Source organism: Pseudoalteromonas sp. JC28 (assembly GCF_013319255.1).
Classification (GTDB): domain Bacteria; phylum Pseudomonadota; class Gammaproteobacteria; order Enterobacterales; family Alteromonadaceae; genus Pseudoalteromonas.
The window spans coordinates 290,858-348,528 of record NZ_QOKX01000004.1; the positions used below are offsets into that span (position 1 = coordinate 290,858).

A 57,671-nucleotide genomic window follows, 5' to 3' on the forward strand; every position below is an offset into this window, starting at 1 on the left:
TAAAAATACAGAAAATGCCTTGAAACTCATTGAGTTTATGACCGACAATAAGGCGCAAAATATGTATGCGTCGATGAATATGGAATACCCGGTTAAACCTGGCGTCGAGTTATCGAAACTTGTGGCATCTTGGGGTGAGTTTAAGGAAGACAGCCTACCATTGTCAGAGATCAGTAAATACCGTCCGTTAGCGCTTAAGCTAATCGATGAGGTAAAATTTGACCTTTAATGCAATTATCATTTTCACTGTCTAAATGGCAGAGTTTTGCGTGGCTGATAGGGCTTAGCCTATCAGTCCCGCTGATGTTTTTAATCTTTGAGTCGCTACAACCTGACTCCGAAGTCTTTGCTCACCTTTGGGATACCGTTCTGTGGGATTATGTCCGCAATACGATTTTGCTGATTGTGGGTGTATGCATCCTTTGCGCTTTAATCGCGCTACCACTTGGCTGGCTAACTGCATATTGTGAGTTTCCTGGACGGCGCTTTTTCGAGTGGTCGTTGATGCTACCCCTAGCGATGCCAACCTATTTGATTGCTTACGTGTATACCGATTTGCTAGATTATGCAGGGCCTGTACAAATAGCGCTGCGAGAGTGGTTTGGTTGGCAATCTCCAGACGATTATTGGTTTTTTGATATTCGCACTTTGTCAGGTGCTATCGTGATGATTGCACTGGTGCTTTATCCTTATTTGTTTTTGATTTTTAGAACGGCGCTAAGAGAGCAGTCGTTTAAGCTGGTGCAAGCCAGCCAATTGATGGGCAAGTCGCCTTCACAGAGCTTCTTTAAGGTAAGTTTACCTTTGTCGCGAGGGGCGATTGTGGCGGGGCTGGCACTGATCGCCATGGAAAGCATGGCAGATTTTGCAACCGTACATTACTTTGCTGTGAGCACACTAACCACCGCCGTTTACGATACTTGGTTGGGCTATTATTCACTTACCGCAGCGGCTAAAATTTCAGGCATTATGTTACTGTTTTTATTTTTAGCCCTAACACTGGAGCGAGTGAGCCGCCCAACTCAGGTAGTGCATGAGCGCCAGTCGAGTGTTAACAGTACCACGCTTTATCATCTTAAAGGCGCGCAGGCTTGGCTCGCTAGCGCTTTTTGTTGGCTTATTCTTATTGCGGCTTTTATCGTGCCTACATGGGTGCTTGCAGATTACGCCGTCGACTATTTTGAACAAGCTTGGAATGACGATTTTTTCTTGTATGCGTGGCAAAGTTTAAAAATAGCGTTTTGGGTGAGCGTGGTATTAATTATCATGAGCATGCTGGTGGTGTTTAACCAGCGAGTTAGCAGTGGTAAACGGGTCACGCTACCGGGCAAGCTTGCAAGTACCGGATATGCGCTACCGGGCACGGTGCTGGCAATTGCGGTACTTATTCCACTCACTTTATTAGACGACAAGCTAAATGCTTGGCTTGAAGGTACTTCATTTGAGCCTGGCTTGCTGTTCAGCGGGACGATTTTTGCGCTGGTTTTCGCTTACGTTGTACGATTTTATGCGATTGCGCAAGGCGCGGTCGAATCGAGTTATCAGCGGATCAGCCCAAGTCTAGATATGGCAAGTTTTTCGTTGGGTCGCAATCGTTTCAAAACCATGTTATCAATACATTTGCCATTGCTGCGTCGCGGTATTTTAACCGCAGCACTGCTGGTTTTTATTGAGTGTATGAAAGAACTTCCAGCGGCATTGTTATTACGACCCTTTAATTATGAAACACTAGCAACACATGTTTTCCAATATGTGAGTGATGAGCAGCTGGAGTTGGCTTCTGTCTCTGCGTTATTTATTGTGTTGGTTGGTTTAATTCCGCTTTATGTTGTAAACCGTTCTATGGAGCAGCGAAGTTAATGCATAGTTTAGTGCTTGAAAATCTCTCTTATCGCTATGACGGTGAAGCCGTTGTGGATAGCCTAAATCTGACCGTAGAACAAAACGAGATTGTTTGTTTGCTTGGTGCCAGTGGCTGCGGTAAAACGACCACGCTGAAGGCGATAGCGGGCTTGATTGAACCATTTCAAGGCTCGGTGAGTATTTTAGGCAAAGCCATGAATGGTCATGGCACTTTTGTACCTCCACAAAAACGCAATATAGGCATGATGTTTCAAGACTATGCGCTATTCCCACACCTCACTGTGGCGCAAAATGTGGCGTTTGGTTTAACCTCGAAAAGCAAGCGTGAACGTCAAGACCGAGTGGCTGAAATGCTCCATTTGGTGCAGCTGCAAGACTATAGCGACCGCTTTCCACACGAGCTTTCAGGTGGCCAGCAACAACGTGTCGCAATTGCGCGAGCACTGGCGTACAAGCCAAATTTGTTGCTTCTTGATGAGCCGTTTTCAAATATAGATGCTCAAGTGCGGTTTCAGTTAATTAACGATATTCGCCGTATAATCAAAGATCAGCAAGTTTCCGCGATTTTTGTTAGTCACTCGAAAGAAGAAGCTTTTGCTTTTGCCGATCGGTTGGCAATTATGGATAAAGGGAAGATCGCACAAGTGGGCGAGCCGAGAACGTTGTTCCAACGACCAAAGAGCAAAATGGTTGCTGAGTTTTTGGGTCAGGGAATTTATATTCCTGCACAGCGAATGAATGGCGCTTCGGTAGAAACCCAATTTGGTGCTGTAAAGTCTCTCGTTGAGCTCGGTAATATCGACGCGAAGGGCGAAATGTATGTGAGGCCACAGCACATTACGTTAGAAAACGCCGAGCTTGGCAGCGTTAAAGTACTCAATCAGCGCTTTATGGGAACAGAGTACATTTATCGTGTTGCATTAGAGGGACAAGAGCTCGAAGTCCCGCATCCAGCGCATGAACCGCTCGACTTAAATCAACCAATCTCTTTAAAAATTAAGGCACATGCTGTAAATTTCTTTTCTTAATAGCAAATGAATAAACGCAGGGAGTAGAGCATGGCGCTTGCCCAATCAGGTGTGTGTGCTGAAGCCAATTTGCACGGCTTACACTTGTTCTTCAATGTGCTTGAAGGACAAGATGAGGCGCTAAGAACGGCGCTCGCCAATTGTGGACGCTTGCAAGAGGAGTTGGAAGATAGATTCTCCGAGTCTATGCTGTCGAGCTTTGTCGCGGTGGGTGCGCAATACTGGCCGCACATTTATCCTGAGTTTATTCCTAAAGAGTTAAAAAGCTTTCCACATATTGTTGAGGCTGAGCACACCGTGCATACCCAGCCTTTTGACTTGCTTTACGTGATCCGCTCCGACCGAGAAGACGTTAATCATATCTTTGCTCAAAGTGTGCTACACATGCTAAATGGCCTAGTCGAAATGGTGGCACATGTGCGAGCTTTTCGTTTCTTAGACGGTCGTGATTTTAATGGCTTTATTTATGGTGCAGACACACCTAGAGGGCGCAATAAGCGAGAAGTTGCACTTGTGCACAACCCGAATGCAGCCGACCATCTTGGTAGTTATATTCACGTACAGCGGGTGAAGTTTGATTTACTGCGTTGGCAGGCGTTGCCGCTCGCTGAGCAAGAGCAATTGATGGGGCGTACACGTCTAGACAATGACCTAATTGAAGATTGCGAACCCTGTAATCATGCAGCATTAACCGAATTGAAAGACCTAAATGGTAATGCGCTACTGCTTAACCAAAGCATGCCATTTGGTGATGTATTTGAACAAGGAAGCTTGTCGCTAAGTTGCAGCGCCAAAGGCGATGCTTTTGAGCAGGTACTAAGAAGCCGATTGGGTGAAGGGGATGAATACGACCCCATATTAGATTATTCCAGTGCCGATATGGGTTCTGCGTTTTTTGCACCCTCACTAGAGTTTTTGGCGGTGATGGCAAAAATGCCGGAGTAAGTTACTTTTTAACCCGAGTTCAGGTTTTTTAGCTTTACATCTCCAAAGCCCATCCATGGGCTTTGACTTGTTTCGCAAGCGTTTTTTTGCCGTTACAACATATACGGGTTTTTCGCAGGTGATCCGTTACTAACACCAGGTCTTGATTGAATATCCTCCAGCTTTTGTAAAATGTCTTTTAGCTGTCGCTGCTGGACTTGTTCAGCGCTTGAGTTTGCTAAGGTATTTGTCAGCAAAGTGGTAACGGCTTCAAGCGCTTTTGTACTGCTATCATCAACGTGATTGTCGACTTGAATATGCGGTTGTGCCACCGCTTCTAAGCGCTCAGACAGGTTTTCAAATAGCGTATTTTGCTGCTGACCTTGTTGACCCAACGCTTGTTGTATTTGCGCTTGGGTGCTGAGTAAGTCATTGAGTTTGCCAAGGTTAGCGAGTAGCTGCTCGTTGTTCGCAGTGCGTTTGATAGCGTTTTGCAGCCCCGCAATTTCTTCTGCGACTTGTTGCTGTGAAGCTATCAATTGCTTTAGCGGTGTAGCGTAAGGTTGCTGCGTTAAGGCCTCACGTAGCTCAGTTAACTGCGTGGCAAACTCTTGCTCGTTAAGCACTTGAGCCAATTGTTGCAACAGCGCACTGTAATCAAAGCTAAGCTGCTCTTTATCGAGTTTAGCGGCGATTTGCGAAAGGGATTTATTGACAAAGCTCAGCTGTTCAACGGCCAGCTGCGCTGGGCTTCCCTCATCGCTATTGCGGTGCAGGCGGGCATATTCGGCCTTGATGTCATGCCAGCGCGTTGCTTCTTCAGCCGTTAAGGTACCGCGTAATTCAGCCAGTTTCAGTAAGTTTTCTTCGCTGCCTTTGCTAAGTGTTTGTGCTTCACCGCGATAGTGATCTTGAATTAGGTTTTCAAGTTCACTGTCATTCATGGCAGCAACCACCTTTTCAGCCATCTTATTCATGTTACGGTAACTGCCTTGTAGCTTAAACGGCGGCTCGGTTCGATAGTTATCATCTTGCGCTGCTGAGGCTATATATTGGGCATTTACTTTGAGCACGGTGTTGCGAATGGTGAGCAGCTTTTTCAGTACGCTGACAATTTCATTCACTTGCGCTTGAGAGTAATTAAATTCCAATTCATTGATGGAGATGCCTTCTCCGTCGGCAATGCGTACTAGCTTGTACAAGTCTTCCATACCACGATTGGCAAGTGGCGCGAGCACCGCATTGGAAGTAAGCGTATTTTCAATAAAGCTCATGGCAAATTCTTGTTCGCAGCCACTGAGGGTGTCACCGAGGTTGTAAATATCCGCACGGTTGGCAAGCATATCTGGGATCTTAAAAGATTCACCGGATTCGGTGTAGGGGTTTCCTGCCATCACAACGGCAAATTTTTTGCCTCTCAGATCATAGGTTTTACTGCGGCCATTCCACACACCATCTATGCGTCTTGAGCCGTCACATAAAGAGATGAACTTTTGTAAAAATTCGGGGTTGGTGTGCTGAATATCGTCAAGGTACAGCATCACATTATTGCCCATCTCAAAGCTTTGGTTGATCTTCTCAATTTCTTTTGCGGCGGTCGCGTTGATGGCTTGAGCAGGATCCAAAGAGACTTGGTCGTGACCAATGGATGGACAGTTGACCTTAACAAAGGTGAGTCCTAAGCGGTTAGCCACATACTCTATTAACGTGGTTTTACCATAGCCCGGAGGGGAGATAAGCAGCAACATGCCCATTAAGTCGGTGCGTTTATTGTTTCCTGCAGCCCCTATTTGTTTTGCTAAGTTATCGCCAATAATAGGGAAGTAGACTTTGTCAATCAGCTGGTTACGTACAAATGAGCTTAGTGGTCTGGGTTTAAACTCATCCAATTGCAAGCGCTGCTTTTGTGCCTCAAGCACTTGTGCTTTTAACTGTTGGTACTGTTTGTAGGCCGGAACATGAACCGTGAGATACTCGTTACTACGGGCAAAAAAGTCTGCGTAATCTAGGTGTAGCACTTGGTTCTCGATCCGTGGGTGTTGGCCCATTAAACCTGAGATCTCGGTTTTTATTTCGGCTTCTTTGACTTGGTAGGTGATATCTAACTGGGTGGAAAGCAAAATGCAGTTAGCTGCCTCAAGCAAGGTCTCAGCACTTTCATTTTGCTTACTGCCATAGGCGCGCAGCCAGCTGCTTAACAGGCGGCATTTGTCCGCAAGTTTAGTCAAATGTGTTAATGAGTCTTCAAGCTGTTGCCAGACGCCTTTGGCCTTTGCCATCGAGATAAACTGCTCGCTGGTGTGTTTTGCAGGTGAAGCCAAATCAAATTGTCTCGGCTTGACTTGCTTGGCAAGGGCTTTAATTAGGTAAGTTGCGCTTAACTCGCCTGAAAAGCGGTGTAGCTCGGTTAAATAGCTCGATAAATTTTGTTGGCAAAATGCGGTGATCTTTTCACTCAATTCTTTGCTTAGCTGTTGGCTAAAACTATAGTCATCTAACTTCGTTGCCATCAGCTCTGCTTGTGTGGCCTGAAACGCCAATTCAGCTAGCTCAGCCTTGCTTTGTTGAGTATAAAATAGCTGTGCCGCAATTCGACAGCTGGCAGGGTAGACGAGTAACTCAAGCTGTCGTTTTTGTTTTAGTAAATTAACTAAGATCAGGCTGGCATCTTGATCATGAATGCCTTTTTCATAGCCTTCTTGATATCGAGGTTCTGCAAATTTTTGTACGATAGACAGTAAACTTCCCTCATCAACGGCAAGTTCTAAATCCGCTAGACTAAAGTCGTTGCCATCTTGCTCTGCAGCCGCTAATACTTGAGCTGCAAGGTACTCGCCTCGATATAAGTGACGATTTTCTGAGATCAGGTTTTGCTGCCAGTATGTGCTTGCGTCATTGAGTTGTTGATTGACCTTGGCGTCAGGAATGGTATCAAAATACTCAGTGCCAGTGAGGTGTAACATCAGCTGTTCACCACGAGGCAGCAAAGTCAAATCAAGGATTTGTTTATTGAAACTAAACGCATGTTTGCCGACTTTAACGGTATTGCCACCATCAATATAAATATCTTGCTTGTCTCGCAAAGCGCGGATCGCTTGATCTTTGCAGGCCTTGAGTTTGGCTTGAATATCATCCGGCTTCACTTCATCGCTTAGGCTTTTTAGCTCTTGCGTTAAATCGCGAAGCTTGCCAATCATAGGATCGGAGGCAAAATAGCTATTGATGTCATCTAAGGTTTTAAAACTTTGCGAGCGTCGCGTCACCCCCTGTAAAATCCGCTCTGCTGCGTTTGCTAGGCTCAGCGCGCGGCGCTGTCTTTCGTCAATGAGCTGCTGTTTGTGCGCCTCAAAACTTTCATAAACGTCATCACGTTTAGCCAAGATCTCCGTTAAAAATTCATCATACTGACTAAATTGAGACTCGAGCTCTTCTAATTGAATGAGTAAGCGAGATAGTTGGTCGTCACATTGCTCTGGGGTTTTAGCAGCGCTTAGACCGCTGGTAATACTTTGGCTGAAAAGCTTAAAACGAGCCGCAAATTCGGCTTTTGCTTCAACACTGCCCACGCTCTTTTTCTGGATTTCTAACGCTGCTTTGGCGCGGTTTACTTGACCATAAATGGCGCTGACATCTTCCAAAATTTTAGTGCGAATGCGGCTATCGTCAATGTCGAGATCCAGCATGGTATGGTTGAGCAAATCAAGTTCAGCGCTTAAGGTTTCCAAGGTCGCCAAAAAGCCGTTAAGCTCGGTGACACTCTCTGTTTGCGCTCTGGCTTGCTCTAAGGAGTCTAGCTGCTCGTAGTAGGGCGCCAAAGCACTATCTTGCTGCAAAAACTCCGCGGTTTTATGGCTTAAGCTTAAGGTTTGCTCATCAACCTGCTGCTGCATGGCAGATAGCGCGTCAAGATTGATATACTTCACTTCTTCAAGGCTTATCACTTTGCCTTTTAAGCGTTTGAGAGATTCTAAGCTCTGAACGAATTGCTCTGCTGTTTTAAAGCTATCAGGTCTCACCTCGCGAAGCACATCTTGCATGGCTTGCTCTATTTCGGTTTCTGCGCGCCGAGCGTCGGCCTCAATTTGGCTTACCTTTTCAAATTCGTCTAGTACCTGCTCCGAGGTTTCAAAAATTTCATGTAGTTTTGCTGTGACATCTGCAAAGTCCGCTTCAGCAAGCCAATGATAGCGGTCTAAAATACTGCGGGTGAGAGCAATTAAATCTTCATAATGAAAGACTGTGGGGCTTTGTTCGTTAATGGCCTTGAACACACTGTATAAATCAGAGATTGCGCGTACTAAATCCGGGTTGCCGATCCGGCCAAATAAGCCGGTTGCGCGAGGGGCTTGTGCGGCAAACTCGCTGCCACAAAATGGGCTTTGCCAGATCTGAATAGGGTGCACGCGCTCAGGCTCAGGCTCTGCTTTAAAGGTTAGCGTTAAGCCATCGTCATAAATTCCATAGCCATGACAATAAATGGGATTTTGCAGGTTTTTCTCAATAATATTGTAAGAGAAAAGTGCGTAACGACCCTCGTTTGGTTCGTAGAAGATATACAGTACATCTTCACCATTGGGTGATTTGATCTGGCGATGGAAAATTAAATCGTCCAGTTGGTCGTCAAAATAGCGTGTTTGCCCAGATTGTAAATAATAGCCACCAGGAAAAATAATTCCCTGGTTCTCAGGTAATTGAACACAGGCACCACCCAATGCATCTTGGCGCAATACCTGCTGGGTGCGGCAATTATAAATAAAATAACGCCACTGTTTTTCTCGGTAGGGAAGTAATTTTAACAACACCATTTCGCCAACTTCGGCAAAACGTAAATCGCAATCTGCGAGTGATTGACTGGCGTCATCAACGGCTTCTTGATAAATACCTTCACCGCTTTGGGTATTGTTTTCTATTTTTACGGTGAGTTTGCCACTCGATACTTCAATAAATACTTTGTCGTTTACATTAATATGTGGGTGACGGCCTTCGACGTGATCGGCGCGATCGGTTTTTTGCCATTCAAAGTCAAAGTTTTCCACTTCGCCTAGGTCACGCTCTCCTCGATTATCAATATAATCTAAGGTGTCATCTTTGGCGATTTGCCAGCGGAACACACGAACATCGGAGAGTTTTTCGCCAATCTGAAATAGCGCAAAGAGCTTGTTTGATTTAACAAATAGGTGTTGTAGCCGGGTGTCTTTGTAATACGTGTATAGTTCATCAAAGTCCCGTAAGAAACGCTGGTCAGTGAGGAATTTGGTTTCTTGCGGATAAGGTTCTATTTCGTAGTGGTCTTCTTGCAAGTGTAGCTTTTGTACGGTGAATACATCGCTGACTTGGGTATTTTGTTTAAGCCCCATAAAGACATTATAAGCAAAGATAAGCTTGTCGCCGATCAGTACGATGTCGCGCGGTACGCAGTTATGCTCAGTACGAACTCTTGCTCGACCTTTCACTTTAAGCTCGGTGCTGCCAAAAGTATCAACACGCTGTTGGTTGAGTTTATCTATTTGACTTTTCAGTTCGCTGCCAAAGTTACTAAGTCGGCGTTTAATCAGTTGATAAGAGTCTTGTTCGAGCGTTCGCTCTGGCGCTTGTTGCGTTGCTTCCGTCATTCTTTGCTTTCCTATGTGCGCTGTCGCAAATGGGGGAGAGGAGCCAAGCAGATTGACTCCTCAGGGTTAATTACTCTAGTGGTTCGCTTTGTTTACTGCCATTTAACGAGCCGCCAAGTAACTTGAGTAGCTGCTGTTTGTCCGCATCTGAGCTATTGCTTAGTTGTTGGAAGAACTTACTCATGTTGATGTTTTTTAGCGTTTCCGACGACGCATTTGCACCAGCCAACACCCCTTTTAGGTCGTCCATCAAATTACGCTCACCGTTTAGGTGATCTTTAAATACGGTTTGTACCGTCTTACTTTCGCCGACTAAGCCGTCAATTGACTTGCCCACTGTGATGGCATTCATAAACTGGTTAAAGAACTGGCCGTCGCCGCCCATAAAGTTGATATCAGCACCGCTTAGTGCTTTACCTAATACTTCAGCCTGACTTGCAGAAACTTGTTTGTTTGCCTCGATACTCGCAAGCGTCAGCTCTTTCTGTTGATTTAGCTGTAGTGTAAAGCCTTCGTATTCACGGGCGTCTTTATCCATCTTATTAAGTGCTTCCAGCTTCTCTGTAAGACCTTTGGCTTCTGCTGACATCTTACGCTCAAGGTTGATAGCTTCTGCTTCACCTTGTTTTTCAATTGCTTCAGCCATTACTGATTGAACCTCAGCTTCTGCTAAACCAATTTCACGTTTGCCTTGTGCCTCGGCTTCACTTTGCTTCTTGGTTGCCTCTGCCATTGCAGCTTGTACTTCGGCTTCGGCGCGGCCAATATCACGTTTGCCTTGTGCCTCCGCTTCTAGTTTTTGCTGTAGCACTTTAGCGTCTGTTTCACCTTGTATCGCACTAGCAGCTGCTTTTGCCTTGATAATATCTGCTTCTGCAAGACCAGGCGCTGCCGCTTCAACTTGGGCAGCTTCGGCAAGAATCTTCTTCGACTCTGCGGTTTGGTTCGCAATACGTAGTTCTGCTGCGGCCATTTTTTCCATTTCACGGGCTTTAAATTCGGCAGCTTGCTCTTTAGCTTTAGCCGCTTCAATATCTTTAACCAACGCTTCTTCGGCCTCAGCTTGAGCAAGAATAATTTTCGCTTGCTTCTCACGCTCGGCTTCAGCAATACATTGCACGTCTTTGATGCGCTCTTGTTCCTCGGCAACGGTTTTCTCTACGGCAACCCGTTCACGCTGAACATCGGCGATTTCTTTTTGCTCGACTTCCAGTGCTTTGGCTTTTTGGATACGTAAAATTTCGGTTTCGCGTTCGCGCTCAATAATTTCAATCTGGCGAGAACGCGTGACTTTTTCTTCTTCTATGCCGAGTAAGCGAAGGCGATTTTGCTCTGCAACATCGATTTCGCGCTGTTTGTTGTGTTCTGCAATTGCAATTGCTTCGTCTGCTTTGAGGCGTGCTTCTTCGGCTTTTAAGCGCTCTTCATGCTTAACACGTTCAGCTTCAGCGGCTTCACGAGCGCGCACCGACTCGATTTCACGGCGTTGTCTCGCGCTGGCATCTTCTCGTTGGCGCTCGACTTCTGCGGCTTTTTCAAAGGCAGCTTGGTTTTGGTTGTCGATTTGCGCTTTTTCATCACATTTAAGCTGGTTAGTTTCCACGTTTTGGCGTGAGGTTTTTTCGGTAATACGGCGAATACCTTCAGCGTCAAGAATGTTATTTGGATCTAACTTGTCGATAGAGGTTTGTTCAAGATAATCAATCGCCACATCTTCTAACGTATAGCCAGATAAATCTTGTCCAATCACTTCTTTAATAGAATCTCGGAACTCATTACGATGCGTAAATAGCTCCTCAAAATTCATGCGCTTACCAACGGTTTTCAAGGCTTCGGAGAATTTTGCCTCAAATAATGCTTGTAAGGTTTCTGGTGCCGATGCGCGGGCACAGCCAACTTGTTTAGCAACGCGTAGGATATCTTCTTTGTTTTCGTTTACGCGAATGTAAAAAGTGATGGCGATGTCAGCACGGATATTGTCTTTACAGATCAGGCCGCTATTTTCACGACGCTCTAATACCATGCGGTTAGTTGAAATATCCATGACTTCCATTTTATGGATCACAGGCAGCACAATGCCGCCCGTTGTCGTGACATCTGGCTCGTTTTTCATCTTGTTGATGATTAATGCCTGACCTTGTTCAACCTTGCGGTAGAACTTTCCAATCAGAAGTAGAATGGCAAAAATAATGACGATGGATATGCCCACGATTGCGAGCACCGGTCCGAGGTTGTTTAGAAATTCCATGTTTTTTCCTGCGTTGCGCTATGTTGTTTGAGTTGGTATTAGCAATGCCAACTCGTTCCTAAATTCCGTTATTTTCCGTACTATTACCAAGGTTTAGCTACAATTGTGTAGCTATGTGTAAGGGTGTCATGTTCGATAAGTAAGGCACTGTCTCCTAGTGTGAAAGTGTTATCTTCATCCGAGCGCACTTCGATGAGTTGATCTGTTCCTTGAATATATACTCTGGCTTGACCGAACGTGTTGCTAACTCTTGATGTTGCAATAACGCATTCGAGCCCAACCAGCGCTTGCTTTGATGTGGTTTCTTGGCTTTCGAAAAAGCGTCGTAGTGGCCTTACAATGACGGCGGTTAGTGGTAATGCTGCAATGAGGCTGGCAAGCATAAATACCGTGCCCATCAGGTAGTAAAAAATGCCATTGCCCAGTAGGTAAGCAAAAAACTGTTGCACATAGATACTGATAATCCAGCCCAGCGCGATGATTAAACTCAATGAAATACTGACAGGGACGCCGCCAAAAGCGACTTCCCAAAAAGAACCAGAGCTTGCGCCTTCGGCTTCAATATCAACATCGCCTTCTAAGATATCGATATCAGCAAAACCGAGTAAAGCAATTAACCAGAACAACAGCACTATGAGTAATAGTGTTGAAAAAATAACAGTGGGAAACGTAAATGCAGTATTTAAAAATTCCATTGCTGATCCTAGTTCCTTGTATTTCCTTTTAAGCGGTTAAGTCAGTGAATTGTCCACTCAGCGCCGCAAGGTGTCTTTGTGTTTATCAAGCGGTGAGCTCCGCATCATAGAATGTGAGATGATTGAGTGAAGCGAATAGCGTTCGTGTCCGGTAAGACGGAGACACTGTAGGAAACAAATCCGAGAAGCTAATCAATCAGCTTAAAAACCATCCATGCGTAGTGAGAAAACTTCACATGCGTTTCTAAAGTTGCCACAATTAGACATATTATGTCAAACGTTTTTTGCTGTAAAGATAAGCAATTTATTCTGTTTATCGTGATAGTGGGGAGGCGTGTTCGTAGAAGCTAGAGTATCAGAGTATGTGCTAACCTGTGAGTTAGCACCGATAAAAATAATAGACTAAACGTTATCGAACAGGGTTTTTACTTTATCTAAAGTAACGTCGATTTCAGATACTTTGGCAGGGGCAATAAAAATCGTGTCATCGCCAGCGATGGTACCTAATACGCCGTCTGCGGTGCCTAATGAGTCAAGTAGTCTCGCAATTAACTGTGCAGCACCGGGACTGGTTCGAATAATAATCATCATTTCGTTGTGCATAATATCAACGACTAACTGACGTAAAGGGCTTTTTGCTGTTGGCACGCTCATTTCAGCGGGTAAGCAGTAAACCATTTCTTGCTTGGCATTGCGGGTACGCACAGCACCAAACTTGCTCAGCATGCGCGACACTTTGCTCTGACTGACGTTGTCAAACCCTTGTTGTTTTAGAGCATCAACAATTTCACCTTGAGAGCCAAAGTTTTCTTCTTTTAAAATGGCTTTAAATGCTTTGATCAGTGCTTCTTGTTTTTCTTGCGGCTGCATAGTCTGTCTTCTTTTACGGCTAATCTTTAAATTCTACACAAAACCGCCGAGATTCCCAAATTTGCGCGATCAAAATGGCAGTCGTAAAGCATAAGTGTACAAAGTGTCGCGATCTTTACACTTTTATTTAAGACATTAGTCAAAAAATCTCGAAAATAACCATGATTAATTTGTGTTTAACAGCGCTTTTCATTATCTTTACTGCACACTCAATTCCACCTTCAAATTATGGAGAATTCAAATGAAAGTTGCTGTATTAGGTGCCGCTGGCGGTATCGGTCAAGCTCTATCTTTATTGCTTAAAAATGGTCTTCCAGCTGGCTCTGAGTTAGCGCTTTATGACGTTGCACCTGTTGTACCTGGTGTTGCAGTTGACTTATCTCACATCCCAACTGCGGTAAAAGTAGCGGGTTATGGTAAAGACGACCTAGACCCGGCTCTTGCAGGTGCTGACGTAGTGCTTATCCCTGCTGGTATGCCTCGTAAGCCTGGTATGGACCGTGCTGACCTTTTCAACGTTAACGCAGGTATCATCAAGACACTTGCTGAAGGTATCGTTAGAAGCTGCCCTAAAGCACTTGTTGGTATCATCACAAACCCAGTAAATGGCACGGTACCAATCGTTGCTGAAGTGTTCAAAAAAGCAGGTACTTATGATCCAGCTCGCGTATTCGGTGTAACAACCCTTGACGTTATCCGCGCTGAAACTTTTATCGCAGAGCTTAAAGGCCTAGACGTTGCTGAAGTTAAGATCCCAGTAATTGGTGGCCACTCTGGTACTACAATTCTACCTCTACTTTCTCAAGTTGAAGGTGTTGAGTTCACTGACGAAGAAGTTGCTGCACTAACGACTCGTATCCAAAACGCGGGTACTGAAGTGGTTGAAGCTAAAGCGGGTGGCGGTTCAGCTACACTTTCAATGGGTGCAGCAGCAGCACGTTTCTGCTTCTCACTAGTGAAAGGTCTACAAGGTGAAGAAGTACTTGAGTACGCATACGTTGAAGGTAACACAGGCGATGCAACATTCTTTGCACAGCCAGTTATCCTTGGTAAAAACGGTGTAGAGCAGTTACTTCCTTACGGTGAGCTAAGCGCGTTTGAGCAAAAAGCAAAAGACGACATGCTAGCGACACTTGAAAAAGACATCAAAGAAGGTGTTGATTTCATGGCGTAAGCCAAATTGATACAAAAAACCAGTCGCTTCACAGTGACTGGTTTTTTTATGCTTGATTCTTCTTATACCAGTTGTATTAAGTAAATGATCTATCTTGAAGCGGGGAAATAGCTTTAGTAGCAAGGCAAAAATTTTGCTATTTAGTTGTTCTAAATGAGAAATTTTTAACGAAGCTAATATGCTATTTCACCCTTCAAATTGATTAGAGAATTAATTCAATTGGTATTAGTGAAGAATACGTGCTCTAATAGTTCCTTCAACCGCACTTAACTCTTTCAACGCCACTTCAGAGTGGTCGCTATCGACGTCGATAACCACGTAACCAATAGATTCATCTGTTTGTAGGTATTGCGCCGCAATATTGATACCATGCTGAGCGAACGCTTGGTTGATTTGCGTTAGTACGCCTGGGCGGTTTACGTGTACGTGTAATAAACGACTTCGGTTTGATAATTCAGGTAGAGAAACCTCTGGGAAGTTCACAGCCGTGACTGTTGAACCGTTATCTGAATACTTCGCCAACTTACCCGCGACTTCTACACCGATGTTTTCTTGTGCTTCTTGGGTAGAACCACCAACGTGTGGGGTTAGCAGTACATTGTCAAACTCGCGTAGTGGTGAGACGAATTCTTCATGATTAGATTTTGGCTCAACGGGGAATACATCAATAGCAGCGCCGGAAAGTTTCTTTGCCGCTAATGCTTCAGCTAAGGCGTCGATATCAACAACCGTTCCGCGTGATGCATTAATTAGTATTGCGCCTTGCTTCATCACTTCAATTTCGGCCATGCCGATAAGGTTTTTGGTCTGCGACGTTTCTGGTACATGCAAACTGACCACATCCGCTCTTTGTAGCAGTTGCGTAAGCGTGTGTAACTGGGTTGCGTTACCAAGCGTGAGCTTATCTTCGATGTCATAAAACTCGACGTTCATCCCGATATTCTCAGCCATAATGCCAAGCTGGGTGCCAATGTGACCATAACCGATAATACCCAGCGTTTTACCACGGGCTTCGTATGAACCGTCGGCAGATTTATCCCATTCACCGCGATGTGCCTTTGCGTTACGTTCAGGAACACGGCGCAATAACAAGAGAATTTCACCCAGTACGAGCTCAGCCACAGAGCGGGTGTTAGAAAATGGCGCGTTGAATACGGCGATACCGCGTTTTTTAGCGGCATCCAAATCCACTTGGTTGGTGCCGATGCAGAAACAGCCAACAGCGACCAGCTTTTCAGCCTGTTCTAATACTGCTTCCGTAAGGTGGGTACGTGAGCGGATCCCGACAAAGTGAGCATCTTTGATCCGCTCGATCAACTCAGGCTCCGGTAAGGATGTTTTAACGTAGTCTATGTTGCTATAACCATTGCGCTTTAGTGTCTCAACGGCGCTTTGGTGCACACCTTCTAACAACAAAATTCGAATTTTATCCTTTGATAACGAAACCTTGCTCATCTGTAATCTCACTAGTTGATTTTAGGCCCTTCTGGAGTGCCTGTTATTACAACGTCAGCGCCACGCGCGGCAAATAAGCCATTAGTCACGACGCCAACAATCTGGTTAATTTTTTCTTCAAGCGCTTTTGCTGCGCTAATTTCTAGGCCATGCACATCAAGAATGACATTGCCGTTATCAGTGATAACGCCTTGGCGGTAAACCGGATCGCCACCTAATTTTAGTAACTCTCTTGCCACGTAGCTACGCGCCATAGGGATCACTTCAACAGGTAGTGGAAATGCGCCTAGCGTCTCAACATGCTTTGTATTATCAACGATACAAACAAATTTCTTGGCAACGGCTGCAACGATTTTCTCGCGCGTCAGTGCTGCGCCACCGCCTTTTATCATTTCATTGGTGCTGTTGATTTCATCTGCGCCATCAACATATACCGCAAGCTCTGACACATCGTTTAGCTCGAAAACTTCAATACCAAGTGCTTTTAGCTTCTCTGTTGAAGCTTCAGAGCTTGATACTGCCCCTTTGATTTGATCCTTGATACTGCCAAGCGCATCAATAAAGTGGTTTACCGTTGAGCCTGTACCAACCCCAACAATGGTGTTTTCTTCTACATAGTTCAAAGCTGCCCATGCCGCGGCTTTTTTCATTTCATCTTGAGTCATAACGCTACACTTAGTTGTCATTGAAGTTGTATGGAGTATAACTCAATCAAAGTGTCAGCGTCATGGTCAAAAGTGCCTCAAAATGCGCTTAACTATTTGCCTGCTCAATTATTTTTTGGCCAAGTGTACAGTTTGGTCGGAGTGAGGATAGTTGGGAGCGGTACATCCCAAGCTGCTGTTGGTAAGCTCGGAACTTGCTGGCAATCATGAGCAAGGCCAACAAGTGCTGGTTTAGCTCGCTGCTCAGCGTAATGTAACGCCAATGTTCTATCGTAGTACCCACCGCCCATACCGAGGCGATTACCTTGCTCATCAAAAGCAACCAGAGGCATCAAAAGTAAATCCAATGATGCAAGCGGTGCCACAGCTGAACAATCTAACTTAGGTTCCAAGATAGCATAGCGATTTGCCTTCATGGGTGAGTTTTTTTCATACTTCTGGAAGAGTAAATTTGCAGGGTTGAAGGGATGGATTACGGGTAAGAAAACCTGGTGATTTTTATCCCAAAATGATTGAATTAAAAGGGATGTATCTAGTTCGCCATCGTTTTGAATATAGACCCCTATATTGGCATTTTTTGGGAGGTTTATTTGTTGAAAAAAATTAATGTTGAGATGTGCCGCGGCTGTATTCTGTTGCTCTGCTGATAGCGAGTTTCTTGCGTTTCTAATCATTTTTCTCAAATCAGCACGAGTAACTTGAGATTTATTTGTGTTGTTATTAGTTTTATTCATTCTAACGCGAGCCACTCAGGGAAAAACAAACTTACACCAAGCAGAATAAACAAAATAATTAATACAGCGAGCAGATAATATAGCCAAGTCTTAGATTTAGCTGGAGGGCTAGGCTCAAAGTCCAGCTCATCAAATAGCTCCTTCGTCTCCCACTCTTCGTCTGTTGTATCTTCTATTTTAGTATGGGGAGTTGGTGCTACGCGTTGCTCAAGTTCCTCTAATCGCTCTTCGATGCGTATTAGACTACTTGTGATGTAATCCAGCGCTTCAAATACGCGCTCTTGATCTGCGTTGGTTGGGGTAGCGACTGTTTGGCTTTGTAGCTTGGCGTTGATCCCCGCGCTTGCAAGTAATTTTACCTGTTTTAGCGCTTTGGCTTTATCTGCAGGAGCAAACAAGTTTTTGCCAGCGTAAAATTGCTGGATCTTTGAGGGTGAGGTTTTCAACCTGTCTGCCATCGCGATAGCGGCGCTTTGTTGATCCTTACCGTCGGCCATGCCAACGAAGACGACTTTAAACTGCTCGTTCATGGTGCGTGCCTAAGTTGTAGAGAGATAGTATTGAGTATATCTAGATTATAGGTAACTGTAGAAGGATAAAAGGAAATTTTTACAACCCGGTGAGCATTAAGATAAGTGACCGCTTGCGCGGCCACAATGGGTTGGGAATTTAGTAAAGCGCTGACTGATCTGCTTTGGGTGTTGTTTTTAAGATAAAGTCGCGGAGATCTTCGTTCGATTTTTGTAAATCTTCATGACGCAGGTACATCATGTGCCCGGAGCGGTAACCTTTAAAGCTTAAGCGATCACGCATTTTTCCGCTCGGATCGAGTTGCCACATATTGTACTTGGCATCAAAGTAATTCGTTGCGCCATCGTAGTAGCCAGACTGGATCATCACGTTTAGGTAAGGGTTTTGTGCCATCGCTAATCGTAATTGTTCACCGACATTATTATCGCTACTATCCCAAGGGTGAACTGAACCAAACATATTATATTTTACATCGGTTTTATAGTTGAGTTCTGTAGCGAAGTAATGATTAATCGCTGGCGTAAATGAGTGCAACCAAGAGGTCAGCTCAGGCCAATAATCAGGGCGAGAACCAGCGTCTCTTTTATCGATACCAAGATAGCGTGAGTCCAACCGACCTAGGGTATAGCCACGCTCACGCAATAGCTCTTTCCAAAATGCCGCAGTAGGAATATCTAGGTTGTTTTGAGCTACAAAGCGCTCGCTTAAGCCACTATATTTAGCAACGGCCTGTGTCACACTTTGCTTTTCTTGGGCACTGATAAATGCGCCTTTGGCGAGTGCGGGAAGATACTGATCAACCGTATATTGTTCAACCTCTGCAAGTACTTCGAGTAAATCTTTATTTTGCAATTCAGAAGACAGCGCTTTGTGGTACCAAGCGGCGGCAGCGTAATACGGTAAACGGTTTGCCACTTCAACCGGACCTTCTCGTTTAATGCCGATTTCTGTAGGAGATACCAACACCACGCCATTGAGATAAAGCCACTGATTGTTTTGCATCGCGTGCGCAAGACCTGACACTCGAGTCGTGCCGTAGCTCTCACCAATCAGGTACTTAGGAGAAAGCATACGCTCATTGCGATGAATAAATGTATTGAGCCATTCGGCTAAGTACTTCACGTCCGCGTTGACGCCAAAAAACATCTTTGTTTGTTCGGCTTTACTCGGATATTTACCTTCAGCATTTTTGAGTACGCGAGAATAACCTGTGTTGACTGGGTTTACATAAACAATATCGGCAACATCTAGCACTGAATATGGGTTGTCTTTCAAGCCGTAAGGTTGCAGTGGATATCCTTCGTCATCAATTTTTAATACTCTTGGGCCTGTATAGGCAATGTGCATCCACACGGAAGCAGAGCCCGGACCACCGTTAAATGAGATCAGCAGCGGACGTTTGCTCATATCTTTGATTTTTGTGCGCTTGTAGTAGGTGTAATGCAACGTTGCAACTGCGTCGCCGTTTTCATTCCACACCGGCTGCGTGCCTGTTGTCGCGGTGTAGTTAATACGTTCACCTTTTATTTCGGCTCTATGCTCAGTTGTTATTTTATGATCTATCTCAATTGCGCGGTTGTGCTCTTCAGCTATGCTTGGTGCTGAGAGTAGGGCACAACTCACGAGCAATAGTGGTAGTAGTTTTTTCATTGCTTCCTCGATATTGCATTAGGTATGTCTGCATTAAAGAAGTATTTCATCTGAAATTCAAAGCCGTTGAGACAAACTCAACAAAAAAAACGGCAGGTTTGAAAAATAGGCTGTTGTAACCTCGTTTATCGAAAAGTAACGAATTTGAGCCGATTTGGTTTTTTTTAGTGCAAGATTCGCGTATATTTAATACTTAATTATGTAGTAATAAAGTATTTAGCCTCGTTAAATTCTTGTTTCACTGCGCTTCTCGTTGTACTTAAGAGATCTCAATCCATGCAAAGAATTTTAATTGTTGAAGACAGTAAAGTCGTACAACAGGTATTGCGACACCTTGCTGCTCAGCATCTAGATGTCGAAATCGATTTTGCTTGGTCCCTCAAGGAAAGTAAGGACTTCTTAGCACAGCACCAATATACATTGGCGCTGGTAGATTTAACGCTGCCCGATGCGATGGACGCAGAGGTCGTGCAGCTCACGCTTAGCCACAAAATACCCACCGTGGTGTTGACCTCAAAAATAGATGAATATAGCCGCCAGCAAATGCTTGAAATGGGTGTGGTGGATTATGTGATTAAAGATAACCGCGATTCATACCTATATGCGGTCAAGTTAGCATCTAGACTGTTGAGAAACCAAGGCTGCAAGGCGCTGATCGCTGATGATTCTGTGATCAGTCGCGCGGTAATGAAGCAGATGCTTGAAAAGCAATTATTTACAGTGCTTGAGGCGCAAGATGGCGAACAGGCATTGGAGATGTTGCTATCTGACCATGAAATTAAGCTACTACTGACGGACTTTGCGATGCCGACGATGGATGGCTTTGAGTTGGTAAAGTCCGTTCGTAATAGTCGCGGACGAGATGAGTTGGCGATTATTGGTCTGTCTGGCGCAGGAAGTCATGGTTTGTCAGCAAAGTTTATCAAATACGGCGCCAATGACTTTTTGGCAAAACCTTTTATGAGTGAAGAGTTTCATTGTCGTATCATGCAGACGATGGAACAGCTCAATTTGATCGCAGAAATCAAAGAATATGCGCATCGAGACTATTTAACGGGGCTTTATAACCGCCGCTATTTTTGTCAGCAAGCAGAGCGTTTAATCAAGAACAAACCGAGCCAGCATATATTGGCATTGTTAGACCTCGATCACTTTAAGTCTATTAATGATCAATATGGCCATGAAAGCGGTGATGATGTACTTAAACAAGTTGCTGATTTACTGCGTAGTGCATTTGGTCACTACATTGTCGCACGTATCGGTGGGGAAGAGTTTGCTTTGCTTATTCCAAGCTCAGATATGAAGATGGCAAAGCACATGCTAGAAGACTTTAGAGAGCGCCTTGCACAGCAAGCATTCAAAATTCCTGAGGGTAAGCATTATTGCACCATCAGTATTGGCCTCGCGGCTTGCCAATCAAAGAGTTTAAGCGAAGTAATGCGCAAGGCAGATAAGGCGCTCTACAAAGCGAAGGACAAACAACGAAATTGCGTTATCGCGCATTAGCTTTTCGTTATTTGGGTGTTTATGCACCAATTCAGTTCAGACTTAATATCAATGCACCTAGATGGTGCATTTTTTATGCGTGAAATTCCACCTCTCACTTTAATTCATTGTTAATTAAGGAATAAAAAATTTGGCATAAAGGTTGGATTACTGCATACAACAGGATCAACTGTCCTAAGGGGACTCAGCATGAAAATGATAAGTGCAATAATAAAACCATTTAAGCTTGATGAGGTACGTGAAGCGTTAGCCGATCTAGGGATTGAAGGTATGACGGTTGTTGACGTTAAAGGGTTTGGACGTCAGCGCGGTCATACCGAACTGTATCGCGGTGCAGAATATCAAGTCGATTTCATTCCAAAAATAAAAATAGAAATTGCGACATTAAGCGAAAACGCCGAGCGCGTTGTGGAAACGGTTACAAAGGCTGCGTTCACTGGAAAAATTGGTGACGGAAAAATCTTTGTTTACGACTTAGACCAAGTTGTTCGGATCCGTACCGGCGAACTTGATGAAGAAGCCATTTAAGGGGAGCCGAACAATGGAAAATACAATAATAGAACTAAAATTTTCATTAAATACCTTTTACTTTTTGATCTCTGGTGTCTTAGTTATGTGGATGGCTGCCGGATTCGCTATGCTTGAAGCGGGATTAGTACGCTCAAAAAATACCACTGAAATCCTTACCAAGAACGTCGCACTGTACGCCATTGCTTGTACTATGTATCTGCTTATTGGTTACAACATCATGTATGTCGATAATGCCGAAGGTGGGGTTTTACCAAGTCTCGGTGCGCTTATTGGCAGTGCAGCTGATGATGCCGACCATGCACTGCAATCCGACTTTTTCTTCCAAGTGGTATTTGTTGCAACAGCTATGTCAATTGTCTCTGGCGCTGTTGCCGAGCGTATGAAATTGTGGGCGTTTTTAGCATTTTGTGTGGTGTTAACTGGTTTTATCTACCCGTTAGAAGGCTATTGGACGTGGGGCGGTGGTTTCTTATCTGAGCTTGGCTTTGTTGACTTTGCCGGTTCAGCCATTGTGCATGGTGCCGGTGCTGCTGCGGCACTAGCGGGTGTTCTGTTACTTGGTGCGCGCAAAGGAAAATATGGCAAAAATGGTGAGATTTACCCAATTCCTGGTTCCAACATGCCACTGGCTACACTAGGCACCTTTATTTTGTGGATGGGATGGTTTGGCTTTAACGGTGGCTCTCAACTGTTCCTTGCCGACAAAGAAAATGCCATCGCGGTCAGCCAAATCATGCTAAATACCAATGCGGCGGCGGCGGCAGGTGCGGTTGCTGCACTGTTGGTGTGTAAATTAATGTGGGGCAAGGCGGATTTAACTATGGTACTTAATGGTGCGCTAGCAGGTCTGGTGACTATTACCGCTGAGCCTGCCTCTCCAACACCTGTATTAGCGCTTATTCTCGGTGCCATAGGCGGTGCATTGGTGGTGTTTAGTATCGTTGCACTAGATAAGGCAAAAATTGATGATCCTGTCGGTGCTATCTCTGTTCACGGTATATGTGGTGCGCTAGGTGTGATGATGGTGCCATTTTCAAACTCAGACGCTACTTTCCAAGGTCAGGCTGTGGGACTTATCACTATTTTAGGTTTTGTTTTCATTGCTTCTTATATTGTCTGGAGTGTATTGAAAGCGAGCATGGGGATCCGCGTTGGCGAAGAAGAAGAACTAAGCGGTATGGATCAACATGATTGCGGCGTAGATGCCTATCCCGAGTTCGTGACAGTTCGCGGACAATAATACCAATTTGGCTCTCAGTCAATATTGTAAAGTTCTCGTTGTCTAAACAAAGTGAGTCCAACAGGGCTCACTTTTCTTTATATATATTATTCTACTTTCAGCAGTTGTTAATTTAGGTTACCCTACCATCTTGCGATTCATTTTTTAGTTTTACTTGGGTCATGACGGATAAAAAGAAACGAAAACCTGCCAACAAATCAAACGTCAAAGCGAACACTTCGCGTAAAAACAATACCCAGCAAAACGGTTCTAAGATGCAAAGAGTTAAAAGCCGTGTACTGAGCACGTTGTGGTCTTTCTTTTGGAAAGGGACTATTGCGGCGATATTCCTTGTTGCAATCTATATCATCTACTTAGACGCCAAAATAAGCCGGCAGTTTGAGGGCAATAAGTGGGAACTTCCCGTTCAGGTTTATGCCAGATCGATGCAGTTTTTCCCCGATCAATTCCTTAATGAGGATGAAGTGCTGTGGGAGCTGAAGCGGCTTAACTATTCTCGTGTAAATCGTATCAGCCGTACCGGTCAATATATCGTTCAAGGTCGCACAATCACCATCCATCGTCGCGCGTTCGAATTCTACGATGGCCCAGAAGTGGCGCGTATTTTTACGCTTAATTTTGCTGGTAAAAAGCTTACCAATATTGTTGATAATCAAGGTCGGCGCTTAGCCGGCGCTCGCTTAGAGCCGGTGCAGATTGCTCGGATCGGCAATGAATCGCGCCAAGACCGAGAGTTTGTTCCGTTCGATAAATTCCCTAATATTTTAAAAGAAACACTGCTGGTGGTAGAAGATCGAGACTTTTACGAACATCATGGTGTTTCTGCGCTGTCTATTTTGCGTGCGCTGTATGCCAACATCAAAGCGGGGCGAACTGTGCAAGGTGGCAGTACGCTTACGCAACAGCTCGCAAAGAACTTTTATCTCACCAGAGATCGCACCTTAATCCGCAAGGTGAATGAAGCATTCATCGCATTGATTTTAGATTTCCGTTATAGCAAAGATGAAATCCTTGAAGCCTATTTAAACGAAGTGTTTTTGGGACAAGCCTATAATCAAGGCGTTCATGGTATGGGGCTTGCGGCCGATTTTTATTTTGGTAAACCAGTGGACGAGCTTGAGTTTGACCAAGTCGCTATGTTAGTTGCAATGGTTAAAGGACCGTCTTTTTATAACCCAAGACGATATCCTGAGCGGGTAATGGAAAGGCGCGATTTAGTCTTAAGGTTGATGGTGGAAAATGGCCTCATCACAACCCCTGAGTATCGCGCGGCGCTCTCTAGGCCGATTGATGTACAGCCTTTAAAAGCGAGCCGTATGCAGTCTTATCCTGGATATTTGGAGTTGGTGAATCGCGAGTTAAAGAAACTGGTGCCTGATGATGACATTGTCGACTCTGGAATTCGGATTTTTACTTACCTAGATTTACAAAAGCAAACGGCGATGGAAGATGCTGTTAAAAAGGGCTTACCTTACTTAGAGCGCCGTTTCAAAACGGAAGAGCTAGAAACCGCGATGCTGTCAGTTAATGTTGAAAAAGCGGGCGTATCGGCGTTAGTTGCTGGTCGCCAGTTGAAGTTTTCAGGTTTTAATCGGGTATTAGACACCGAGCGCAATATAGGTTCACTGGTTAAACCCGCTATTTATTTGAGCGCTTTGTCGAATCCAAACTACCATTTGGGTATGCTACTTGATGACAGTCCACTCGAAGTGACTGACGGTTCAGGTAAGGTTTGGTCTCCAGAGAACTTTGATCATAAATTCAGAGGCCAAGTACCAATGTTTGAAGCGTTCAGCAATAGTATCAATATTCCAGCAGTAAACCTTGGCTTGGATGTGGGTGTGAATCGAGTCGCGCAAACTTTGAATGACCTTGGTGTTTCTAAGTCGATTCCACTTTATCCTTCTTTATTGTTGGGCGCGTTAGAGTTATCCAGTTTTGATGTTGCACAGGCGTACACCACACTTGCTGCAGATGGTAAGCAGAGCGAGTTGACTAGTGTCATGGCGATCACCGATTCACTGGGTAAGCTGGTATACGAACATCCCGTGCAAAAAAACCAAACGCTAGACAGCGATGCGGTATACATGACGAAATATGGCATGAAGCGTGTAACTAAAAAAGGCACTGCTAAACGTCTTAACCTTCACTTCCCCTCAATTCAACTTGCAGGGAAAACGGGGACTAGTAATGATTTAAGAGATAGCTGGTTTGCAGGTTTTGACCAAAATACGGTCACCGTGGCTTGGATTGGCCGTGATGATAATAAGCCAACGGGATTAACGGGCAGTCAAGGAGCGCTTGAACTTTATATTCGGTATCTCAAGCCGCTGAATCCACAAGCGATTGTTGATGAGCGTCCAAAGTCCATTCGCTGGGCCTTTATCAATCCGAAAACGGGTAAGCAGTCGCCTCCGAGTTGTGGTCCTGTATTACAGCTACCTATTAGAGAGAGTATGTTTGAACCCAGACCAGGTTGTTGGTAATTTAGGAACTTGAAAGTATTTTTGTAAACTAATCTTTAATTATTCTCTTGTTTGTCATAGTATATTTCCGTTCAGGGAACAGAAACTGAACATATAACAATTACAATGTTCAAAGGAAATATAATAATGAAGACATTTCAAAGAAATATCCTTTCTTTGGCTGTAGTTGGTGCCTTGGTTTCAGGTACCGCGATCGCAGCCGACGCCACATCTTCAGGGTTTCTATACGGTGTTGTAGAGAACACTGCGGGAGAATCAGTATCAGGCGTTACTATTGAGATACTTAATAAAGATACTGGACTGCAGCGTGTAGTTACTACAGGTAATAACGGTAGTTACCGATTCCCGTTGTTGCCAGCGGGTACCTATGATGTGACCGTTAAAAAGAATGGCCAAATATTACACCAGCAAACAGATGTAAATGTTAGAGTGGGTACACGTACAAATATTCCACTCTCTGTTACTTCTAGCAATGGTACTGAAGTGATTGAGGTTGTAGGATCTCGCATTAGTTCGATAGATGTGGCATCCAGTGAAGCGGTGACTATTGTCGACCAAGAGTTCCTTGCTCGAGTTCCTGTTTCGCGAGATATTGCCTCAGTTGCAATGTTAGCACCAGGCACGACAAAAGGTGATGAATCATTCGGTAATATCGCTTCGTTTGGTGGGTCATCAGTAGGTGAAAACAGCTACTATGTTAACGGTATGAATGTCACAAACTTCCGTAATGGTCTAGGTGGTGCAGATGTTCCGTTTGACTTTTACGATAGCTTTGAGGTGAAAACAGGTGGTTACTCTGCCGAGTTTGGTCGCTCAACGGGTGGTGTAATTAATGCCACAACACGTCGCGGTAGCAATACTTTTGAGTACGGTGGCGGGGTAGTTTTAGAGCCAAGCTCACTGCGCGAGACTAGTCCTCAGGCTTATCGTTCGGCGGAAGGTGAAGCTCTTTATGGTACGGATATTTATCACCGTGACCAAGAAGAACGAAAAGTAGGTAAAAACGAATATACACTGTACGCTGGTGGTGCGTTGATAGAAGATAAACTTTTCTTCTTTGGCCTTGCTAATTATAACGAACGTGATTCTGATTACGCAGAGGAGTCAACAAAATACGTTCGTGAATCAGGCGATTTGTTCCTTGCTCTTAAATTAGATTATTACATTACAGATGATCACATTATTGAGTTTACTGGGTGGGATAGCTCAAGTGATCTTGATAGTGTGAAATATAACTGGGATTCAAAAGCGCACAAAACGACTTCTCGTCGAGGAGACTACACTCAAAAGCGTGGTGGTAAAACTTACTCATTCAAATATACAGGTATTTTGACTGATACATTCACAATGAGCGCAATGTATGGTGTAAATGAAGCAAACTACAGTAACGTTAACGCAGGTAGTTCACCTTTTGGTGAGTATCCACGTGTATACGAGCGCTTCTCTAGTACTGATCTGGGTGATTGGGCACTAAGTACACCTAGCTTGGAAGAAGATAAACGAACAGCTTACCGCTTAGATTTTGATTGGTATGTGACGGATAATCATACTCTACGTTTTGGTATTGATAGAGAAGAGTTAGAGGCGGTTAACCAGACACAGCGTGCTGGCGGTGCTTCATATCGTTACGAAGGCTGTGCGGATATGGACGCTGTACGTGCAGGAGACCCTTCATCGTGTACGTCAGTACGTAAAGAGATATACCGCAATATCGGTGATTTTGAAACCAATAGTTCAGCCTATTATATTACTGATACGTGGACTGTCACTGACGATCTAACTGTTACTTTAGGCTTAAGAAACGAAACCTTTGAAAACTATAATAAAGCAGGTGAAAAGTTTATTGATGTGAGCGACCAATGGGCTCCTCGAGTTGGTTTAAGTTGGGACCCATACGGGGAAGGTGAGTTTAAAGTATTTGCTAATTTTGGCCGCTATTTCTTACCGGTTGCAACGAATACAAACGTTCGTATGGCAGGTGATGAGCTTTATACTCGCCAGCAATTTGAAGTACTTGGTATCGCCGATGATATTTCTAAAGAGCCAATTTTAGGTGAAGCGACAGGTGGCTTATTGGTACTAGCAGATGGTACTTTGAAAAACACCGCTGAAACCGTTAATCAAGACCTAGATCCTATGTATCAAGATGAATTTATTTTAGGTTTTCAGATGATGCTTGATGATGATTGGAGCTTAGGTGTTAAAGGGACTTACCGTAATCTTGGTAGCTCGCTTGAGGACATTGCGGTTGACAAAGGCTTTGACGACTATTTAAAAGCTGAGTTTGGCAGTGGTTGTACAGTGTGTGATGGTTTCCATTACTATGTGCTAACCAACCCTGGTTCAGATGTAACCTTTGCGACTGACCCTGATGGTGATGGACCGCTAGCAAACCAAGAGTATACTATTCCAGCTTCATACCTAGGTTATCCAGAGTCAGAGCGTCAATATGGGGCTGTTGACATCAACCTTAGCAAAGCTTGGGGCGATGGTTGGATGTTAGATCTAACGTATACTTGGGCGCATAGCTGGGGTAATAATGAAGGTTTCGTACGCTCAGATAACGAGCAAGATGATGCGGGTGCAACAACCAACTTTGACCAACCAGGCTTGACTGATGGTGCAAAAGGCAACTTGCCTAATGACAGACGTCATCAGATCAAAGCTCAGTTTGCTTACGAAATCACAGAAAATATTCTGTTAGGTTCAAACTTCTTATGGCAGACGGGTCGTCCATATGGGGCTTATGGATATCACCCGACAGATGTATTCGCATCTTACTACGATGCAGAGTCATTTTATCGCGGTGGCGAGCTCGTACCTCGTGGCTCTTTAGGGACTACCCCTAACACTTGGAGTCTAGACTTGAGCTTACAATATAACACGACTGTTTATGATCACGATCTGACATTCAGAGCGGACGTGTTCAACGTGTTTAATAACGATAAACCGACCAAGTATAATGAAGTTTCTGAAATTAGAAAAACAGTACCTGATGAAGGTGATAATTTCGAAGGGTATCGTGGTGATCCAGATCCAGACTACCTGTTACCTAAGTACTTCCAAGAGCCTCGTAAGATTCGCTTGAGTGCGACATTTAAGTTTTAATACTTAATACCATGTTATAGGGGAAGCTTAGCTTCCCTTTTTTATTCCGTTTTGTACTTAGTTATATTTTCCTCCATAACGGCTGCAGTATCGGTAAGTAAGAACGCATTAGCTTGAGTTTCTCGTGCTGAACTCAATGTGTGTTGAGCAAGCTCGTTAATCTCAGAGGATTCATTTAAAGCCTGCTCTGTTGCTTGAGTTTGTTGTTGTACCAGCTGACTTATCAGTTTCCCTTGCTCGTCTATGTCTCGCATGCTTTGCTCGGCGTGCTGTAGGACTTCATTAGTATCATTCGCGGCGATAACGCTTTGTGCCATATTGTCTTCACTGCTGCGCATTTTGTCTTGCGTGTCTCTGGATGCAGCTTGTAAAGATTGAATAATATTGTGTATTTCCTCTGTTTGTTGCTGCGTTCTTTGCGCAAGCGTTCTAACTTCATCCGCTACTACTGCAAACCCTCGGCCCTGTTCACCTGCACGAGCAGCCTCAATTGCGGCATTGAGCGCGAGTAAGTTGGTTTGCTCGGCAATTTCTCTAATCGCGGAACTCACCTGACTAATGTTTTGCGTGTCTTCTGCGAGCTTATCTAAGGCCGCACGACTTTGTTGAAACTCAGTTTGTAGCTCGGTCATTTGTTCTGCTAGGGCTGTGGTATTGACACTACTTTGCTTTACTTGTTTGGCTGCTACGGAGGCCAGCTCTGTGGCGTTAAATGCGGCATCCTCAACCGAGCGAGCGGATTGTGCCATATTCTCGAGTGAGTGGTGAATAGACTGGATTTTATTCTCTTGCTGGGCGACGTCCTTCTCAGTATCTTGGCTTATCTTATTGAGTGTTTTTGTTGCTTGCTGTAGCTCGTCACTACTTAATCGAACGCTACCAAGTAAAGAGATAAAGGCATGTAGTACCGCATTAAATTGTTCAATAATTTGGCTAAGCTCGTCAGAGCCAGTTGCCTGCGCTTTGATGCTTAAATCCCCTCGAGAGGCGGCCTGCGCGGCATGTGAGAAAGTCGTGATGGTGCCCATGACCGACAAGTAAAAGCCAACCATAAGATAAATAGCGATGATCAGTGAGAGTAGCGAAGCCATGGCAACGGTGTTTCTGATCCACCGTTGCTGGTTTTGTTTTTCGGCGACAAGCCCGGCAAGCGTGGGTGTTGCAACATTAACAAACTGCTTGATAGCATCACTTGCACTTTGGTAGTAACGGTTAAATTGCGCTTGTGAGAGTGCTAGTTCATCAGGGTCTAACAAGCCTGTTTTCACCGCTTGCTGGTAATCAGAGAGACTAGACTCAAGCTCAGCTAAGGGCTGACTAAGCTGCTTTTTGAGTCGCTGATTATCATTGATAGCAATGTTAAGTTTGCCTGAAAATTGTGTCGTGACGCCAGGTAATCCTTTGTTTAAATTGGACAGTGCAATAAAACTATCTGGAGTAAAACTGCCTCTACTGATGATATCGCGTGCCTGCGCCTCAATTTGATTGATTTGCGATATAAGTCTTGGCGCAGACTCAACAAGTGTGCGATTCAGGTAACTGCGTCCAAGATCATCATCGACGGCAAGTTGAGAGGCAATTGAGAGCTGCTCAAGGGCGCTTGCACCTGCGGCGCTCACTTTGGGTAACTTAGCGCGTTGCAATAAAATTGAATTATCGGAAGCTTTACCCGCTAAAATGTTTTCCAACATACTAGGGTAAAGCGTGAGCCCTTGTCTTTGCATCTCACTGACAGAAATAGAATGGTTAAGTACACTGTTTAGAAAAAACAAGCTGAGGCTTAGCGGTAGTAATAAAATACCAAATACAACGGCCATTTTGGTTTTGTATCGCAACCGCGCCATCAAACGGGTTGCAGGATTAATTAGTGTATTAAATCCAGCCATCACTTCCTCTGTATGATAGTTTTAACTTAGCACAGCGTTATTAATTAAGTACGCCTTGGTTAACTAGACCGAAGCTTTTGAAAAGCTTATTCAAAGCGTAGCTGAAAAAACAAAAAAAGCCCTGAACGGGCTTTTTAAATACAAACTAATGTGGGTTACAATCAGTAATTACAACTTGGCAAATGCACGCTTTGCAGCATTAATAGTGTTAGCAATTTCTTTGTCAGAATGCATTGTGCTCACGAAACCCGCTTCGAATGCAGATGGGGCCAAATAAACGCCTTCATCTAGCATCAGATGGAAGAACTTTTTGAAGCGCTCTAGGTCACATTCAGTTGCTTGTTGATAGCTGGTTACTTTCTTAGCGTCAGTAAAGAAGAAGCCAAACATACCACCTGCGTAGTTAGTCGTAAGTGCGATACCAGCTTCATCAGCAGCCGCTTGGAAGCCTTCACACAGGGCCTTACTCTTAGCTTCAAGCTCTGCGTGTAGCCTTTCTTTTGAAAGCAGCTCTAGCGCTTTTAAACCGGCAGCCATAGCAATTGGATTACCAGATAGCGTACCTGCTTGATAAACGGGACCAACAGGTGCGATGTAATCCATGATCTCTTTTTTACCACCAAACGCACCCACTGGCATACCGCCACCAATCACTTTACCTAAACAGGTCAAGTCTGGGGTGATGTTGTAGTATTGTTGAGCACCACCAAGTGCAACACGAAAGCCTGTCATGACTTCATCAAAGATAAGCACACTTTGATTGTTAGTACATACTTCGCGCAGGCCTTCTAAAAAGCCTTCTACCGGTGGAATACAGTTCATGTTTCCAGCAACTGGCTCGATGATCACACAGGCGATTTGATCTTTGTACTGCTCAAAAATCGCTTTTACTTCATCAAGATTATTAAATGAAACCGTTAGCGTATGCTTGGCAAAATCGGCAGGAATACCCGGTGAGTTAGGCACGCCCATGGTTAGAGCTCCTGAGCCTGCTTTAACAAGCAAAGAGTCAGCGTGACCATGGTAGCAGCCTTCAAACTTTAAGATTTTATCGCGGCCGGTGTAACCACGAGCAAGGCGAATAGCGCTCATGGTCGCTTCTGTACCAGAGCTTACCATGCGTACTTTTTCAATAGATGGTACTAGCGCTTTTACTTTTTCCGCCATTAGGATTTCAGTTTCCGTCGGCGCGCCGTACGATAGGCCATTTTCAACCGCTTCAAGCACTGCTTGTTTAATCTCAGGATGGTTATGACCTAAGATCATCGGGCCCCAAGAACCCACATAATCAATGTACTGTTTACCATCGGCATCAAAGGTGTGAACGCCTTCGGCTTTGGTGATAAATAGTGGCGTACCACCTACACCATTAAAAGCGCGAACAGGAGAGTTAACGCCTCCAGGGATTGAGTTTTGGGCGCGTTTGAATAAGTCTTGACTGATTGTCATTGTCGATCCTTTTTAGCTTTCACGTTTGCGGCTAAACCAAGGTACTTCTACCTCGTGTTTTTCCACTTGGTTTTCAACACCTAGCGTTAGGGCAAAAAGTGCCATACGGATCAATACACCATTTTGAACTTGGCGGAAGATAGCTAGGTTGTCATTGTTATTTAGGTCGTTGTCTAGCTCGTTTGCATCGCTACGGCTGTCGCGAGGTAATGGGTGCATTAATACTGAGCTAGGTTTACAGTGAGCGTCATAAATCGCTTGGCTGATCCTAAAACCACCACGGTATTTGTTTGCTTCTTCTTGAGAAGGGAAACGCTCTTCTTGAATACGGGTCTGATAAACGATATCGGCAGCTAAATTGCCTTCCATCTTAGACACGACTTCGACACGGTGACCGGCATTGTCTACGACATCTAAAATAGACTGAGGCATTTGTAAGCCATCCGGTGCAACCATTGTAAAGTGGATATCTTTGTAGTGGCTAAGTAACTTTGATAAAGAATGCACGGTGCGGCCGTATTTTAAATCCCCGACTAGGGCGATGTGCATGTTATCAATTCCAGTACCAAAGCGGCTAAGCTCCCGGTCAATTGTCAGTAAGTCCAACAGAGCTTGGGTAGGGTGCTCATTAGGGCCATCGCCCCCGTTTATGACAGGAACATCGGAACCGGTTGCAAACTCGGCTACTGAACCTGCATCTGGGTGGCGCATTGCCACCGCGTCAGCATAAGCGGAAATCACACGGGCGGTATCATACAAAGATTCGCCTTTTGTCAGTGCTGAGCTTTGCATACCTGTGGTTTCACGGACTAGGCCGCCGAGCAGGTTAAATGCGGTGCCGAAACTTACGCGTGTTCTCGTACTTGGTTCAAAGAATAGATTTGCCAAAATCGCCCCATTGAGTACTTGGGTACGTTTTTGCTTTTTAGCATAGGGTTCCATTTTTTTGGCAATGGAGAAGATGTGTTCAATAGAATCTCTGTCTAATTGATTGACAGAAAGAATGTTTTCACCTTGGAAACTGAACATTTGGCGATTCCTAAAGACAAATTGACTACCGGGTTGCAGGTCGCTTACCCAACCAGATAACACGCAGATTGTGGGCGGTTACTTGGGCGCATATTATACCCAAGTACCCCCAATAATGCACGGTTACAGTGCAGGTTTTAAAACGGCAAGAAAGACAATGGCTAATAGGATTAGCACGGGAAATTCGTTGAAAAAACGATAGAACTTGTCACTTTTACGATTGCGATCATGTTTGAAATCGACAAGCAATTTAAAGCAATAGCCATGATAAATATAAAGTAAAATCACTAAAGTCAGCTTGTAGTGCAGCCACATACTGTGCTTAAACCATTCGCGTCCGTATTCTGTAATCGTTAAGACCCCAAACACAGCGGTGAGAATAGCAAATGGGGTTACAAAATAGAGTAGGCGGCGCTCCATGATTTTGAGCATTGAGCTGCAAGATTTTTCTTCAGTCATCGCGTGATATACAAAGAGACGTGGCAGATAAAAAATCCCTGCAAACCAGGCAATCATAAAAAAGATATGTAAGGCTTTATACGTTAGCAATAAGCTCATTATAAATTCCACTTTTTAGGCTAGAGTAAACTGTTTCTGGTGGTGAGTATGTGACGAATTTGGTCCCATCGCAATAATCCAAGTATTTGTTTATCATCCTTTTGATTGTATATATACACCGCGCCTGAACGTTTATCTTTTAGCACATCAAAAGCATCTGCTAAGGTCGCTTGTGTGCTTAATCCTTGCAGCTCGATATAAGAGACCGATACGCTGCCCTCGGAGATTAAGTTCAAATCGTATTCGGCTAAGCGGTAGCCGCTTTGTTCGTCATAAACAATAAGCGGTGTTTGGCTATCAACCGCGGATAGGGTTTCTTTTATTTGCTCTTTGTCGTCGGAATAGAGCAGTTTAAAATTCTCATCCATCTCAGCCACTATCCCCACTTTCTGCAATGCCTCTTTTGCGGGCGATACTTGGTAAGGTAGTCCTTGAAAGTCCAGTTGTTGAATAAAAATGGAGCGATTGCCAAACGCCTGTAAAGCCGTAACGTAAGCGGTGGTGATCACCAGCATAGCTGGAACGATTATTTTTGGGTTTGAAGTCAGCTCCATCACCGCAGTAAGCGCAGCAAGCGGGGCGTGCAAAGTCGCAGCAAGTAAGCCTGCCATACCGAGTACACCATAAGTTCCTGCAACATCAACGCTTGGTTCTATAAACTGGGCAAAGAAAGACATTAAGGTGCCCATGATAACCCCAAGCCCAATCACTGGACCAATAATACCACCGGGAATACCAAGTCCAATCGCAAATAAAGTTGCCATCAGCTTGGCAATCAAAATTGTGGTAAGTAGTTGTAAATTATGCGGAGATTCAACTGCTTGGGTGATAGCGCTCATACCTGAGCCCATGGCCCCTGGTACGGCATAGCCAATTAATCCCGCAATTAAACCCGCTAATAGAAGACGAGGAAACATACTGATGGGCTTAAAAGTTTTGATGATCAGCATTAGATTTTGATTAAAGGCAAAAGCAACCGCCCCTAATGCTGCACCACAAATAATTAAATAAGGGTAATGCCAAAAACTCAACGGGGTGATATGAATGAGTGCCAGCTCGGAACTGTTACCAAACACATATTGCGTGCTCATCGCACCGATCACTGAAGCCAACATCACGGGAACGAAAATGTGGATTTTATACTCCCGGAGCACGACTTCCATGACGAATATCACTGCCGCGAGTGGGGTATTAAATGAGGCGGCAATACCTGCAGCTACACCGCATCCGGCCAAAGTTCGCGCAGCATTGAGTGGTAGATGTAAACGCTCTGATAGAACGCTTGCAGCTGTAGCCCCCATGTGTACAGATGGTCCTTCTCGACCAACAGAGAAACCACTGATCAAAGCAACAGCACCACCAAAAAACTGGTTGGCAGAATTCCAAATTGGCATATGACCGTAGTGGTGTTTGATCCGATTGATCACATATGGAATGCCCAAACGGTAGTGCTTAAACCCTGTCAAAGCAGCAAAGACAGCGATGAGTAGCGCGGCAAGGACAGGCAAAAATAGTCGATGTAGCTCAGAAAGCTCAGTAAAGTCATCTGGTTTATCGAGAAATGTGCCTTGGATTAATTCAATAGTAAGACGAAAAGCAATGATAAGTATCGCTGCAAGCAGGCCTGCACCGGCACCAAGTAGGCACAGTTGCGCTGAAGTTTTAGGTTTTGCAAGGCTTCGTCTTAATGTATCCAACGACATGAACGTCATTCCACAATAGTAAACCGTTTAAGAATATCAAATTTTTTATACTAAGTCCTTGTGCCAACGCAACTTAACTAAGGCAATAGTCATATTTTCCTTGGTTAAACGTGCTGTTACCAATTTATATCAATATGGGCGCATGAGTTTGCAGCACATAGAGTTAAAAGTTTCTCGATGGGAAAAAGTAGAAAAATTTTGCGGTGTAATCAATGGGGCTCTCTTTTTCTTTAAAAAGAGGTAGCTTAACAAATGTGACTGGTACAAACGCTATACTTGATTAAAATACTCAGGTATTAGATAATTTGCAGATTACAGGATTAGGGGTCTAAATCTATGTCTGAACAATTACCAATTCAGTTTTCTGACGCTGCTGCAAGCCGCGTAAAGGAACTTATTGAAGAAGAAGAGAATGCCAATCTTAAGCTACGCGTGTATGTAACGGGTGGCGGTTGCTCAGGCTTTCAATATGGTTTCACTTTCGATGAAAAAGTAAATCCAGGTGATTTGGAAATCGTAAAAAACGGTGTCACTATGGTTGTCGATCCAATGAGTATTCAGTATCTAATTGACGGTATCGTAGATTATACCGAAGGGCTTGAGGGCGCACGTTTCTTTGTGAATAATCCCAATGCAACAACCACTTGTGGCTGTGGTGCAAGTTTCAGCGTCTAGACATTATTCGCACTACGTTCTGCTAAGCTAAAGAGTCATGCTTTTGTCATGGCTCTTTTTGTTTCTGCCCATCAAAACTCAATTTGCTTTATTTGTCACAAACTACCTGTTAGATACATCATTAAGACAAAAAAACCTAAAACAAAAGATGAAAATACTAAGATGTAGATAAAGCCTTTTTTCCCTTGCTTAAGCGGCACGCCGTTTGAACGAAGGAAGTAAACCCAGCCTAAGCACAATAGAATTGGCAGTAAAAACAGTAATCGAATCATCTAGTAATAGCCTCTTTTTTAACCACTTAGTAAATGTTAGCTGTAAGTTTTTATTTTTTAAAGAAAAATAATTTATTTCAAATACTGGTACATTTTTTAAAAAATTTGTTAAAGTGTTACTGGATATTACAACCCTTAATGAATTAATAAAAAGTAAAAAATTAATTAGGTGTTACGCGTGTTTTAGTCTATACCTAATTGGGTACATAGGGACAAGTTAACATTTTGTCTACGTGTTACTGGTTTGGCACAATTTATCGCAGCTAGCTGGTAAGTTGTACCGCATTCGGGGTAAACTGTAGGCTTGATCGAGTTCTAAAGACAAAATGCTGAGTTCATACAAGCTTAACATTTTGCATTGTAGAGTTCTTCGATAAGCTACAACTGTAATATTTAGATAATAACTAAATGAGACGGGCATATTTCATTTAGATAATTTAGTCTTTCATCTAGTAGGAGATGTTTAATTATGATGGGTAAAACGGTTTCTTCTGAAGAAAACGGCAAACTAACGAAGTGGCTAAAATCAAAGCGCCACGAGAAAGGTCACACAATGCGTAGTCTTGCGCAGGTGTTGGGTACGCCTCATTCATTCATCGGTAAAATTGAAAACCAAGAGCGTCGATTGGATGTTATTGAGTTTTTACGTTACTGCGAAGCGTTAGAAGTTGATCCTTATGAGGGCTTACAGCTAATCAAAGAAGATCAATAAGCGTTTAGTTAGCAAAAACGTAAAAGGTGCAAGGACCTGCACCTCTAGTCTTTGTTAGCATGATACGCCTTTTCAATAGCATAAAGCTTGTGCCGAATTAAATATAAAAACAATAATGACGGAAGCACCATAAGCGCAGTTAACGCGAAGAAGAGTGCCCAATTACCTCCAAGCAAATCATCTATCACAAAACCACTATAGCCTGACAGCACAGTACGGCCTAAACTGCCAAGTGATGCAAGTAAGGCATAGTGGGTTGCGCTAAACGCTCTATCACAGAGCATAGAAATAAATGCTACCATCGCTACTAGTGACCAAGCTTGGGTAAAGCCATCCACTACAATTGCCAGTGCGTAAAGGTGTTCTTTAGGTCCTGCAATTGCAATCCAAGAGAACATTAAATTTGATGCGGCCATAGCAACGCCGCTAATAAATAAGCCCTTTACGATACCGTATTTATGGTTAAAGATACTGCCAAGAAAAGCAAATACGATAGTGATCACACCGGTACCAAGCTTAGAATATTGCCCAATTTGGGTGTTTGAAAACCCCACTTCTTTATAAAATACGATGGACATACGGGCTAAGAAAGCTTCTCCTATCTTAAATAGGAAAATAAAGGCGAGTAGTGCACATGCAGTTTTAACCCCATTCTTTTCAAAAAATCGCTTAAAGGGTTCAACCAGAGTCACAGCAAGCCAGGCATAGATCTTTTTAGAAGCATTTGATGATGCGCTGTGGTTAAGTTTATGCTCGTAACTCTTCTGTAGCTGTGCTTGTACTTGCTCCCGATGAGATTTTGGTTCTTTTGCCAACAAAGTGACAACTAATAAACACACTACGATGACGCTTAGCATCTGATAGATAATGGGCCAACTAAAGCCAGGTAAATCAGCCATAAAGAATGGAATTGCACCAAGTAAGGCATAGCCAGACCACCAACCTGAAGTCGCCATCGCTGCCGCTGCCGTTGCCTTTTCACTTTCGTCTTCTGGTAAAATGTCGATGCGATAAGCATCTATTGCAATATCTTGGGTAGCTGAAAATAACGCAATAATAAAGCACAATAATGCGGCATGTGAAAGATGGTCTTTAATTGAAATAGTGGCTAATGCAAAGGTGGCAATAATAATAATAAACTGACAACCTGCTATCCAACTTCGTCGTTGCCCTAAGCGATTGTACAGCAGGGGGATTTTTATTCGGTCAACGAGTGGGGACCACAAAAAGTTGATTGTATAGGCACCATATACTAGGCCAAATAGGCCAATGGTGCTACGGCTTAACCCTTCATCTTTAAGCCAAGCTGACATCACAGAGCCAATCAATACCCAAGGAAAACCGCTACTTATTCCAAAAGCAAAGACAGTTAATAGACGTTTGTCTTTGTAATAACCGAGATATTGCGAAAAGCTAGATGATATCAACATAAAAGGTAATTACTCTGGCTGCTTTAATACTTCAACTGAAAGAATAATGACGGGCTCTTTAGGTATAAAGGTATAGCCAAGTTTTTCATTGTAGCCGGTTTCCACCTTCATAATTGCGTCCAGTGTTTCATAACCTTCAGAGACGTTCCCGAATACGGCAAAACCCCAGCCTCTACCTGGGTTCAAGTGATCGTTGTCATCCATATTAAAGAAAAACTGCCTAGTACCTGAGTGTGGTTTGTTGTCTTGGTAGGCCATGGCAATAGTATACATATCATTTTTCAAGCCATTACCGCTTTCATTGAAGATAGCTTCGCGCTCAAACATACCATCGTACTCTTTGTCGTAACCTCCACCTTGGATAACAAAGTCTTTTTCGTTGGCTTCATCACGCTCAACTCGATGAAAGACAGAGCCGTTATAATCTTTGTTAATAACGTAAGTTAAAAAGTTATTTACTGTTATAGGCGCTCTCGATCTGTCTAGTTCGACAATAATAGGCCCTTTACTAGTATTGATTTGAACTCGAGGGAATAGGTTATTCTTTTGTACAAATTTACCGTTCATTTCGGCAAATACATTCATACTTAATAATAGGATGGTTAAGCTTAGAATTATTTTTTTCATTAACTTCCTCTCACAAATTGAATAAATTCAGGATCTTGAATGATTCGAGTAACAACCTGTTGAGCTAGATTGTTGAGCTGTTCTTCGATTTTAGCTTGGTCGTGTTTTAGTGGACCATTTAAATTAGCGCTACCTTTATATTGCTTTTTGAAACTGCGAGTGCCTTGCTTTATCAGTACGGTGACGTCAGCTTCAGCATCACTTTGGTGAGTCGAGAAAGACTCCTCAATAATGGCTTTAAAGCGATTGATATCCACAGTGACTTGCGTTGCTGCAACCGGTGTTATTTGCGCGCCATGTGCAGTGAGTGCTTGCGTTAATACCTGATTGAAGTTAACCGGTAAATTAGCATCAGGTACGTAAAGTGCGGGTTCTTGGTTCTTCACGCGAATGGTGTATTTTGTAGTCCGTAGGTCGTTTACTTGTACCGCCACGTTGGCGGCAAGCGCGTTTGACGAAGGACCTTGATATTCCGGATGAAGAATGACACTGCGTGGTGAGCTTTCACAGCCCACGAGTATCAAGGTTAGCAGAATAATCAGCAATGAAAAACGCATGAAGTTAGCTCCTTTTTATTGCACTTAAAACAGTGAATTTTTTGTTGTTGCCTAGTGTCTTGCTGTTACCGAATAAGCGCTTGAGTTTGTCGTCATATTCCAAGTGGCGGTTACCGATAATTCTTAACTCTCCCCCATGGCGAAGCGCTGCCTTAGCTTGTAAAAACATCTGCCAAGCGATGTGATCGGTGATTGCATTGGCCTGATGGAATGGCGGGTTACACAGTATCAGATCCGCACCGTAATTTTCAAAACCCGTAAGGCAGTCGTTTTGTACGAACTGACAATCAGCAACACGCTCGGGTAGGTTATTGACGATATTTTGCTCCGCGCTATGCACTGCCATCGCGGACTCGTCGATAAAGGTGACGGTGGCATTTGGCATTTTTGCGAGCGTCATCAATCCAATAACACCGTTACCACAGCCGAGATCAATGACCTTCAATGGTTTTTTCCCCATAGGAAGGTAATTGATAAAAAAACGTGCGCCAATATCAAGAGAATCTCGTGAGAAGACATTTGCTTCATTCGACAAGGCAAAATCGGTTTTTTCCAGCGGCCAAGACACAGGGAATTTACTATCAATGGCTTTGGCTGACGTCTTGCTGAACACTAAACGCGATTTTTTTACCGCTAAGCTAGTCGTTGGCTCCGTCAAAAAGTGGCTAAAGCTTTTTAATGTTGAGGTGTGAATTTCTTTTGCTTTGCCAGCCGCAATTACGGGAATGTCTGTAGTCAGTTTACTTAATTGTGCAAGTTGCGATTGCAATAGCCCTGAATTTTTGGGAATTTTTATTAATATCAGATCGATATCTTTTGGCAGCTCATCCATGCTAGTGAGTACATCAACCTTAGCGTCCGCAAGTTCGTTGGCCTCTAAATTATACTCATAGGCGAGGGTACTTACATAAGAGTCGGTCACTACCGTACAGTGCTTGTCAGCAAGTGCACAGCATAATGCGCCAAAACTATCGTTGAGAATGAGAATACGATTTGCATCGCGGTGATGTTCAAAGACATAATCTAACAGGTATTCGTCGGCTGAATCCCAAGCTTGTAAGCTACGATTTTTTTGATCGAGTGGAAACCTATGTAGCGTAAAAGGGTTTCCGGCTAGAATTGCATCAGTCGTCATGTGAATGTTCTATAAATAAAAGCAGCGGGTAGTTTAACATGAGAGCAGTAGACAAAGCACGGAACTTGCCGTGCGGTTTTAGCTATCAAGCACAGGCTATTAGCTTCGATAAAAGTCTAGCGCTATATAATGTACTACTGAATAGCCTTGCGTGGCAGCAAAATACCATCACCTTATTTGGTAAGACCCATCAAACGCCTCGACTTGAACGATTTATTGCCGACCCTGACGTGCATTACAGTTATTCTGGAAAGCGACTTGAAAATGCTCCTTGGCCTTCGGTATTGCTTGGGATGAGACAAACGCTAGAACGCAGATTTAATATTCCTTTTAATGCGGTATTGGCTAATTTTTATCGTGATGGTCAAGACAGTATGGGCTGGCACAGTGATGATGAACCCGAACTTGGTTTGACGCCCACAATCGCTTCACTGTCGCTTGGCGCGACCCGCAAATTTAAAATACGCCACAAAGTAAGCCACTCTGTAACCGACATTTTATTGGAAACTGGCAGCCTATTGGTAATGCAAGGTGATAGTCAGCGCGACTATCAACATGCTTTGCCAAAGCAGGCCAAGGTGACTCAGGGGCGTATTAATCTTACTTTTCGAAGTGTTGGAAATACGCGCTGAACGGCGTATAGTAGCGTCACGAATTGCTCAAGGAGACAAAGTATAATGTCAATGCAATCACAGATTTATGACAAAATAGCTGAAGCCGTTGCGTGCAAGCATCTGAACGTTATCAATGAAAGCCATATGCACAGCCGTGGCGAAGAGTCTCATTTTAAAGTCATTGTTGTAAGCGAACAATTTATCGGCCAGAGGTTGCTGCAACGTCACCGAAAGATCAATGAAGTGCTAAAAGATGAATTACAAAACCATATTCACGCTTTGGCCATTCATGCCTATACACCAGAAGAGTTTTCGGACAAAGAAGGTCAGACGCCAGAGTCACCAAAATGCTTGGGTGGCTCTAAGTTCGATAGCTGATCAGATGTGTGTTTTACATATCTGCCAGTACACTACGCAGTAATTTTAATAAAGTGAGACCAATCTCACTTTTATTTTGTATCAAATCAATGGATAGGATCTCTTATGGTCATCAAACCAAAAATTCGTGGATTTATTTGTACTAATGCGCATCCAGTAGGCTGTGCTGCACACGTTCAAGAACAGATTGAATACGTAAAACAACAAGGCCAAATCGAAAATGGTCCTAAGAATGTATTAGTAATTGGTGCATCGACAGGCTATGGCTTGGCGTCGCGTATCACGGCTGCATTTGGTGCCGGTGCGAAAACGCTAGGTATCTTCTTTGAAAAAGAAGGCTCAGAGAAGAAAACCGCGTCAGCGGGTTGGTATAATACGGCTGCATTCCAGCAAGCTGCAGAAGAAGCGGGTTTATGGTCTAAAAATATCAATGGTGATGCGTTTTCTGATGAGTTGAAGCAAAAAACCATCGACACCATCAAAGCTGAGTTGGGTAAAGTAGATTTAGTGGTATATAGCCTTGCGTCTCCTCGTCGTAAAGACCCTAAATCTGATGAAGTTTACTCTTCAACACTTAAGCCAATTGGCTCAGCTATCACAACTAAAAACCTAAATACTTCAAAGCGCGTTATTGATGAAATGACAGTTGAAGCTGCTAACGAAGACGAAATTGCTAATACGGTTAAAGTGATGGGTGGTGAAGACTGGGAACTTTGGATTGATGCGCTTAAGCAAGCTGATGTACTGGCTGATGGTTTCAAGACAACGGCATATACTTATATTGGTAAAGAGCTGACTTGGCCGATATACGGTCATGCGACTATTGGTAAAGCAAAAGAAGACTTGGACCGTGCGACGCAGGCAATTCGTGAAACTACAGCGGATATTAAAGGCGAAGCGTATGTGTCTTCACTGAATGCAGTAGTGACGCAGGCAAGCTCTGCTATTCCAATTATGCCTCTTTATATCTCTGCACTATTTAAAGTGATGAAAGGTGATGGAACTTATGAAGGGACAATCGAGCAAATTCATGGGCTGTTTACTGAAAATCTATATGGTCAATCGCCACGCTTTGATGATGGCGGTCACTTGTTCCAAAACTATAAGGAACTAGAAGACGGCGTTCAAGCTCGTGTGCAAACTATTTGGGATACTGTTGACACAGATACAATTGATGAATTGACGGATTATGTTGGTTACCACAACGAATTCTTGAAGCTATTCGGCTTCGGGGTTGACGGCGTAGATTACGAAGCTGATGTGGATGCAACGGTAGAAATTAATCACCTCGTTTAATTTCACGGTTTTTGATCTCACTGTTTTTGATTTTGCGGGCAAAGTGCTAATTGGTACTTTGCCCGTTTTTGTTTGACCGTGAATTTTTACTTATTTTGCAGATTAGGGTAAGAAAAATTTTATCTATGCAACTTTGGTCTATACTCCTTCCAGTGATGGATTTTTCAACTAATCTAAATCCACGTTAAAGTCGTATTAATTTCATAATTCCACTCGCATACTCAGTACGATTAATGTTAAAATCAGAGAAATATGTGAGGACTTTTATCACGACGCTGCTTTTTTGTGCGCGTTGAGAGGTATTTTAAAGGGGCTTGTTTGGGAACCCTATCCGGACTCATAACTTTCTGCTCTTTATACCTAATACTTAGTACAAACGAGGTGGCGCTGTGGTGACTAAAGATATTTTCAGTTTCTTTCCGTTAATGTAATGCAAGTGCGTATGATCAACATAAAAAAAGGTCTGGACTTACCAATAGAGGGCGCACCTCAGCAAGTTATTCATGATGGTTCTGCTGTCAAACGAGTAGCTGTGCTAGGTGAAGAATTCATCGGTATGCGTCCTACCATGCATATTCGTGTGGATGACCAAGTCAAAAAAGGCCAAGTTCTTTTTGAAGATAAAAAGAACCCAGGCGTCAAGTTTACTGCGCCAGCTTCTGGTGTAGTTAAAGAAATTAACCGTGGTGCTAAGCGTGTACTTCAATCCGTTGTGATCGAAGTTCAAGGCGACGAGCAAATCACTTTCGAGAAGTTTTCAGCTGCTGATTTAAGCAACTTAGACTCTGAAAAAGTGAAGGAAGTGCTAATCGAGTCTGGTCAATGGCCAGCGCTTCGTGCACGTCCATTCAGCCGTGTCGCTGTGCCGAGTGCAACACCTAGCTCAATCTTTGTGACAGCAACAGATACTAATCCGTTAGCAGCAGATCCTGCTGTTATCATCGCAGAAAACGTGGAAGCGTTTGAAGCGGGTCTAGCGGTTGTATCTCGTTTGACTGAAGGCAAAGTATTTGTGTGTAAGAAAGCGGGTGCTAACGTACCTAGTTCTTCTATCTCACAAGTAGAAGTTCATGAGTTTGCAGGTGTGCATCCAGCAGGTAACGTGGGTACTCACATTCACTTCCTAGATTCTGTAGGTACAAACAAGCAAGTTTGGCACATTGGTTACCAAGATGTCATCGCGTTTGGTAAGTTGTTCCTGACAGGTGAAATCTACTCAGACAGAGTTATTGCTCTAGCAGGTCCTCGAGTTAAGAACCCTCGCTTAGTAAAAACTCATGTCGGTGCGTCGCTAACAGATTTAGTTGCAGGCGAGCTTGAAGACGGTGATAACCGAGTCATTTCTGGCTCTGTGTTAGCTGGTAAAACAGCAACTGGCCCTCACGCTTACCTTGGTCGTTACCATACTCAAGTATCAGTTTTACTTGAAGGTCGCGAGAAAGAGCTATTTGGCTGGATCGCTCCGGGTAGTGACAAATTCTCAGTAACACGTACATTCATTTCACACTTAACACCTAGCCGTTTGTTCAAGATGACAACGTCTACTGGTGGTTCTAAGCGTGCGATGGTACCAATCGGTAACTATGAGCGTGTTATGCCACTCGATATTTTGCCAACGCTATTATTACGTGATCTTATTTCACGTGATCTAGATTCTGCGATTTCGTTGGGTGCACTAGAGCTAGATGAAGAAGATTTAGCACTATGTACTTACGTATGTCCGGGCAAATATGAGTACGGTTCAATCCTGCGCGATTGCCTGACTACTATCGAGAAGGAAGGTTAAAAATGGCCTTAAAGAAATTTTTAGAAGACATTGAACCTCACTTTGAACCTGGTGGTAAACACGAGAAGTGGTACGCGCTTTACGAAGCCGTAGCAACTATCTTCTATACTCCTGGTTATGTAAACAAAGGTGCAACGCACGTTCGTGATAACATCGACCTAAAACGTATTATGATTTTAGTGTGGATGGCGACGTTCCCTGCAATGTTCTTTGGTATGTTCAACATCGGTCACCAAGCTGCACTTGCACTAGGTAACGGTTTTGAGCTTGCTAATACTTGGCAGGTAGCTATTTTCCAAGCGCTTGGTGGTGAATTAACTGCTGATGCAGGTTGGGGCGCCAAGATGTTCTATGGTGCGTGTTTCTTCTTGCCTATTTACGCAACCGTGTTTGCGGTTGGTGGCTTCTGGGAAGTGTTGTTCGCGTCAGTTCGCAAGCACGAAGTAAACGAAGGCTTCTTCGTAACCTCAGTGTTATTCGCGCTTATCCTGCCTGCAACAATTCCGCTATGGCAAGCTGCTTTAGGTATTACGTTCGGTGTTGTAATCGCGAAGGAAATCTTCGGCGGTACAGGTCGTAACTTCCTAAACCCAGCACTTGCAGGCCGTGCGTTCTTATTCTTTGCGTACCCTGCTGACATTTCTGGTGACACAGTGTGGACAGCTGTTGATTCGTTCTCTGGTGCAACTTACTTAGGTCAAGCGACTGCAGGTTCACTAGACTACAGCAATATGGACCTTTGGTTTAACGCGTTTTACGGTTTTATCCAAGGCTCTGTAGGTGAAACATCAACACTAGCAATCTTACTTGGTGGTTTGTTCCTTGTTTATGTTCGTATCGCTTCATGGCGCATCGTACTAGGTACATTCATTGGTATGGTTGTAATGTCATTCGTTCTAAATGCAATTGGCTCTGAAACAAACGCTGCGTTTGCTATGCCTTGGCACTGGCACTTAGTACTTGGTGGTTTTGCATTTGGTATGTTCTTTATGGCAACAGACCCAGTATCTGCGTCTTTCACAGACAAAGGTAAGTGGTTATACGGTGCGCTAATCGGTGTAATGGTTGTGCTTATCCGTGTTGTTAACCCGGCATACCCAGAGGGCATGATGTTAGCAATCTTATTCGCTAACCTTTTTGCTCCACTATTCGACCACTTCGTAGTGCAGTCAAATGTGAAGAGGAGATTGGCACGTGTCAACTAATAATGAATCAATGGGCAAAACGCTCGGCGTAGTTGTTGGCTTATGTTTAGTGTGTGCAATCGTAGTATCTTTTGCTTCGGTTCAGCTTCGTCCTATGCAGCAAGCAAACAAAAACGAAGATATTCAGCGTAACATTTTAGCCGTTGCTGGCTACGATAAAGTTAAAAACGTATCTGAAGTTTTTAACCAAAATATCGAATCACGTGTTGTTAGTCTTAAAACGGGTGAGTTTGTTGAAGACGTTAAAGCGGAAACTTTTGATTTTGAAGCGACTAAGTTTGATGCCAAACGTAGTTACAAGCTTTCAAAAGAAGAAGACAAAGCGGGTATTCAACGTATCACAAATAACTCTCCAGTTTATTTTGCAAAAGATGACCAAGGTAAAGTGTCCACTATCATTCTACCAATCCAAGGTTATGGCCTTTGGGGTGTGATGTATGGCTTCATTGCGCTAGAAGCTGATGGTGAGACGATTAAGTCAATCAACTTTTATAAGCACAGTGAAACTCCTGGTCTTGGTGGCGAAATCCAAAACCCTAAGTGGACTGCACTTTGGGAAGGAAAAGAGCTTCCTATCGACGTTGTTAAAGGTAGTGCTGGCGGTAACGAACACAAGGTAGATGGTCTATCTGGTGCGACACTTACTTCTAATGGTGTTGATCATACTGTAGATTTCTGGACAAGCGACAAAGCGTTTGGTCCATTCCTTGCGAAAGTACGTAAAGGAGCATTGAACTAATGGCTAATGCAAAAGAAATGAAGGAAGTCTTGTTTGGTCCTGTTTTTGCGAACAACCCGATTGCACTGCAAGTGTTGGGTATCTGTTCTGCACTAGCGGTAACTTCAAGCCTTAAAAATGCACTTATCATGTCAATTGCGTTGACATTGGTTACGGCGTTTTCAAGTTTATTTATCTCAATGATCCGTAATCACATTCCTTCAAGTGTGCGTATCATTGTCCAAATGACGATTATTGCATCTTTAGTAATCGTTGTAGACCAAGTGCTTCAAGCCGTTGTTTATTCAACAGCAAAAGAACTATCAACGTTCATCGGCCTTATCATTACTAACTGTATTGTAATGGGTCGTGCAGAAGCATACGCAATGAAGTCACCACCAACAATGTCGTTCCTTGACGGTATTGGTAACGGTTTAGGTTATTCTGTTGTGCTTTTAACAGTTGGCTTTATCCGTGAGCTATTCGGTGCGGGCACATTGTTTGGCGTTGAAATCTTACCACTTATCTCTGAAGGTGGTTGGTATCAGCCTATGGGTCTACTAGTTATGCCATTCAGTTCGTTCTTCATCGTAGGTGCATTTATTTGGGCACTACGTACTTGGAAGAAAGAGCAAGTAGAAGCGAAGGCATAAGGGGAGAGAGATGGAACAATATATCAATTTATTTATAAAAGCAGTTTTCATTGAAAACTTAGCTTTGTCTTTCTTCTTAGGTATGTGTACTTTCTTGGCGGTATCTAAGAAAGTAACAACGTCGCTAGGTCTAGGTATTGCGGTAGTTGTAGTTCTTGGTATCTCTGTACCAGTAAACAACTTGGTTTATCACGCAGTGCTAGCGCCGGGCGCATTGGAATGGTTAGGCTTCCCTGAAGTGGATCTTAGCTTCCTACGCTTCTTGACGTTTATCGGTGTAATCGCAGCGCTTGTTCAAATTCTAGAAATGACATTGGATAAGTTCTTCCCTGCGCTATATAACGCACTAGGTATCTTCCTACCGCTAATCACAGTTAACTGTGCGATTTTCGGTGCGGTATCATTCATGGTTGAGCGTAACTTAAACTTCGGTGAATCTGTAGTTTATGGTCTAGGTTCAGGTGTGGGCTGGGCACTTGCTATCGTATTGTTAGCAGGTATTCGTGAGAAGATGAAGTATGCAGACGTTCCTGATGGATTACGTGGCTTAGGTATTACCTTTGTTACTGTAGGTCTAATGGGCTTTGGCTTCATGTCATTCTCTGGTATTTCACTGTAAGGTAGCGAGGAAACTATACGATGGAAACTATTGTATTAGGCGTAAGCATGTTCATCGCTATCGTTGTGATGCTAGTGCTTATCATCATTGCAGCGAAATCGAAGCTTGTAGCAAGCGGTGACGTTACAATTGATATTAACGGCGATCCTGAAAAAGCGATCAAGACTCCTGCTGGCGGTAAGCTACTAGGTGCACTTGCAAACGCGGGTATTTTCGTATCGTCTGCATGTGGTGGCGGTGGCTCATGTGGTCAGTGTCGCGTACATATTAAAGAGGGTGGTGGTGATATTCTACCAACCGAACTTGACCACATCTCTAAAGGTGAAGCACGTGAAGGCTGTCGTCTAGCGTGTCAGGTTAACGTTAAAAACGACATGGAAATCGAAGTTGAAGAATCAATCTTCGGTGTTAAAAAGTGGGAATGTACTGTTATCTCTAACGATAACAAAGCAACTTTCATCAAGGAGCTAAAACTAGGCATCCCTGAAGGTGAAGTTGTACCTTTCCGTGCCGGTGGTTACATTCAGATTGAAGCACCAGCTCACCATGTTAAATATGCAGACTATGATATTCCTGAAGAATATCGTGCTGACTGGGAACGTTTTGGTTTCTTTAAGCTAGAGTCTAAAGTTGACGAAGAAACGATCCGTGCATACTCAATGGCTAACTACCCAGAAGAGTTTGGCATCATCATGCTAAACGTACGTATCGCAACTCCGCCGCCAAATAACCTAACATTACCTTGTGGTAAGATGTCATCATTCATCTGGTCACTTAAAGAAGGTGATAAGGTTACTATTTCTGGTCCATTCGGTGAATTCTTCGCGAAAGACACAGATGCAGAAATGGTATTTGTTGGTGGTGGTGCTGGTATGGCGCCAATGCGTTCACACATCTTCGATCAGCTTAAGCGTCTTAACTCTAAGCGTAAGATGTCTTTCTGGTACGGTGCACGTTCTAAGCGTGAAATGTTCTACGTGGAAGACTTTGACGGTCTAGCTGAAGAAAATGATAACTTCCAATGGCATGTTGCCCTTTCAGATCCTCAACCAGAGGATAACTGGGAAGGTTACACGGGATTCATTCATAACGTACTTTATGAAAACTACTTGAAAGATCATGAAGCACCGGAAGATTGTGAGTTCTACATGTGTGGTCCTCCAATGATGAACGCGGCAGTTATTAACATGCTTAAAGACTTAGGTGTTGAAGACGAAAACATCCTACTTGATGACTTCGGTGGTTAATTAGGTTTCGGTCTAACAATGAACTTAAGTTAGAATATCAGCCCTCCAGCAAAATGCTTTGCTCGAGGGCTTTTTTATACCCGTTGGTACTAAACTCAGGAAGTTCTGATGCAAGCAAGTTACGCTTTTTTATCTCGATTTTTTATTATTTCGTTTTTATTCGTTTTTTTAACAGGGTGCCAAGACGCCAAACCTGAAGCCAAGGAGATCGTGCTGTCTGGTAAAACCATGGGCACGACTTACAACATCAAGGTATTCCCCGGTGAAAAGCCGCTCGAACAAGCGCAGTTGCACGAGGAGGTTGAGCAAGCATTAAAGGCTGTTAATCAATCTATGTCCACCTATATCCCAAATTCTGAGATTAACCAGTTTAACCGTTTAGCCGCAAATACCGTTATGCCTATCAGTGAAGACTTTCGCTTGGTAGTTGCTGAATCTATCCGCCTTGGAAAGTCGACCAAAACGCTTGATGTTACGATGGGACCGCTTATCGATTTGTGGGGATTTGGTCCTGACAAAAGACCAACAATGCGTCCGTCACAGGTCGAGTTAGACGATATGCGCACTCGTATCGGTGTTGATAAGCTTATTTTAAATGACCGTGGTCTTGCGAAAACAGTTACGGGGCTGGAATTATCATTTTCTGCAACCGCTAAAGGCTATGGCATAGATAAGGTGGCTGAGGTGATTGAGAGTCATGATATTCATGACTATATGGTAGAAATCGGTGGCGAGCTTCGCGTTTCTGGCAAGAAGCCGGATGGAGAGTGGCGTATTGCTATCGAGAAACCCGATGCGCCTGTTGGTCAACGCCAAATTCATCGCGTGATAGAGCCTGGCAAAAATGGCATTGCAACTTCAGGTGACTACCGTATTTTTTATGAAATGGATGGTGAAACCTTTACACACCTTATTGACCCAACAACGGGTCGCCCAGTTAAACATGAGCTGGTGTCGGTAACGGTACTACATCCATCTGCGATGACGGCTGATGGCCTAGCGACAGCATTGACTGTGATGGGCACGGAGCGTGCAAAGGCGTATGCCACTGAGCATCAACTCCCCGTGTATTTGATGTATAAAAGTCCTGAAGGGATCAAGAGTTACGCGAGTGAAGCATTTCAGCCGTACTTGAATTAAGCTGTACAACACCCCATAATTTAATTGTGAGTGACGCCATGAAAGCGTATAATTTGCGCGTCGTCACTCAATTCAATGTAGCAATAAAAGGGGCTAGATAATGTCTTTATTCCTCCTTACTTTCGGTTTACTTATGCTTATCGCTGTTGCGATGGCAGTAGGCGTTATCGTACAAAAGAAATCCATGGCCAGTAGTTGTGGTGGTTTGGGCTCAATGGGCATTGACAAAATTTGTGATTGCGACGATCCATGCGACAAACGCAAAAAGCGGTTAGCAAAAGAAGAGATGTGGAAAGAAAACCAGATCCTATAACCGTAGAATGATATTAATTGAAAACGCAAGCTTAGCTTGCGTTTTTGCTTTTTGGGTAACAAACCTCAGGTTAAGTAAAAATGCAGCGGCAGCTATATTTTGTTCGTCATGGTGAAACGACCCTATCAGGCCATTTACTTGGAGTGACAGATCCCGAACTCAGTAGTACTGGTGCTCAGCAATTGCTGCAATCGTTAACGAGCCTAAGTGGCCTGCAGGGTATTATTAGCTCTCCAAGGAAGCGCTGCCTGAATACAGCCACAGCCTTTGCAAAGCAGTATCAACTCCCCGTTGAGGTGGAGCCAAATCTCGCCGAATTTGATTTTGGATTATGGGATGGACAACCTTATGATACGCTTTGGCGAGAAACCCAATTTCCAAGTATTGGTGACTTTTGGCAAAACCCTTGGCTGCACACGCCTCCTGAGGGCGAGTCTATGTATGATTTTCATCATCGGGTCGCCACGTGGTGGCACAGTATTTTGGCGTCGCCAAGTAAAGAGTGTACCGCCGTCGTAGCGCATGCAGGAGTAATAAAAGCGCTTGTAGCACTTATTCTTGACCTATCGCCTGAGCTTACTGCATACCAATCGAAGATAGATATTCCTTATGCGGGTATAGTAAAAGTTGAGGTGTTTTACGACAGCAGCCAAACTGCTTGGCCAAAAGTTGTATTTTAGACGTCTAGACTTCATAATATTGCAAATTTCGTGATAGGCAGATATTGGGAATGAGGTGTGAGTCCTCAACTGTCCCCGCAACTGTAAGTGTATGAGTGTTACCTCTTGCATAAGTCAGATACCAAGGCCTATCTATATACTTAAGCGGGCAGACTTAAGTCAAAGTTGTCGCTTGTCTATAAGCTACTACTTTGCCGTGCCCAATCAGAGGTGCTATGGCAGTCACTCCACAGTTTCAAGTCGATAAACTTAGCGTGCAGCTTGGTGGTAAAGCCATCTTAAAGGCACTCAGCTTTGCTATTAATTCGGGTGATTTTATTGGTTTGCTCGGACCGAATGGTGCTGGAAAGTCTACTTTGCTGCGCACTTTATATCAATACACCGCGCCAAGTTCTGGGTCGCTACTTTTCAATGGTAAGCCGCTAGCTAGTTATGGACGTAAAGCCTACGCGAGACATGTTGCTGTGGTGCTACAAGAGATCCCCGCTGAGTTTACTCTGCCATTATTTGATATGGTATTGATGGGGCTAACACCGAACAAATCACTGCTCGCGACAACGACGGCTGCTGAAAAACAGGCAATCTTACATGCCATTGAGCAGGTTGGATTGAGCCATAAATTAGAGCAATGTTTTAGCTCCTTGTCTGGTGGGGAGAAGCAAAGGGCAATGATCGCACGTGCCATGGTGCAAGCGCCTCAAGTATTGATAATGGATGAGCCCACCAGCCACTTGGACATTAAATATCAAATCCAAATTATGGAGCTGGCCAAACAGCTTGGTGTTACTATTATTGCGTCTTTTCACGACTTAAATTTGGCTAGCGCCTTGTGCGATCGCTTATTAGTATTAAATAACGGTGAGCTTGTTGCAGATGGGTTGCCACTTGAAGTCATTAACGAAACCCTATTAAGCCAAGTTTTTGGGGTATGCGCAGAGGTTTCTACTGTCCGTCATCCGCCAAATAACAGTGAGATCCCACATATACGCTTTCATTACGGGTATCAATTATGATTGCCGCAAAGCGGATCGCGTTGATATCGATACTGCTATTGGCCTTGTGCTGTTTTAGCATGCTGATGGCACTTAAGATCGGTGCGATTGATTTATCTTGGCATACGGTTATACAAGCGATTATTAATTTCGATCCCAGCGTACTTCAACAACGGGTGGTAGTTGAGCTTCGTCTGCCACGGACGTTACTGGCGATGAGTGCGGGAGCAGGACTGGCGATAGCGGGTCTTATTTTACAAACCGTGACGCGTAACCCTCTAGCTGATCCTTATTTATTTGGTATTTCTTCAGGTGCTTCATTCGGTGTGGTGGTGCTTATCGCGCTATTTGGTGCACAGTCTAGCCTAATGATGTCTGGGGCTGCATTTGTCGGAAGTTTGCTGTCTATCTTGCTGCTTTTATTTGTGGCAAAACGCAATGCACTACAGCAGGTAGAAACTATGCTCTTGGCGGGCGTCGCACTTTCTTTTCTGTTCAGTGCCTTTACTAGCTTGTTGCTCTATTGGAGTGACCCTCAAGCCATCAGTGCAATCTTGTTTTGGAATCTAGGCTCGTTTGCAAGGGCGAGCTGGCAATGGCTATGGCTTCCATGTTTGGTCGTGTTGCTGAGTTTTATCACGCTTTTAGTGATGCGTCGGCCGCTCAACGCCTTGTTACTCGGAGATGAGAGCGCCACCACGCTTGGCGTGAATGTAGGACGAGTGCGAATAGGTATGTTGTTATTGAGCTCCTTACTCACCGCAGTACTTGTGGCTGCGTGCGGCGGAGTCGGATTTGTAGGCTTGATGATCCCGCATATCGTACGCTTTTTTATCTCGCAAGCAAAGGTCATTGGGCTTGTGGCCACCGCGCTTTGCGGTTCGCTTTTGATGCTATGGGTGGATGTATTGTCGCGCACGCTTATCGATAATCAGGAACTTCCTGTGGGTGTGATCACCGCCGCCATTGGCAGCGTGTTCTTCTTAGCATTGCTTATTTTCAAAAATCGCCGCTCTGGAGGCGTCGGAGTTACCCATGGTTAAACCGTTAGATACTCGCTTAAACACGCTTATTCAACAGCGCATCGACTTAAAAACCAAACCGCTAGGTGCGCTAGGTAAGCTTGAAGCTTTGGCTGTGCAGCTAGTACAGATCTTCTCACAAGGGCAGACGCAATTAGACATAGAGCAGTTAGCAATAACACGCCCTGCAATGTTTGTTTTTGCGGGCGACCATGGTATTGCAAGCCAAGGGGTTTCTATTGCGCCAAGCGAAGTAACTGGGCAAATGGTTGCAAACTTTGTGCAGGGGGGGGCCGCGATCAATGTCTTTTGTCGGCAACTTGGTTGGCAGTTAACCGTAGTAGACTGTGGCACATTAGTGCCATGCGAGCCTGCGCCGAATTTGCGCTCGCAGCGACTTGGCGATATTACTCATGCCTTCCATAAACAACCCGCGATGAGCGAAATGCAGCTCAAGCAAGGACTTGAATATGGAGAGCAAGTGGTGATGCCCGCTATTGAAGTGGGTAGCAACGTGATTGCTTTTGGTGAGATGGGGATTGGCAATACCAGTTCTGCAGCTGCAATTTTAGCGGCGCTCAGCGGGGCGAGTGTGGAATTATGTGTGGGGCGCGGTACAGGCGTTGACGATGAAACGCTTTGCAAAAAACGGGCACTTATCAAACAGGCTCTAGAATATCATCAAGATAAGCTTGCGACACCAGAACAAATTTTGCAGCGCCTGGGTGGCTTTGAAATTGTGCAAATGGTTGGTGCCATGCTGGCGGTTGCTCGGGCACAAAAAGTAATCATAGTGGATGGCTTCATCTCCACCGCAGCGGCTATGTTGGCAAGTAGAATAGCACCGCAAAGTAAGCAATATATGGTGTTTGCTCACGGCTCTATGGAGCAAGGCCATAAGTTAATGTTAGAGCAGTTAAACGCTGAGCCATTACTGCATTTAGATATGCGCTTGGGTGAGGGAACGGGCGCCGCTCTAGCGCTTCCATTATTACAAGCTGCGCTAGGCTTCTTTTGCGAAATGGCAAGCTTTGCCGATGCCTATGTTACGCAAGTGGTAGACGCATAATGCAGTGGCAACAAGAGTGGCGACTGTTTAAGCTTGCCGTGGTGTTTTTAACGCGGGTGCCAATTCGTTTGGATCCTGCCCCTTCATCTGATGAACTTAACGAAGTGAGTGGTTACTTTGCTTTAGTTGGTTTATTTGTTGGTAGCTTCTCGGCCATACTTGGCTATGTTGCCAGTAGTGGTGTATCGCCAATGTTTGGTGCCGTTGTCGTACTGGCTGCGAGTATTTTACTTACCGGGGCTTTTCACGAAGATGGTCTTGCCGATGTTTTTGACGGTTTTGGCGGTGGCTGGAGCCGTGAACAAAAGCTTGAGATCATGAAAGATAGCCGTCTTGGTACATACGGTAGTTGTGCGCTGATATTGCTGTTATTGGCCAAATTTTCGCTTTTGACCATGCTCTTTAATGACTTTGCTGTGACACTCGCTGCACTTATTTTAGCCCATAGCCTAAGTCGTGCCTTTGCGGTGTCTTTAATCGGTGCGCTTAACTATGTACAGGCTGATGAGCTGAGCAAAGTTAAGCCGGTAGCGAAACATATATCGAGTGCTGCGGCGACCCGCCTTACGCTCACTACCATTGCGATTTTAATTTTCTGTTGGCCATGGCTTGCGCTTTCACTGTTCGACTTGTTGATGCTGTGTACTTGCTTGTTTGTGCTAAGACTTGTGTGCATTAAATGGTTTAACGCTCAGCTTGGTGGTTACACCGGAGATTGTTTAGGGGCTGCGCAACAGCTTGCTGAGCTTGTTATTTTGCTTTTTATTGTGGGTCATCTCTAATGGCACAAATACAGTTAATACTGGGCGGTGCTCGCTCAGGCAAAAGTCGCTTGGCAGAGCAGCGCGCTATTCTATTGTTAGAGCAAGGTGCGGTGAACGAACTTTACTATGTTGCAACTGCAAAAGCCCAAGATGAAGAAATGAAAAGCCGAGTGTTTGCTCACCAGATGCAGCGTGATAGCCGCTGGCAGCTAGTGGAAGAGCCGTGGCATATTGATAAGCTTATTGCTACTGCACGCGAAGATGCGCTGTTACTTATCGATTGTTTGACCTTATGGCTGAGTTTTGGCTTATGCGAAATGGGTAAGGCCGCGACCATAGACAAAAAAGAACATGTGCTGGCGGCACTAGAAAGCTGTGCTGCCACTGTTATTTTGGTGAGTAACGAAGTGGGGCATGGGATAATTCCGCTTGGCGAGCTAAGCCGTGAGTTTGTTGATGAATCTGGTTGGCTCCATCAAGACATTGCTAAAGTGGCCGACAGAGTCGATTTTGTTATTGCAGGCTTGCCACAATGTTTAAAAGGTCAAGACGTATGAAAACCTTAATGGTACAGGGCACCACGTCTGATGCCGGTAAAAGTACACTGGTTGCGGGACTTTGCCGGGTGCTGCAACGAAGAGGCTTATCTGTTGCGCCTTTTAAGCCGCAAAATATGGCACTAAATAGTGCCGTCACACCTTGTGGCGGTGAAATTGGTCGGGCACAAGCACTCCAAGCCGAAGCCGCAAAAGTCCCGCTATCCACAGACTTTAATCCTATTTTGCTTAAGCCAAACTCTGACACTGGCGCACAAGTGATCATTCACGGCAAAGCCATTAGCAATATGGAAGCAGCCGCTTATCATGATTACAAAAAGGTAGCGATGGAGGCCGTACTTTCCTCACATCAACGCCTCAGCGAACAATTTGAGCTGTGCATAGTGGAAGGGGCGGGGAGCCCTGCTGAGATCAATCTGCGTGAAAATGACATTGCCAATATGGGGTTTGCCTGTGAAGTTGCATGCCCCGTGATCATTATCGCTGATATCGACAAAGGCGGGGTGTTCGCACACTTGGTTGGCACACTTGCGCTATTAAGTGACTATGAACAAAGCTTGGTTAAAGGGTTTGTGATCAATCGCTTTCGTGGTGATATTGCGTTATTGCAATCTGGACTTGACTGGCTCGAGCAAAAAACGGGTAAGCCTGTACTTGGGGTATTGCCCTATTTGCATGGCTTAGCGCTCGATGCAGAAGATGCGGTGACGGTGGACAATATTTGTGAACGGGGATCGTTAAGCGTCAGGGTTTTACTATTTCCTCATATTAGCAATCACACCGACTTTGACACCTTGCGCTTAAACCCTGAAGTGGATTTGCGTTATGTACGCTATCAAGAATCTATCGGTCCTTGTGACTTAATCATTCTGCCCGGCAGCAAAAATGTGTTGAGCGATTTAACCTTCTTACGCAAACAGGGTTGGGCAGAAGAAATCAAACGGCACCTGAGGTACGGTGGTAAGGTACTAGGTGTGTGTGGCGGTTTGCAAATGTTAGGTAAGTTCATCAGAGATCCAAATGCGGTGGAATCAACACTCGGTGAAGTCGCTGGGCTTGGTCTGGCTGACTTTGAGACCACACTCTCAGAGCAAAAAGTACTGACGCAAGTGTCTGGCATTTGCCAATTGGATGAGCAAAGTGCTGAAATTTGTGGTTACGAGATCCATGCGGGGATCTCTTCTGGAGCGGCACTAGAGGTGCCATTCTTGCGATTTAACACACATCCAAATAACAGTGTGCAGGACGGTTTTATCTCCCGAGATAATCAAATTGCAGCCACCTATTTACATGGTTTATTTGATACGGTCGCCGCCACACAGGCTATCTTGTCTTGGGCCGGTAGTAAGCAAGCGGGAACAGCCGCGATTGATTTAGCGAAGCACAGAGAGCAGCAAATTACGCGTCTTGCCGACAGCTGTGAAGCACATTTAGATTGGCAAAAATTGATGAAAATAATTGAGGAATAACATGAGCGAACAACAAGATAAGCATCAGCAACGACAGCAAAAAGTAAAACAACAAGTCGATGAAAAAATTGCCGCTGCGCAGCAAGAGCAGGGCATTTTGCAAGTGATCACAGGTAACGGTAAAGGTAAGTCAACATCTGGTTTTGGCACCGTTGCGCGTTGTGTCGGTCATGGTATGAACGCTGCGGTTGTACAGTTTATTAAAGGAACCTGGGATTGCGGTGAACGCAATTTGCTCGAAAAAGTCGGCGTGCCATTTGCGGTCATGAAAACGGGCTTCACATGGGAAACGCAAAACCGTGAAACCGACACTGCCGCCGCGCAGGCGACGTGGCAACAAGCAAAAGTATGGCTACAAGATGAAAGCATCGACTTGGTATTGCTCGACGAAATTACGTATATGTTGAGCTATGATTATCTAGATTTGGACGAAGTCATAACGGCACTAGAAAACCGTCCTACCATGCAGTCGGTGATTGTAACTGGGCGCGGTGCACATCGACGTCTGACTGAGCTTGCAGATACCGTGAGTGAAGTGCGTAATGTGAAGCATGCGTTTGAGGCCGGCATTAAGGCGCAAAAAGGGTTTGACTACTGATGCTAAAATTCGCCTTATTTATTGTTCTAGGTTTTGCCTTTAGCGTTAGTGCTAAGCCCGCAGAGCGGATCATCGCGCTTGCGCCTCATATTGTCGAAAATCTTTATGCAATAGGTGCTGGGGAGCGGATTGTAGGCACGGTCGCCTATGCCGATTATCCAGAATCAGCCAAGCAACTGCCTCAAGTTGGTGACTATC

50 protein-coding genes and 1 riboswitch (2 of these 51 running past the window's edge) are annotated in these 57,671 nt (G+C 44.2%); of the genes, 32 read left to right on the forward strand and 18 right to left on the reverse strand.

From position 1 onward, the window contains the following. The 4 genes in view from DS891_RS11130 to DS891_RS11145 are tightly spaced (at most 30 nt apart) and all read left to right on the forward strand, a layout consistent with a single transcriptional unit that may run on beyond the window. On the forward strand, nucleotides 1–229 hold the 3' end of the coding sequence (locus tag DS891_RS11130) for a Fe(3+) ABC transporter substrate-binding protein (RefSeq protein WP_227387669.1). The gene continues 725 nt to the left of window position 1, outside the view; the window shows 229 of its 954 coding nt (coding positions 726–954); the start codon falls outside the window, past its left edge; the stop codon is at nucleotides 227–229. Further along, nucleotides 229–1,860, forward strand: coding sequence for an iron ABC transporter permease (locus DS891_RS11135; protein WP_174169830.1), 1,632 nt, complete (start codon nucleotides 229–231; stop codon nucleotides 1,858–1,860). Before DS891_RS11130 ends, DS891_RS11135 begins: the two co-directional genes overlap by 1 nt. Further along, nucleotides 1,860–2,891, forward strand: coding sequence for an ABC transporter ATP-binding protein (locus DS891_RS11140; RefSeq protein ID WP_102057384.1), 1,032 nt, complete (start codon nucleotides 1,860–1,862; stop codon nucleotides 2,889–2,891). Before DS891_RS11135 ends, DS891_RS11140 begins: the two co-directional genes overlap by 1 nt. 30 nt (nucleotides 2,892–2,921) lie before the next feature. Continuing rightward, nucleotides 2,922–3,836 carry a Dyp-type peroxidase gene (locus DS891_RS11145; protein WP_174169831.1) on the forward strand — a complete coding sequence of 305 codons (915 nt, stop codon included), beginning with the start codon at nucleotides 2,922–2,924 and terminating at the stop codon, nucleotides 3,834–3,836. Between the two features lie 92 nt (nucleotides 3,837–3,928). Here the strand turns inward: DS891_RS11145 and DS891_RS11150 are convergent, their stop codons facing one another. The 4 genes from DS891_RS11150 to argR form a co-directional block, all read right to left on the reverse strand. After that, nucleotides 3,929–9,427, reverse strand: a complete 5,499-nt coding sequence (locus tag DS891_RS11150) for a DNA repair ATPase (protein ID WP_174169832.1) — start codon at nucleotides 9,425–9,427, stop codon at nucleotides 3,929–3,931. Between the two features lie 70 nt (nucleotides 9,428–9,497). Continuing rightward, nucleotides 9,498–11,675: an SPFH domain-containing protein gene (locus tag DS891_RS11155; protein ID WP_174169833.1), complete on the reverse strand. Its 2,178-nt coding sequence runs from the start codon at nucleotides 11,673–11,675 to the stop codon at nucleotides 9,498–9,500. A gap of 83 nt (nucleotides 11,676–11,758) precedes the next feature. Then, nucleotides 11,759–12,370: an OB-fold-containig protein gene (locus tag DS891_RS11160; protein WP_174169834.1), complete on the reverse strand. Its 612-nt coding sequence runs from the start codon at nucleotides 12,368–12,370 to the stop codon at nucleotides 11,759–11,761. Between the two features lie 402 nt (nucleotides 12,371–12,772). Further along, on the reverse strand, nucleotides 12,773–13,240 hold the full coding sequence (argR, locus tag DS891_RS11165; RefSeq protein WP_010372285.1) for a transcriptional regulator ArgR: 468 nt from the start codon (nucleotides 13,238–13,240) through the stop codon (nucleotides 12,773–12,775). Nucleotides 13,241–13,481: 241 nt separating this feature from the next. Here argR and mdh point away from each other — a divergent pair, with 241 nt between their 5' ends. Beyond that, nucleotides 13,482–14,414 carry a malate dehydrogenase gene (gene mdh / locus DS891_RS11170; protein ID WP_095729865.1) on the forward strand — a complete coding sequence of 311 codons (933 nt, stop codon included), beginning with the start codon at nucleotides 13,482–13,484 and terminating at the stop codon, nucleotides 14,412–14,414. A 225-nt stretch (nucleotides 14,415–14,639) separates the two neighbouring features. Here the strand turns inward: mdh and serA are convergent, their stop codons facing one another. The 5 genes from serA to DS891_RS11195 form a co-directional block, all read right to left on the reverse strand. Continuing rightward, on the reverse strand, nucleotides 14,640–15,869 hold the full coding sequence (gene serA, locus DS891_RS11175; protein WP_039493776.1) for a phosphoglycerate dehydrogenase: 1,230 nt from the start codon (nucleotides 15,867–15,869) through the stop codon (nucleotides 14,640–14,642). An 11-nt stretch (nucleotides 15,870–15,880) separates the two neighbouring features. After that, nucleotides 15,881–16,534 (reverse strand): ribose-5-phosphate isomerase RpiA, encoded by a 654-nt coding sequence (gene rpiA / locus DS891_RS11180; RefSeq protein ID WP_010372275.1) that lies wholly within the window; start codon nucleotides 16,532–16,534, stop codon nucleotides 15,881–15,883. Nucleotides 16,535–16,638: 104 nt separating this feature from the next. Then, entirely contained in the window at nucleotides 16,639–17,268 is a 630-nt protein-coding gene (locus DS891_RS11185) for a 5-formyltetrahydrofolate cyclo-ligase (protein ID WP_174169835.1), read from the reverse strand. Next, nucleotides 17,265–17,798, reverse strand: a complete 534-nt coding sequence (locus DS891_RS11190; RefSeq protein ID WP_174169836.1) for a hypothetical protein — start codon at nucleotides 17,796–17,798, stop codon at nucleotides 17,265–17,267. The genes DS891_RS11185 and DS891_RS11190 overlap by 4 nt, the downstream gene beginning before the upstream one ends. A 139-nt stretch (nucleotides 17,799–17,937) precedes the next feature. After that, complete coding sequence (locus tag DS891_RS11195; protein ID WP_174169837.1) at nucleotides 17,938–19,449, reverse strand: S10 family peptidase; 1,512 nt, start codon at nucleotides 19,447–19,449, stop codon at nucleotides 17,938–17,940. A gap of 276 nt (nucleotides 19,450–19,725) precedes the next feature. Here DS891_RS11195 and DS891_RS11200 point away from each other — a divergent pair, with 276 nt between their 5' ends. From DS891_RS11200 to DS891_RS11220, 5 genes are all read left to right on the forward strand, one after another. Beyond that, a complete protein-coding gene (locus tag DS891_RS11200; RefSeq protein WP_010372263.1) occupies nucleotides 19,726–20,955 on the forward strand; it encodes a diguanylate cyclase in 1,230 nt (409 codons plus the stop codon). A 189-nt stretch (nucleotides 20,956–21,144) separates the two neighbouring features. Beyond that, complete coding sequence (locus DS891_RS11205) at nucleotides 21,145–21,483, forward strand: P-II family nitrogen regulator (RefSeq protein WP_010372259.1); 339 nt, start codon at nucleotides 21,145–21,147, stop codon at nucleotides 21,481–21,483. A 13-nt stretch (nucleotides 21,484–21,496) separates the two neighbouring features. Further along, nucleotides 21,497–22,726 (forward strand): ammonium transporter, encoded by a 1,230-nt coding sequence (locus DS891_RS11210; RefSeq protein ID WP_010606081.1) that lies wholly within the window; start codon nucleotides 21,497–21,499, stop codon nucleotides 22,724–22,726. A 161-nt stretch (nucleotides 22,727–22,887) separates the two neighbouring features. Beyond that, nucleotides 22,888–25,212, forward strand: a complete 2,325-nt coding sequence (gene mrcB, locus DS891_RS11215; RefSeq protein ID WP_174169838.1) for a penicillin-binding protein 1B — start codon at nucleotides 22,888–22,890, stop codon at nucleotides 25,210–25,212. Nucleotides 25,213–25,338: 126 nt separating this feature from the next. Then, nucleotides 25,339–28,320 carry a TonB-dependent receptor gene (locus DS891_RS11220; RefSeq protein WP_174169839.1) on the forward strand — a complete coding sequence of 994 codons (2,982 nt, stop codon included), beginning with the start codon at nucleotides 25,339–25,341 and terminating at the stop codon, nucleotides 28,318–28,320. Nucleotides 28,321–28,361: 41 nt separating this feature from the next. Here DS891_RS11220 and DS891_RS11225 read toward each other — a convergent pair whose 3' ends face one another. The 5 genes from DS891_RS11225 to DS891_RS11245 all read right to left on the reverse strand — a co-directional run bounded on the left by DS891_RS11225 (nucleotide 28,362) and on the right by DS891_RS11245 (nucleotide 34,945). Next, nucleotides 28,362–30,206, reverse strand: a complete 1,845-nt coding sequence (locus DS891_RS11225; protein ID WP_174169840.1) for a methyl-accepting chemotaxis protein — start codon at nucleotides 30,204–30,206, stop codon at nucleotides 28,362–28,364. A 168-nt stretch (nucleotides 30,207–30,374) separates the two neighbouring features. After that, entirely contained in the window at nucleotides 30,375–31,655 is a 1,281-nt protein-coding gene (gene hemL / locus DS891_RS11230; RefSeq protein WP_174169841.1) for a glutamate-1-semialdehyde 2,1-aminomutase, read from the reverse strand. A 12-nt stretch (nucleotides 31,656–31,667) separates the two neighbouring features. Continuing rightward, nucleotides 31,668–32,684, reverse strand: a complete 1,017-nt coding sequence (locus DS891_RS11235) for an aspartate carbamoyltransferase (protein ID WP_174169842.1) — start codon at nucleotides 32,682–32,684, stop codon at nucleotides 31,668–31,670. Nucleotides 32,685–32,807: 123 nt separating this feature from the next. Beyond that, complete coding sequence (locus DS891_RS11240) at nucleotides 32,808–33,242, reverse strand: CopD family protein (RefSeq protein WP_174169843.1); 435 nt, start codon at nucleotides 33,240–33,242, stop codon at nucleotides 32,808–32,810. A gap of 20 nt (nucleotides 33,243–33,262) precedes the next feature. Continuing rightward, nucleotides 33,263–34,945, reverse strand: coding sequence for a chloride channel protein (locus DS891_RS11245; protein ID WP_010606088.1), 1,683 nt, complete (start codon nucleotides 34,943–34,945; stop codon nucleotides 33,263–33,265). 336 nt (nucleotides 34,946–35,281) lie between these two features. Here DS891_RS11245 and erpA point away from each other — a divergent pair, with 336 nt between their 5' ends. Continuing rightward, entirely contained in the window at nucleotides 35,282–35,620 is a 339-nt protein-coding gene (erpA, locus tag DS891_RS11250) for an iron-sulfur cluster insertion protein ErpA (RefSeq protein ID WP_010372235.1), read from the forward strand. 741 nt (nucleotides 35,621–36,361) lie between these two features. Next, entirely contained in the window at nucleotides 36,362–36,604 is a 243-nt protein-coding gene (locus DS891_RS11255; protein WP_017216404.1) for a helix-turn-helix transcriptional regulator, read from the forward strand. A gap of 44 nt (nucleotides 36,605–36,648) precedes the next feature. Here DS891_RS11255 and DS891_RS11260 read toward each other — a convergent pair whose 3' ends face one another. Genes DS891_RS11260 through DS891_RS11275 form a run of 4 tightly spaced genes read right to left on the reverse strand, consistent with a single transcriptional unit; the run spans nucleotide 36,649 to nucleotide 40,353 of the window. Beyond that, the gene (locus tag DS891_RS11260; protein WP_010606091.1) at nucleotides 36,649–38,034 is read right to left on the reverse strand and encodes an MFS transporter; all 1,386 of its coding nucleotides are present in this window, start codon (nucleotides 38,032–38,034) and stop codon (nucleotides 36,649–36,651) included. A 9-nt stretch (nucleotides 38,035–38,043) separates the two neighbouring features. Further along, nucleotides 38,044–38,661: a peptidylprolyl isomerase gene (locus tag DS891_RS11265; RefSeq protein WP_010606092.1), complete on the reverse strand. Its 618-nt coding sequence runs from the start codon at nucleotides 38,659–38,661 to the stop codon at nucleotides 38,044–38,046. Continuing rightward, a complete protein-coding gene (locus DS891_RS11270) occupies nucleotides 38,661–39,218 on the reverse strand; it encodes a YajG family lipoprotein (protein ID WP_010606093.1) in 558 nt (185 codons plus the stop codon). Before DS891_RS11270 ends, DS891_RS11265 begins: the two co-directional genes overlap by 1 nt. Before the next feature lie 4 nt (nucleotides 39,219–39,222). Continuing rightward, nucleotides 39,223–40,353, reverse strand: coding sequence for a methyltransferase (locus DS891_RS11275; RefSeq protein WP_010606094.1), 1,131 nt, complete (start codon nucleotides 40,351–40,353; stop codon nucleotides 39,223–39,225). A gap of 38 nt (nucleotides 40,354–40,391) precedes the next feature. Between DS891_RS11275 and DS891_RS11280 the strand changes: the two genes are divergently transcribed. The 20 genes from DS891_RS11280 to DS891_RS11375 all read left to right on the forward strand — a co-directional run. Further along, nucleotides 40,392–40,985: an alpha-ketoglutarate-dependent dioxygenase AlkB gene (locus DS891_RS11280; RefSeq protein ID WP_010606095.1), complete on the forward strand. Its 594-nt coding sequence runs from the start codon at nucleotides 40,392–40,394 to the stop codon at nucleotides 40,983–40,985. Between the two features lie 45 nt (nucleotides 40,986–41,030). Then, a complete protein-coding gene (locus DS891_RS11285; protein ID WP_010372214.1) occupies nucleotides 41,031–41,345 on the forward strand; it encodes a BolA family transcriptional regulator in 315 nt (104 codons plus the stop codon). Between the two features lie 105 nt (nucleotides 41,346–41,450). Then, nucleotides 41,451–42,641, forward strand: coding sequence for an enoyl-ACP reductase FabV (gene fabV, locus DS891_RS11290; protein WP_010606096.1), 1,191 nt, complete (start codon nucleotides 41,451–41,453; stop codon nucleotides 42,639–42,641). Nucleotides 42,642–43,083: 442 nt separating this feature from the next. After that, nucleotides 43,084–44,427: a Na(+)-translocating NADH-quinone reductase subunit A gene (locus DS891_RS11295; protein ID WP_010372207.1), complete on the forward strand. Its 1,344-nt coding sequence runs from the start codon at nucleotides 43,084–43,086 to the stop codon at nucleotides 44,425–44,427. Nucleotides 44,428–44,429: 2 nt separating this feature from the next. Further along, a complete protein-coding gene (locus DS891_RS11300) occupies nucleotides 44,430–45,632 on the forward strand; it encodes an NADH:ubiquinone reductase (Na(+)-transporting) subunit B (protein ID WP_017216396.1) in 1,203 nt (400 codons plus the stop codon). Continuing rightward, the gene (locus tag DS891_RS11305; RefSeq protein ID WP_102057371.1) at nucleotides 45,622–46,371 is read left to right on the forward strand and encodes a Na(+)-translocating NADH-quinone reductase subunit C; all 750 of its coding nucleotides are present in this window, start codon (nucleotides 45,622–45,624) and stop codon (nucleotides 46,369–46,371) included. The genes DS891_RS11300 and DS891_RS11305 overlap by 11 nt, the downstream gene beginning before the upstream one ends. Continuing rightward, on the forward strand, nucleotides 46,371–47,003 hold the full coding sequence (locus DS891_RS11310; protein ID WP_010372200.1) for an NADH:ubiquinone reductase (Na(+)-transporting) subunit D: 633 nt from the start codon (nucleotides 46,371–46,373) through the stop codon (nucleotides 47,001–47,003). The genes DS891_RS11305 and DS891_RS11310 overlap by 1 nt, the downstream gene beginning before the upstream one ends. Nucleotides 47,004–47,013: 10 nt before the next feature. After that, on the forward strand, nucleotides 47,014–47,622 hold the full coding sequence (gene nqrE / locus DS891_RS11315; RefSeq protein ID WP_010372198.1) for an NADH:ubiquinone reductase (Na(+)-transporting) subunit E: 609 nt from the start codon (nucleotides 47,014–47,016) through the stop codon (nucleotides 47,620–47,622). 20 nt (nucleotides 47,623–47,642) lie between these two features. Beyond that, nucleotides 47,643–48,869: an NADH:ubiquinone reductase (Na(+)-transporting) subunit F gene (nqrF, locus tag DS891_RS11320; protein WP_174169844.1), complete on the forward strand. Its 1,227-nt coding sequence runs from the start codon at nucleotides 47,643–47,645 to the stop codon at nucleotides 48,867–48,869. Between the two features lie 108 nt (nucleotides 48,870–48,977). Continuing rightward, nucleotides 48,978–50,009, forward strand: a complete 1,032-nt coding sequence (locus DS891_RS11325) for an FAD:protein FMN transferase (protein ID WP_174169845.1) — start codon at nucleotides 48,978–48,980, stop codon at nucleotides 50,007–50,009. A 100-nt stretch (nucleotides 50,010–50,109) separates the two neighbouring features. Beyond that, nucleotides 50,110–50,322 (forward strand): (Na+)-NQR maturation NqrM, encoded by a 213-nt coding sequence (gene nqrM, locus DS891_RS11330; protein ID WP_010372193.1) that lies wholly within the window; start codon nucleotides 50,110–50,112, stop codon nucleotides 50,320–50,322. An 80-nt stretch (nucleotides 50,323–50,402) separates the two neighbouring features. Continuing rightward, nucleotides 50,403–51,002 (forward strand): histidine phosphatase family protein, encoded by a 600-nt coding sequence (locus tag DS891_RS11335; RefSeq protein WP_174169846.1) that lies wholly within the window; start codon nucleotides 50,403–50,405, stop codon nucleotides 51,000–51,002. Then, nucleotides 50,993–51,148, forward strand: a riboswitch (cobalamin riboswitch). (Overlaps the previous gene by 10 nt.) Nucleotides 51,149–51,217: 69 nt before the next feature. Continuing rightward, nucleotides 51,218–52,015 carry an ABC transporter ATP-binding protein gene (locus tag DS891_RS11340; RefSeq protein ID WP_174169847.1) on the forward strand — a complete coding sequence of 266 codons (798 nt, stop codon included), beginning with the start codon at nucleotides 51,218–51,220 and terminating at the stop codon, nucleotides 52,013–52,015. After that, the gene (locus DS891_RS11345; RefSeq protein ID WP_010606104.1) at nucleotides 52,012–53,037 is read left to right on the forward strand and encodes an iron ABC transporter permease; all 1,026 of its coding nucleotides are present in this window, start codon (nucleotides 52,012–52,014) and stop codon (nucleotides 53,035–53,037) included. The genes DS891_RS11340 and DS891_RS11345 overlap by 4 nt, the downstream gene beginning before the upstream one ends. Then, complete coding sequence (gene cobT, locus DS891_RS11350) at nucleotides 53,030–54,085, forward strand: nicotinate-nucleotide--dimethylbenzimidazole phosphoribosyltransferase (RefSeq protein ID WP_174169848.1); 1,056 nt, start codon at nucleotides 53,030–53,032, stop codon at nucleotides 54,083–54,085. The genes DS891_RS11345 and cobT overlap by 8 nt, the downstream gene beginning before the upstream one ends. Continuing rightward, nucleotides 54,085–54,867 carry an adenosylcobinamide-GDP ribazoletransferase gene (locus DS891_RS11355; protein ID WP_174169849.1) on the forward strand — a complete coding sequence of 261 codons (783 nt, stop codon included), beginning with the start codon at nucleotides 54,085–54,087 and terminating at the stop codon, nucleotides 54,865–54,867. Before cobT ends, DS891_RS11355 begins: the two co-directional genes overlap by 1 nt. Beyond that, nucleotides 54,867–55,406, forward strand: a complete 540-nt coding sequence (cobU, locus tag DS891_RS11360; RefSeq protein ID WP_010606107.1) for a bifunctional adenosylcobinamide kinase/adenosylcobinamide-phosphate guanylyltransferase — start codon at nucleotides 54,867–54,869, stop codon at nucleotides 55,404–55,406. The genes DS891_RS11355 and cobU overlap by 1 nt, the downstream gene beginning before the upstream one ends. Further along, entirely contained in the window at nucleotides 55,403–56,875 is a 1,473-nt protein-coding gene (locus DS891_RS11365; protein WP_130163552.1) for a cobyric acid synthase, read from the forward strand. The genes cobU and DS891_RS11365 overlap by 4 nt, the downstream gene beginning before the upstream one ends. A gap of 1 nt (nucleotide 56,876) precedes the next feature. After that, nucleotides 56,877–57,473 carry a cob(I)yrinic acid a,c-diamide adenosyltransferase gene (cobO, locus tag DS891_RS11370; RefSeq protein ID WP_045987675.1) on the forward strand — a complete coding sequence of 199 codons (597 nt, stop codon included), beginning with the start codon at nucleotides 56,877–56,879 and terminating at the stop codon, nucleotides 57,471–57,473. Next, nucleotides 57,473–57,671, forward strand: the start of a protein-coding gene (locus DS891_RS11375; protein WP_174169850.1) for a cobalamin-binding protein. Its footprint extends 653 nt past the window's final position; only the first 199 of its 852 coding nucleotides appear in the window; the start codon lies at nucleotides 57,473–57,475; its stop codon lies off the right edge, out of view. Before cobO ends, DS891_RS11375 begins: the two co-directional genes overlap by 1 nt.

Bases quoted from the DNA above. Each gene is read 5' to 3' on its own strand.
- DS891_RS11135 (WP_174169830.1), top strand. From the start codon at position 229: ATGCAATTATCATTTTCACTGTCTAAATGGCAGAGTTTTGCGTGGCTG.
- DS891_RS11140 (WP_102057384.1), top strand. From the start codon at position 1,860: ATGCATAGTTTAGTGCTTGAAAATCTCTCTTATCGCTATGACGGTGAA.
- DS891_RS11145 (WP_174169831.1), top strand. From the start codon at position 2,922: ATGGCGCTTGCCCAATCAGGTGTGTGTGCTGAAGCCAATTTGCACGGC.
- DS891_RS11150 (WP_174169832.1), bottom strand. From the start codon at position 9,427: ATGACGGAAGCAACGCAACAAGCGCCAGAGCGAACGCTCGAACAAGAC.
- DS891_RS11155 (WP_174169833.1), bottom strand. From the start codon at position 11,675: ATGGAATTTCTAAACAACCTCGGACCGGTGCTCGCAATCGTGGGCATA.
- DS891_RS11160 (WP_174169834.1), bottom strand. From the start codon at position 12,370: ATGGAATTTTTAAATACTGCATTTACGTTTCCCACTGTTATTTTTTCA.
- argR (WP_010372285.1), bottom strand. From the start codon at position 13,240: ATGCAGCCGCAAGAAAAACAAGAAGCACTGATCAAAGCATTTAAAGCC.
- mdh (WP_095729865.1), top strand. From the start codon at position 13,482: ATGAAAGTTGCTGTATTAGGTGCCGCTGGCGGTATCGGTCAAGCTCTA.
- serA (WP_039493776.1), bottom strand. From the start codon at position 15,869: ATGAGCAAGGTTTCGTTATCAAAGGATAAAATTCGAATTTTGTTGTTA.
- rpiA (WP_010372275.1), bottom strand. From the start codon at position 16,534: ATGACTCAAGATGAAATGAAAAAAGCCGCGGCATGGGCAGCTTTGAAC.
- DS891_RS11185 (WP_174169835.1), bottom strand. From the start codon at position 17,268: ATGAATAAAACTAATAACAACACAAATAAATCTCAAGTTACTCGTGCT.
- DS891_RS11190 (WP_174169836.1), bottom strand. From the start codon at position 17,798: ATGAACGAGCAGTTTAAAGTCGTCTTCGTTGGCATGGCCGACGGTAAG.
- DS891_RS11195 (WP_174169837.1), bottom strand. From the start codon at position 19,449: ATGAAAAAACTACTACCACTATTGCTCGTGAGTTGTGCCCTACTCTCA.
- DS891_RS11200 (WP_010372263.1), top strand. From the start codon at position 19,726: ATGCAAAGAATTTTAATTGTTGAAGACAGTAAAGTCGTACAACAGGTA.
- DS891_RS11205 (WP_010372259.1), top strand. From the start codon at position 21,145: ATGAAAATGATAAGTGCAATAATAAAACCATTTAAGCTTGATGAGGTA.
- DS891_RS11210 (WP_010606081.1), top strand. From the start codon at position 21,497: ATGGAAAATACAATAATAGAACTAAAATTTTCATTAAATACCTTTTAC.
- mrcB (WP_174169838.1), top strand. From the start codon at position 22,888: ATGACGGATAAAAAGAAACGAAAACCTGCCAACAAATCAAACGTCAAA.
- DS891_RS11220 (WP_174169839.1), top strand. From the start codon at position 25,339: ATGAAGACATTTCAAAGAAATATCCTTTCTTTGGCTGTAGTTGGTGCC.
- DS891_RS11225 (WP_174169840.1), bottom strand. From the start codon at position 30,206: ATGGCTGGATTTAATACACTAATTAATCCTGCAACCCGTTTGATGGCG.
- hemL (WP_174169841.1), bottom strand. From the start codon at position 31,655: ATGACAATCAGTCAAGACTTATTCAAACGCGCCCAAAACTCAATCCCT.
- DS891_RS11235 (WP_174169842.1), bottom strand. From the start codon at position 32,684: ATGTTCAGTTTCCAAGGTGAAAACATTCTTTCTGTCAATCAATTAGAC.
- DS891_RS11240 (WP_174169843.1), bottom strand. From the start codon at position 33,242: ATGAGCTTATTGCTAACGTATAAAGCCTTACATATCTTTTTTATGATT.
- DS891_RS11245 (WP_010606088.1), bottom strand. From the start codon at position 34,945: ATGTCGTTGGATACATTAAGACGAAGCCTTGCAAAACCTAAAACTTCA.
- erpA (WP_010372235.1), top strand. From the start codon at position 35,282: ATGTCTGAACAATTACCAATTCAGTTTTCTGACGCTGCTGCAAGCCGC.
- DS891_RS11255 (WP_017216404.1), top strand. From the start codon at position 36,362: ATGATGGGTAAAACGGTTTCTTCTGAAGAAAACGGCAAACTAACGAAG.
- DS891_RS11260 (WP_010606091.1), bottom strand. From the start codon at position 38,034: ATGTTGATATCATCTAGCTTTTCGCAATATCTCGGTTATTACAAAGAC.
- DS891_RS11265 (WP_010606092.1), bottom strand. From the start codon at position 38,661: ATGAAAAAAATAATTCTAAGCTTAACCATCCTATTATTAAGTATGAAT.
- DS891_RS11270 (WP_010606093.1), bottom strand. From the start codon at position 39,218: ATGCGTTTTTCATTGCTGATTATTCTGCTAACCTTGATACTCGTGGGC.
- DS891_RS11275 (WP_010606094.1), bottom strand. From the start codon at position 40,353: ATGACGACTGATGCAATTCTAGCCGGAAACCCTTTTACGCTACATAGG.
- DS891_RS11280 (WP_010606095.1), top strand. From the start codon at position 40,392: ATGAGAGCAGTAGACAAAGCACGGAACTTGCCGTGCGGTTTTAGCTAT.
- DS891_RS11285 (WP_010372214.1), top strand. From the start codon at position 41,031: ATGTCAATGCAATCACAGATTTATGACAAAATAGCTGAAGCCGTTGCG.
- fabV (WP_010606096.1), top strand. From the start codon at position 41,451: ATGGTCATCAAACCAAAAATTCGTGGATTTATTTGTACTAATGCGCAT.
- DS891_RS11295 (WP_010372207.1), top strand. From the start codon at position 43,084: ATGATCAACATAAAAAAAGGTCTGGACTTACCAATAGAGGGCGCACCT.
- DS891_RS11300 (WP_017216396.1), top strand. From the start codon at position 44,430: ATGGCCTTAAAGAAATTTTTAGAAGACATTGAACCTCACTTTGAACCT.
- DS891_RS11310 (WP_010372200.1), top strand. From the start codon at position 46,371: ATGGCTAATGCAAAAGAAATGAAGGAAGTCTTGTTTGGTCCTGTTTTT.
- nqrE (WP_010372198.1), top strand. From the start codon at position 47,014: ATGGAACAATATATCAATTTATTTATAAAAGCAGTTTTCATTGAAAAC.
- nqrF (WP_174169844.1), top strand. From the start codon at position 47,643: ATGGAAACTATTGTATTAGGCGTAAGCATGTTCATCGCTATCGTTGTG.
- DS891_RS11325 (WP_174169845.1), top strand. From the start codon at position 48,978: ATGCAAGCAAGTTACGCTTTTTTATCTCGATTTTTTATTATTTCGTTT.
- nqrM (WP_010372193.1), top strand. From the start codon at position 50,110: ATGTCTTTATTCCTCCTTACTTTCGGTTTACTTATGCTTATCGCTGTT.
- DS891_RS11335 (WP_174169846.1), top strand. From the start codon at position 50,403: ATGCAGCGGCAGCTATATTTTGTTCGTCATGGTGAAACGACCCTATCA.
- DS891_RS11340 (WP_174169847.1), top strand. From the start codon at position 51,218: ATGGCAGTCACTCCACAGTTTCAAGTCGATAAACTTAGCGTGCAGCTT.
- DS891_RS11345 (WP_010606104.1), top strand. From the start codon at position 52,012: ATGATTGCCGCAAAGCGGATCGCGTTGATATCGATACTGCTATTGGCC.
- cobT (WP_174169848.1), top strand. From the start codon at position 53,030: ATGGTTAAACCGTTAGATACTCGCTTAAACACGCTTATTCAACAGCGC.
- DS891_RS11355 (WP_174169849.1), top strand. From the start codon at position 54,085: ATGCAGTGGCAACAAGAGTGGCGACTGTTTAAGCTTGCCGTGGTGTTT.
- cobU (WP_010606107.1), top strand. From the start codon at position 54,867: ATGGCACAAATACAGTTAATACTGGGCGGTGCTCGCTCAGGCAAAAGT.
- DS891_RS11365 (WP_130163552.1), top strand. From the start codon at position 55,403: ATGAAAACCTTAATGGTACAGGGCACCACGTCTGATGCCGGTAAAAGT.
- cobO (WP_045987675.1), top strand. From the start codon at position 56,877: ATGAGCGAACAACAAGATAAGCATCAGCAACGACAGCAAAAAGTAAAA.